Below are 56,021 nucleotides of genomic sequence, written 5' to 3'. Positions count from 1 at the left end.
AGATCGCCCGGCGTGCCGGAGATGGAGTGGCCGTGGCCGCGTTGGTCGGCGGCGTACACCGCGTAGCCGTGCCCGGTGAGTGTTTCGGCGAGGTGGGCATAGCGGGCCGCGTGTTCGCCCATGCCGTGCGCGATCTGGACGACCCCGCGAACCTGCGGCCGCGTGGGCGTCCAGCTGTGCACATGGATGGTCAGACCGTCCGCGCTGGTGTAGGTGAACATGTGTGGCTCCTGTCGTGCTGTGGCCGGACGCTCGATCACGCCGAAAATCGTCGCATCGGCGGGGCCGGTCACCCCATAGGCGGGGGGACAAGGCCACCGTTGCCGGATTGTTCGTCGGGACAAACGCACCGGCTGTACGCTGCGGCAATGGAGCGTTGGAGGCCGCCGGGGCCGATTGTCGAGGTGGCTGCTGCGCTGTTGGAGCGGATCGACGATCTCGGACTGCGGCTCGCGTTGCGGTTTCGCGCCGAGATCGAGTCCTACGGCACCGACGCGCTGGTCCCGTTCGAGTCGATTCGAATCTCGTGCACCAGGAATCTGCGACTGATGGTGCGGCACTTCACCTCCGACGTGCCCATCGATACCGGGCCGCCGCGGGAGACGGGCCGGATCAGAGCGGAGCAGGGGGTGCCGCTGGCGGAGACATTGCACGCCTACCGAATCGGGTTCGAGTTCCTGTGGTCGGAGCTGGTCGACGAGGCGCATCGGCATCCGGCGGTGGCCGATGCGATGTTGGTATCGCTTGCGGCGCAGGTGTGGTCGATGGCAGGCGAATATTCGGTGGCTGTTGCCGCTGCCTACCGCGAGACGACTTCAGAGCTGATATTGCAGCGTGAGCACGAGCGGTCGGTGTTGGTGGAGGCGCTGTTCACCGGGGTGATCGCCGATCCGGCCACGCTCGGCGAGGTGAGCCGGACCCTCGGTCTGTCGCCCACCGGGCGCTATATCGTGGTGGCAGCGGATGTGCCGTCTCCCGGCCGGGAGGCCTTGCCCGGTATCGAAGCCGCCCTGCGGGTTTCGCGGATTCCGTCAGCCTGGCGGCTGCTGCCCGATCAGCAGATCGGTGTGGTTTCCTTCCCCTCCGATCGTGAGGCCGCGGTGCTGAAACCGCTGCGCCGCCGCGGCGCACGGGTCGGGGTGAGCCCAGCGTACGAGGCGCTTCCGGATACCCCGCAGGCCTTGCATTTCGCACGGTTGGCGCTGTCAGGATTGCGCGGGCGTATCTCGGGCGTCGCACAATTCGACGACAACCCGTTGGCGATGGTGGTCGCCGCCGCGCCCGTCGAAGCTGCGCGGATGGTCCGGGTCCGGCTCGGCCCGCTGCTCGCGCTGCCGCGTGAGGAGCGGACCAGGCTGCTCGAAACACTCGAACACTGGTATGCCGCAGGCGGTTCGGCCGCCGAAGCCGGCCGCCGACTCTATGTGCACGCCAATACCGTTCGATACCGAATCCGCCGTGTCGAGGAGCTGACCGGGCGATCGCTCGGCGACCCACAGGCCGTGCTCGACCTCGGGGCCGCTGTGCAGGCGCTCCCCGTGCTCAACGGTTCCGCCGCGCGGCCGCCGGTCGGTTCCGCGGGCGCGCACGGAACGTGATCTCAGGGCTTGCGGCCGATACCGGCCCAGTACCAGGCGGATTCGGGGTCGACGGCTGTCTGCGCCGACGCCATGGGTAGATGGCCGGTCAGTTCCGGTCGCCAGGTGACGACGGGGACCACTCCCGGTTCGATGAGCTCTGTTCCGGCGAACAGTCCCTCGGTGTCGGCGCCGCTGCGCGGGTGGAAGGTGATGCCCGCCTGTTGCGCGGAGTGCACCACCCGGGCCATGGCCCGGGCATCGAAATCGGCGGTCGGGTGGGTGATGACGAGGTAGCTGCCGGAGGGGACGGCGTCGAGCAGGGCGCCGATCACACCGTGCGGGTCGTCGGTGTCGCGGAAATACATCATGATCGCGACCAGCATGATCGCGACCGGGCGGTCGAAGTCGAGGGTCGCGGTGCGGGCAGGATCGGCGAGCAGGGATGTCGGGTCGTGCAGGTCCGCGTGGATGAATGCGGTCTTGCCCTCCTGTGTGCTCGACATCAGCGCCCTGGCGTGCGCGAGGACGATGGGGTCGTTGTCGACATAGACCACACGTGCCGCGGGATCGAGGCGCTGGGCGACTTCGTGGGTATTGCCCACGCTCGGGATGCCGGTGCCGATATCCAGGAACTGGTCGATGCCCGCCTCGCCGACGAGATAGCGCACGGCTCGGCCGAGAAAAGCCCGATTGGCGCGGGCCATGCTGCGGATGGCGGGGACATGGGAGGCGATCGCGTCCCCGAGGGCCCGGTCGGCCGGGTAGTTGTCCTTGCCGCCGAGCCAATAATCGTAGACGCGGGCCTCGTGTGCGACGCTCGTATCGATCTTGGTCGGCAATCCGGCAATGGCCTGATCCTGGCTGTCCCACATAACGATTTCCCTCCACAGAGCCGCCGCTGCGCAGCGGCTCTCACCGCAAATTTTCCCGCTCAGGATAGGCCTGGCGAACGCCTGGCACGCGGCGAATGCGCTGGATGCCCACGGGATCCTGGGTGTTGAACAAGGCACGCTGTGCGGCGAGTCACAGTACAATCGGTGTGTCGCCCCAGCTAGGTGATCTTGATGAGGTTGAATTGATCAGGTCACAGAGTTTTCCTCCAGCAAACGAGCGGAAAGTGGGACACGACATGGCACCTGACTGCCGCGTCGACGGCCACAGATAGCGCCGCCGCGTCGGTGATCCGAGGCATCTCTCGGCGGCGCATCTCTTTTCGGAGTACCTGCGACTCTTCCTTCTGCAGCATCACCCCGGCATGCGATAAGGAGCCTGAAAAGTGAGCATGATTCTCGCCGCGCTGCACGACACCGTTCTCGCAGAGGTCAGCAATCCGACACCAGAGGCGCCACCCATGGCGGACAAGCTGTTGCAAATGGGTCGCTACTTCACCTGGCTCATCCAGCTGTCCGGCATCACCGCGATCACCTACGGCGGCGGTCGCTTCGCTTGGGAGAAGTGGAACGGCGGCAACCTGCAGTCGCCGAAGATGATCGCCAGCGCGATGGCGGGCGGTGCCGTCGCGACGAGTGCGGGCACGATCATGAATTCGGTGATCGGCTAGCCGAGCGGGACGCTGTCGACCACGCGCCGCGGCATTGCCGGTGCGTGGTCGGACTTCTTCGCGGTGCGACAGCTTCTCCGGCATTCGGATCACGCAGGCGACGCCTCGGCAACACGCGCGGTGGTCGCCGCGGTCCGCTGAGAACGCCGCGGTGCCAAGTACTCTCCAGAGTGCGTAAAGTAGCCGGCTATGCCCGATCAAGCGCATCCCACGCCCGTGGTGCGTGTCGAAGCGGCCGAAGACCACGACCTGCTCTCGCTCGCCGCGCAGCTGTGCTTTGCCCTGTACTCCACGTCCCGATCGATGACGGCGGCCTATCGGCCTTTCCTCGACGCGATGGGGGTGACCTACCCGCAGTATCTCGCGCTGCTCGCGCTGTGGGAGCGACCTGCCATCACGATGAAGGAATTGGGCGAGCAACTACGCCTGGACTACGGCACCGTCTCGCCGCTCATCCAGCGGCTACAGGCGCACGGCCTGGTCGAGAGCATCCGCAGCGCGCACGATCGCCGAGCGGTGGAACTGCGCGCCACCGACGCGGGGCAGGCCCTGCGGCACCAGGCCCGCGAGATGATCGAGTCGGTGCTGGCCACAGTCGACTATCCGCTCGACACCGTCATCGCGTTGCGCGACCAGGTCAACGCGCTCGGCGATCGACTCGACTCCATCGTCGCCGCGCGTTCGGAGCGGTAGTCGGACGCTGTCCGCTCAGGCGTCGAGGACCTGTGCCCGACGGTGGACCACCGGAGGTTCGGTGGACCATGGGAAGTTGATCCAGCGGTCGGTGCGCCGCCAGACATACTCGCAGTCGACCTCCGAGTGCGGCTTCTGGTAGATCACCGCGCAGCGGACCTCGGCCACGTGGTCGGCACAGAAGTCACGCACCAACTTCAGGGTGGCGCCGGTGTCGGCGACGTCGTCGGCGACCAGGACCGTCGCACCCGCGAGGTCGACGGCCTGTGGGACCGGCGGCAGCATGACCGGCAGGTCAAGACGTTGGTCGATGCCCGTGTAGAACTCGACGTTCATCACGTGCAGGTTCTTCACGTCGAGTGCGTAGCCCAGCGCGCCTGCGACGAACAGGCCGCCACGGGCGATCGAGAGGATCAGGTCGGGCTCGAATCCGTCCTCGGCGATCGCGGTCGCCAGTTCCCGACTCGCAGATCCGAACAATTCCCAGGTCAGGACTTCCCGATCCGCCATTGGATCCTCCATCTCGATCGACTACGCCGTGCAACGAGCATACGAGCGGCTAATCGAGCCTGTGCCACCCACGTCCGGAGGTAGCCGGCGCACAGGTCGTCGAAGCCTCGACCGAGATGGATAGGGTGATCGTGTGCGGATCTTTCTGGCCGGCGCGACCGGTGTCATCGGAGTGCGGCTGCTGCCTTTGCTGATCGCGGCAGGACACGAGGTGGCGGGCATGACCCGTTCGCAGTCGAAGGCCGAGCGGGTGCGCGCCGCGGGCGCGCGGCCGGTGGTCTGCGATGTCTACGATCTGGCCGCGCTGACCGCCGCGGTTGTCGAATTCCGGCCCGACCTCGTCATGCATCAGCTCACCGACCTGCCCGACGATGCCGCGCTGCTGCCTGAGCTGGCCGGCGCGAATGCGCGGATCCGGACCGAGGGGACACGGAACCTGCTCGCCGCGGCGCACGCCGCAGGCGCTGAACGTTTTCTCGCACAGAGCATCGCATGGGATCCGCCCGGCGGGCGCGGTGCGGTGATCCGCGATCACGAGGCGGCCGTGCTCGCCGCGGGCGGTGTGGTTGTCGAATACGGCCAATTCTATGGACCCGGAACGTATTACGAGACCGAGCCGCCTGCCGAGCCTCGGGTGCACATCGATACCGCGGCCGCGCGCACGGTGGAACTACTCGAAGCGGACAGCGGGGTGGTGATCGTCGTCGACTGATCGCCACCGATCTATTGCGTGGTAACCAATTTCGCGGCGAATTCGTAGTCGCGTCGCCAGTCCGGGCCGGTCGGGGCGAGGGTCAGTCGTTGCACTCCCGCGTCGGCATAGGCGGCCACCTGCTCGGCGGCTTGCCCTGGGTCGGCCGACAATGCCGGTGCGACAACGGTTACCGCCGGAGTCGGTCGCCCATACTGTGCGGCGAGTTCCTGTAGCTCGGCGATTTCCGCGCCTATCCGATCGGGTTCGGTCTGGAGCGTGATCCACCCGTCGCCATAGGCGGCGGCGCGGCGTCGTGCCCGATTCCCATTGCCCGCTACCAGGACCGGCGGCATGACCGAACCGGGCGACAGCGTCACCTCCAGTCCGTCGGGCAATATCGTCGGCTGCCCGGTGACGAGTCCGGGCAGCGCCTGCAATGCCGCATCGGTCCGACGCCCGCGATCCTCGAACGACAGACCGGCCGCCCGCCACCCGACATTGCCGTGCGCAGGGTTGCCGGTGCCGACGCCGAGCAGGAGCCGATTGCCCGACACGTACTGCAACGAGCTGATCTGCTTGGCAGCCCAGGCGGTCGGCCGCAACGCCAGCAGCAAGACGTTGTAGCCGATCCGAATCCGATCGGTCACCGCCGCGGCGGTCGCCAGGGTCACGGTGCTGTCCAACATCGGCGCGCTCGCGATGAGATGGTCTGTGGACCACACCGATTCGATTCCGAGCTCCTCGGCCAACCGCGCACTTGCCCGGACATCGCCCAGAATCGGTTGCTGCGGATCCGGTGTGGAGGTAGGCAGGATTACGCCGATCTGCATGGTCATTACACGTCCCGTCCGTTGTCGTTCGTCTGCCGCCAACGTTAGGGACGGTGGGCGAGTGTTCCAATGGCTGGAATGCTCAGCGTTATGCCCGGGACGCTCATGGGGGCGTTGTTCGTGCGTGCCGGACGGCCGCACAAGTGGACAGTTCGAGCGCGCGGCTGCCCCGGATTGTGCTGACCAGCGCCTATATTGGCGCAGGGGCGACAGGCGTCCTCATCGAGGGTAGGAGTCCATGGTGCACAGGGCAGTGTTCGTCGGGTCTGTAGTCGGGGTCGCGGTACTGGCAGCGGTGGTGGGCGGCGCGGTGGCGGGCGCGCGGGTTCCCGGGGAGGGCGCGGTGAAGGTGCAGGCGGTCACCGGATTGGACCGGCTACCGGTGACCGGGGTGGAGGCCGGGGTCACGCCGTGCGCCGCGGCCGCGGTGTTGGCGACGGTAACGACCGGCGGCGACGGGACGGTGACGCGGAACCTTCCAGAAGGGTGCTACCGGGTCGAGGTCACGGCGGTGCCCTCGGGCTGCCAGCTGGCCGACCCCATCCACGTTCAGGTGGCCGTCGTTCCCGGTGTCACACCGGTCGCCGAATTCCGCTTCCGCTGTGCGTGAGCGAGGTCAGCGTCGTTGCAGCCGGACCCGCAGACCGTCCTTGGGACGCGGGAGAGATGTTCTGTCCCACTGCAATTCGTAGTCGGGCTTGACCGACCACTCGAACTTTCGTAGCAGTTGATGCATGAAGGCCTTGACCTGCATGGCACCGAAATATTGGCCGATGCATTTGTGCGCGCCCGCCCCGAAGGGGACCCAGGCGTGCTTGTGGACCTTGTCCTCGCGGCGTTCCTCGGAGAACCGGCGGGGGTCGAAACGTTCCGGTTCGGGCCAGTATTCGTGCATGTGATGGGTGAACTGGGGCATCACCGTGACAAAGGTGCCCGCCGGAATGAAGTGGCCGAGCACCTCGGTGTCGGCCACCGCGGCGCGCGGGATGCTCGGCAGGGGCGCGAGCAGACGTAGCGACTCCTTCATGACGAGGTCGAGTGAGGTCAGTTGGTCCTGGCCGTCGTAGGCGAGCACATCGGTGCCGAGCGTCGTACTCTCGGCGCGGCAACGTTGCTGCCACTCCGGATGTTTGGCCAGGTAGTACATCATCGTGGACAGGGTGATGGTCGTCGTGTCGTGCGCGGCCATCAACAGGAAGATCATGTGGTTGACCACATCGTCGTCGGTGAAGCTCTGCCCGTCGTCGGACCGCGCGTGACACAGTGCGCTGAACAGATCGTCGCCGCTGCCGGTGCGCTTGGCGGGCAGCTGCTTTCGCAACATCTGCTCGAGCACCTTGCGGCCGTGCAGTCCGCGTGACCAACGCAGCCCGGGCACCGGGAAGCGTAGATAGGCGGTACCGCCGCGTACACAGTCGATGAAAGCCTGGTTCACCCTGTCGGATTCGTCGCCGAGGGCGGCGCCCATGAAGGTTCTTGTCGCGATGTCCAGGGTGACCTGCTTGATGGCCGGGTAGCCGCGGAAGGGGTCCGCCGCCGTCCAGTCCGCCAAGCCACGCTCGATGATCGGGTTCATGGCGTCGAGATAGCCTGTCAAGCGGGAACGGGTGAAGGCCTGCATCATGATCCGCTTGTGAGAGAGATGCTCCTCGAAATCGAGCAGCATGATGCCGCGCCGGAAGAATGGCCCGATCAGGTAGTCCCAGGCCGGACCGCTGCCGAATGCCTTGTCCCGGTTGGCCATCGGAATATCCCAGGCGTCGGGGCCGAGCAGGACCACGACCTGTCGGCCGAAGCCAGTCGTCCATGACACCGGCCCGTAACGCGTGTAGCGTTCACGTGCCCACGCTTCCGGGTGATGCAGCATCGCGTAGCTTTCCCCGATGATCGGCATGCCGCGCGATCCGGCGATGGATTTCAGGCCGCTGCTCTTCGGTGGCGCGGTCGGCGGGCTGATCAGAAAGGTCGACATCTGTTCCTCCACGGCGAGGGGGAAGCTGACTGTGATCTATGTCAACTTTGCATAAAGTCTGAACTTGACATGGCCGTGTGTCAAGATTGCGTCATGACTTCGGTGGTCCGTCCCTTCCGTGGGGTCAGTGCTGAGGATCGGCTCGCGCAACGTCGTGCCGACCTCATCGAGGCCGGCTTCGATGAGGTCGGCGCCAACGGCGTCGTGAAGCTGACGATGACATCGGTGTGTGAGCGGGCCGGGCTGACCCAGCGCTATTTCTACGAGCAGTTCAGCAGCAGGGAGGATCTGCTCGTCGCGCTGTTCGACACCATGTTCGAGGAGTTCTTCGCCCTGGCGCGCACGGCGGTCGAGGCACAGCCGGAGGATCTGTTCCGGCGCGCTCGTGCCGCGATGGAGGTTTTCGTCGACTACTTCACCGGTGACCCGCGCCGGGCGCGATTGTTCACCGAAGCGATCGGCAACGAGGTCGCCGCGCCGCGCAAGGCCGACTCGGTCCGCCGGTTCGCCGAGTACACCGCCGAACAGGCGGAGCTCGTGCACGGCCCCTTCACCGGCCGCAGGCGCACTCGGCTGTTGCTTGCCGCTCACATCATCGTCGGCGGGCAGGCGGACGCGGCGGCTCAATGGCTCAGCGGCGCAATAGATCTGCCGCGTGTGGAGTACATCGAGGAATTGGCGCACCTGTTCGTGGCCGCGGTCGACGCCGCACGCAACGACGCCGACCGCGGCTAGAACTGCGTCGCCATCGCACCGACACCAGTCGCTGCCCGGATCGGGACCGAGAGACATGCCAGGAGCTCGGATCTCGGGCCCGTAAGGAATACCGGTTCACTCCGAAGGGGTGAAATCTGAAGGGGTCCTGCGCTATCGGGTCGAGGTGAGGTCGAGCACCGCCTTGCCGTTGATCCGGCGTGCCACGAGTTCGTCGGCTGCTTCGGACGCGCGGGTCCACGGGCCGCGCCAGCCGACCTGCGGGTCGAGCTTGCCGGTCTCCAGAAGTCGCAGTAGGTAGGCCAGATCTTTGCCGAACGGAGTGCTCACGTTGAAGTTCTCCAGCCTGCCCCGCGCACTCTTGACGCGGGCCTGCTCGAAATCGACGACGGTCGGCTCACCGGAGGCTTTGCCGATGGCCTGGACGACGCCGTCGTCTTCGAGACGGTCGAACGCCTCGGCGAGCTGACCGCCGCCCACAGTGTCGATGACGCCGTACACCGGTTCGGTCAGTGCGGCGGGTCCGAGCACGATCTCGTCCGCGCCGAGCTCGCGCAGCCCTTCGCCGCGGACAGGGCTGCCGACGGAGGCGATGACATGTGCGCCGGCCAGTGCCGCGAGCTGGACCGCGAATCGGCCGACACCGCCCGAGGCTCCAGTGATCAGTACTCGGCGGCCTAGTACCGCGCCGAGCCTGCGGCAGGCCTGCAGCGCGGTGACGCCGGCTACCGGAAGTGCGCTGGCCGCAAAGAGATCCACGCCGTCGGGCACGACGGCGAGCTCGGTGGTGTCGACGGCGCGCAATTCCGCCCATGCGCCGCCCCACCCGAAGGACACCACGCGGCTACCGACGGCCGGTCCCGAACCGTCGGCAGCGGCCTGGATGACGACACCCGCCGCGTCCCATCCGGAAACGTATCCCGGCAGCGTCTGCGGTGATCGGTAGACGATCTCGCCGAAGTTGAAGGAGATCGCGGCGACCTGGATCATCGCCTGCGTGTCACGTGGTTTCGGGTCGGGCGCGGTACCGAGGCTCAACTGATGTGGGGCATCGGGATCATGAACGAGGGCTTGCATCACATGCTTTCTCACGGCAGGGGACCCGGACTGCCGAGGGCAGTCCGGGCCGGAGTGCGGAGGGTCAGGCGTTCAGCGTCGGATAGTCGGTGTAACCGAGGTGATCGCCCGTGTAGAAGGTGTCCTTGTCGGCAATGTTGTACGGGGCGCCTGCCCGAATACGTTCGGGCAGATCAGGATTCGCCAGCCACTGTTCGCCCATGGCGATGGCGTCGGCAATGCCGTCGCGCAGCGCCTCCGCGCCGATCTCCGGACGACTGGGAAAGGACTCCGGTGTCGGGTGCGCGCAAAGGATCAGTGTCCCTGGCCATTCCGCTCGGATGAGCTCGGTGATATCGCGGGTGAGGATCTCGAATACGTGGATGTAGGCGAGTGGGACCGGCGTCAGCGCTCGCACCAGTGCGGTGTAGAGCTCGGCGGTGTCGTTCTCGGCCATACCGTTGAACGTGATACCCGGCGAGAGCCGGATGCCGACGCGTTCCGGCCCGATCGCGGCGCTGACCGCCTGCACGACCTCGACGGTGAACCGGATGCGGGCATCGAGTGACCCGCCGTAGCCGTCGGTCCGCCGATTGGTGGTGTCGGCCAGGAATTGGTGCAGCAGAAAACCATTCGCGCCGTGCAGTTCCACGCCATCGAAGCCCGCGTCGACGGCGTTGCGGGCCGCGATGACGAAGTCCTCGATCGTGCGGGCGATGTCTTCGGCCGTCATTTCGCGTGGCGTCGGGTGGTCCAGCATGCCGTCCGGGGTGAACAACTGCCCGCCGGAGGCGATCGCGGACGGTGCGACGGGCAGCGCTGCGTCGGAGTACAGGCTCGGGTGCCCGATTCGGCCGCAGTGCACCAGCTGGGCGAAGATCCGTCCGCCGGCGGCGTGCACGGCATCTGTCACTGTCCGCCAGGCCCGCACCTGCTCGGCCGAATGCAGGCCCGGCGTCTGCCCGTAGCCTTGCCCGATCACGCTGACCTGCGTGGCTTCGGAGATGATCAGCCCAGCGGAGGCCCGCTGCGTGTAGTACTCGGCAGTCAACTCCGAGACCAGGCCGCCGTAGGCCCGATTGCGGGTCATCGGCGCCATCACCAGGCGATTGGGCAAGTCCAGCTTGCCGATGGTCAGCGGTTCGAAGTATCCGCTCATGTGACTCCTCGATCGATCGTCGGCACGCGGATCGGCACATTCGCCGGATGGCGGTGTGCTGAATCCATCTGCCATGGGGTCGGGATCAGGTGATCCGCCCCACCGGCAGCCTCAGCGGTGCGGGCGGCGGGACCCACCTGTCAAAGATCGCCGGTCGGCAGGCCGAGATCAATGACGAGTCATTCAACGAAGCATTAGTCGCGCTAAAGGATGCGGCTACGGTGCGATCGCGCGCCGGGCGTAGGCACGGACATCGGCGTCGGTGTCGTCGATGGCCTGTGTCAGCGCATCATGCGCGGATCCGTCATCGGGCCACGTGCTCAGTGCGAGCACGGCGGCCTTGCGGACGTCGAGGTGCGGATCGAGCAGGGCTTCGGTGAGCGTGGGCACCGCAGTGGCCGGATCGGCACCGGCCAGTCCTCGGGCGGCGCCCACTCGGACCTGCCATGCGGAATGCTGGAGTGCGTTCGCGAGGATCGGGATGTCGCCGGGGGCGACGCCCAGACTCGCGAACGCCGCCAGTGCCGCGGCACGCACCAGGGGATCGGGGTCCGCCGCGAGCGAGCGCACGGTGTCGACACCTTCGTCCGCGATGGCCGCGATGCCGTGTGCGACCGCGATGCGGACTTCGCGATTCTCGTCGGCGGCGGCCGAGGCGACGCCGCGCCAGTCGTCGAGCGACACCAGGGCCCGGACCGCCTCGATGCGCACGCGGTGATCGGAATCCGTCAGTGCCGCAAGGAATTGTGGCGCGGAACCGGAGCGCAGCGCCCGCAGCAGATCGATGACGGTCGCGCGCACGACGGGGTCGGGCGAATCGAGCCGATCCGACAAACCAGCCGCCGCGGGCAGCACCTCGACGAGTTCGCGCAGGCTGGCGGTGGCCGCACGGCGCACCGAGGCCGCGGCGTCATCGAGCGCGTCGATCAGGATCGGGGCGAAACCGTCCGGGGTGTTCTCGGTCAGCACCGCAAGCGCGGCGACCCGCACACCCGCGTCCTCGTCGGTGAGATAGGTCGAGAGTTCTTGCACAGTAGGCGAATCCAAAGCCAGCAAGGTCACAAGTCGGGGTGAGGGCGGTTCGACCGAATCGCGGACAGCGCTGCGGGCCGCTGCGCGCGCTCGGCCACCGACCAGCTCCGGCTGCTGGACCGGGACAACGGTGGCGTCCGCCGAAGGGAGATCGTCGAGACCGGGCACCGGAACCAGATACGGCGCGACCGGGCGCTTGAGGAATTCCATACTGCCGTCGGAGTTCTTGCGCAGGTTGAGGTGGTAGCGCCACTCGGTGTCGTCGCGGTCGGGCAGGTCGGCCCGTTCGTGGTAGAGCCCCCAGCGTGATTCGGTCCGGGTCAGCGAACTGCGTGCCGCCATTTCGGCGCAGTCGCGGATGAACGAGACCTCGACCGCGCGCATGAGCTCGTGCGGCGAGCGAGCGCCGATCTCGGCGATCTCGCCGCGCATGCGCTCGAAGGTCTCGACCGCGATGGAGAGCTTCGCCGCAGTCTTCGGCGGGGCCACATAGTCGTTCACGAAGCGGCGCAATTTGTACTCGACCTGCGGCTGCGGCGGGCCGTCCGGTTGGCGCAGCGGCCGGTAGATCAGCTCGTGGGCTTCGGCCAGCTGGGCTTCGGGGAGTGCTGCGGGCGCCGCGAGCTCGGGAAGGGTGGCGGCGGCGTGCGCGCCTGCCAGATCGCCGAAGACGAAAGCGCCGATCATGTAGTTGTGCGGCACGCAGGCGAGATCGCCCGCCGCGTAGAGACCGGGGACCGTGGTTCTCGCGTGCTCGTCGACCCAGACGCCGGAAGCGGAATGCCCACCGCACAAACCGATTTCGGAGATGTGCATCTCGATGTCGTGGGTGCGGTAGTCGTGGCCGCGGTTGGCGTGGAAAGTACCGCGGGTGGGGCGTTCGGTGGTGTGCAGGATCCCTTCGAGCGTGGACAGCGTCTCGTCGGGCAGGTGTGAGACCTTGAGATAGATGGGCCCGCGCGCGGATTCGATCTCGCGCTTCACCTCGGACATCATCTGCCCCGACCAATAGTCGGAATCGACGAACCGCTCGCCTGCGGCGTTGACCTGATAGCCGCCGAAAGGGTTGGCGACGTAGGCGCAGGCGGGACCGTTGTAATCCTTGATCAGTGGGTTGATCTGGAAGCATTCGATGCCGCTGAGCTCGGCGCCCGCGTGGTAGGCCATCGAGTAGCCGTCGCCCGCGTTCGTCGGGTTCTCGTAGGTGCCGTAGAGGTAGCCGGAGGCGGGCAGGCCGAGCCGGCCCGACGGACCGGTCGCAAGAATCACCGCCTTGGCACCCACCGCGACGAATTCGCCGGTGCGCGTGTTCAATGCGGCCGCGCCGACCGCTCGGCCCTCGGCGGTGAGCACCCGTACCGGCATCAGCCGATTCTCGATCCGGATCTTTTCGCGCATCTTGCGCTGGCGCAGCACGCGATACAGCGCTTTCTTCACGTCCTTGCCCTCGGGCATCGGCAGCACGTACGAGCCGGACCGGTGTACACGGCGCACGGCGTATTCGCCGTATTCGTCCTTCTCGAACTTCACGCCGTAGCTCTCGAGCCGCTGCACCATCGCGAAACCGCGGGTCGCGGTCTGATAGATGGTGCGCTGGTTGACGATTCCGTCGTTGGCCCTGGTGATTTCGGCGACGTAATCCTCCGGTTCGGCCTTGCCCGGGATGACCGCGTTGTTGACCCCGTCCATACCCATCGCGAGCGCGCCCGAGTGCCGCACATGCGCCTTCTCGAGCAGCAGCACATTCGCCCCCTGCTCCGCGGCGGTGAGCGCGGCCATGGTGCCCGCGGTACCACCGCCGATGACCAGCACGTCGCAGTCCAGTCGGATCCGATCGGACAGGTCCGGAATCCGCAGTGTCCCCGGCGGGTTCGTGGTGTCGACTGAACTCACAATGTCTCCAAGATTTCGGCCTTCACGGACCCGCGGTCCACGGCCTCGCGCGGATTCGGCACCTCGACGACAGCGCGCAGCGCACCGCCGCCCAGGACCGCGATGCGGTCGCCGAGCAGCAGCGCCTCGTCGAGGTCGTGGGTGACGAACACAATGGTGGTCGGGTGGGCGCGCCAGGTGTCGATCAGCAAGCGCTGCATGGTGGTTCGGGTCTGGGTATCCAGTGCGCCGAAGGGTTCGTCCATCAGCACCGAGCGTGGTTCGCCCGCGAGGCTGCGCGCCAGTTGGACTCGTTGCCGCATGCCGCCCGACAGGTCGCGGGGTAGGTAGTCGGCGTAGCCGGTGAGACCGATCTCCTGGACCCAGCGTTGCGCCGTGGTTTTGCGGTCGGCGCGGGGAACCCGGCGCAACTGGAGCGCCAGCTCGATGTTCTGTCGCGCGGTGCGCCATGGCAGCAGCGCGTCGTCCTGGAATACCAGGGCCCTGTCGGCGGAGGGAGCGGTGACTGTTGTGCCGTCGGCCCGGATGCTCCCGGCTTCCGGTGCGCGCAGACCGGCGATGGCGCGCAGCAGCGTCGACTTGCCACACCCGGACTTACCGACAACGACGAGGATTTCGCCCGGCGCGATAGCGAGATCGAGGTGCTCGATCACGGTTTTGCTGCCGTAGGCGATCCGAATACCGTCCAATGCCAACCGCATTCCCGCCACTGCGGGTATCGACGCCGCGGTGGACGGTGTTGTGGTGGTCGTCATTGCGATGCCTCCCGTGGCAGCCAGCGGGTGATCCGGCGCCCGGCCAATTCGACGAGCCCGGAGGTGCCGAAGCCGAGGATGCCGATGGTGATCATTCCGACGAACACCGCCGGATAGTCGACGATGGTGTAGGCCTGCCAGGTCCGGTAGCCGATGCCGAGCCTGCCGGAAATCATCTCCGCCGAGATGAGGCAGATCCATGCCACACCCATGCCGACCGACAAACCACTGAAGACACCGGGCAGGATGCCGGGAAAGACCACGCGCACAAGGACATCGGTACGCGAAGCGCCCAGGGTCCGCAGCGCGTCCTCCCAGATGGTCGGCAGTGCGCGCACCGCGTGCCTCGTGCTGACCAGCACCGGGAACAGTGAGGCGGTGAAGGTGATGAAGACGATCCCCGACTCGTCGCTGGGGAACAGCAGGATCGCGACCGGCACCAGCGCGATCGCCGGGATCGGGCGCGCCAGTTCGGTGAGCGGACCGAAGACGGCGGCCAGCAGCCCGGAACGGCCGAGCCCGATACCCGCGAGCACGCCGATCACCGCCGCGAGACCGAACCCGGTGAGAATTCTGATCAGCGACTGCGCGATGTCCACGTAGTACTGGTTCTTCTGGAGCTGTTGACCGAACTCGGCGATGATGTCGGTGACCGTGGGCAGTGTGTCGAAGCGCAGCCAGAATCGCACGTTGTTGGCGGTGACCAGCTGCCATAATCCGATCGCGGCCGCCACTGACGCGACCTGGATCAGGCGGATGCGCCACACGGAGGTCTTCGGCGTCTTGGCAGCTGCACCGTCCGCGGTCACCGTGGGGTCGACCAGGGCCGCCGTGCTCATCTTCGCGCCTCGCTCACGCTCGGCAATGCCGGATGCGACGCCCGACGGCGGATCACACGCCCGCTCATCCCCTGACCTCCGTGACGGCTTGGTCGTAGGCGACCGGCACTGCGGTGGCGTGCGTCTGACGGTAGCGCTGCGCGGCCGCCGGCGTGGTGAACGGCAAGAAGCTGTCGCCCTCGCGCAACCAGATCGCCTTGTCGGCAAACCATCTCGTGCCCAGCTCGGCATCCGGGACATATGCCGCGCGGATCACCTTGCCCTGCGCCTTCGCCGCCTGGATCGCCCGCAGCAGGCAGATGGGGTCGGCGGCGGGCTGTGGACGGTCGGCGCCTTCGAGCCACAGTTCACCGGCCTGCGGCGAATTGTCCACGGCGCGAGCGCAGATCGGATCCGTGCCGGTGACCCGGCTCGGGTTCGCGGTAGCAGCCACCGCCTTGTCGTAGTCGCCCTGCCCGGTTTCGGCGAACGCCTTGCGCAGTGGTGCGGGATCGACAAAACGGTCGATGTCGAGTTCGGCGAAGTCACCGATCGACTTCAGGTACTGCACATCGCCTTTCAACGCATCGACCAGGCTCGGCTTGATCGTGGTGTCGAAAGACGTGCCGCCGGGGCCGTTGTAGAGATACACGACCTCCTGCGGTAGTCCGGAGCCATCGGCGACGATCTTGGCGGCCTCGAACGGCTGCTCCCGCAGGAACGCGGTCGCGTCGAGCTGGGCTGCGAGGAACGCTTGCAGCACCTCCGGATGGTCGGCGGTGTACGAGCGACGGGCTACCACACCGTGGAAGGTCGGCACGCCGAGTTCGGCACCGTCGTAGAGCAATTTGGCCTTGTTCTGGAACACCAGCAGCCCGGGCCACGCCACGAACTGGGCGAGCGCTCCCACCTGGTGCGATTCCAGGGCGGTCGCGCCGATCTGCGGCTGCTGGTTCAGCACTTCCACGCCCTTGGCCGGGTCGACACTCGCGCGCGACAGCGCCTGCACCAGGGTGCCGTGCCCGGCGGAGCCGACGCTGGCCGAAATCTTCTGCCCGGCCAGCTCGCCGATGCTCGTGACCGTTGAATCCTGCTGCACCACAACCATATTGAGTGCGCCACGCGGGTGATACCCGGTGACCGACACCAGTGCGGTCTGTGCGCGCTCGTTGGCCTGCGTCCGAGATCCGTTGATCAGCAACGGATAGTCGCCCATCGATCCGATATCGATCTTCTCGGCGAGCATCTGCGCGGTGATCGGCGCGCCGGTGTCGTAGTCCTGCCACTCCACCTGGTATTCGGCGCCGCCATGGTCGGTGATCTGCTGTAGCCGCTGCTCCAAGTAGCCCTTGGCCTTGAGCAGCGTGCCTGCGGTGACGGTATTGATGGTCTTGGACTGGTAGCCGACGACGACCTTGACGGTACCGGTCGGAGTGTTGTCCGAGCTCTGCAGCGAGCAGCCCGCGGCGGCGAGTGCGAGTGCGAGGACGAGGGGAGCGAGGCGTTTCTTCATGGCGACTTCCGGATTCGGCGCAGGGTTCAGCGGAGCAGATAGGGCATATTGACGGTGACGGCACCGGTGGGGCAGCGCGCCGCGCACGGGCCGCAGTACCAGCATTCGTCGACGTGCATGAAGGCCTTCCCGTTCTCCGGATTGATCGCCAGCGAATCGAGCGGGCAGATCTCCACGCATAGCGTGCAGCCCTGGATGCACAGCGACTCGTCGATGGTGACCGGGATATCGGTGCGCTGATTCGCGAGTGCCATCAGATGACCTTCCATTCGGGGGTGCTGCGGATCAGACTGCCGCGCATGGTGATTCGGTCCCCGCGCATCCGGATGTACTCCAGATCGACAGGTCGCCCGTCGTCGAGGCGGGTCAACCGTTCGAGCATCAGCAGTGCCGCGCCCGCAGGGGCGTCGAGCGTCGCTGCGGTGTGCGCATCGGCGGTGATCGCCTCGAGCGCGAGATCGGCCGAACCGAGCGGGCCCCCGCTGATCTGCTCGATGAGCACGAAAATATCGTTGGTCTCCAGGTCGTGAGCCAGGATCTCGGTCCCGATATCCGGGGCGAGGTAGGTCAGGTCCAGACTCAGCGGCAGATCCGCCAAATAACGCAGCCGCTCGATGTAGACGACGCGCTCGCCAGGGTCGAGTTGCAGCTTGCGCGCGACCGCGGCCGGCGCGGTGACATGCATGGCCGCGCGGACCTCGTTGCGCACTGTGCCGTGCCCCTTCAGCGTCTCCTGCAGCCCAAGCAGCGCGTCGAGCCCGTGATCGAACTTGCGGTTGGCCACTCGGGTGCCGACCTTCGGCACCCGATCGATCAGTCCCTCGTCCTTGAGCAGCGCCAATGCCTCACGCACGGTATTGCGCGAAGCATCGAACTCCGAAACCAGCTGCTGCTCACTCGGCAGCACGTCATCGAACGCACCCGCGTGGATCTGATGACGCAACACGTCGGCCACCCGGCGCGCCTGGTCGGCCCGCAACCGGCGCACCGGTATGGGTTCGGCTCCCACCTCCGCCACCTTCCTATCGCTGACCTGCATGGACAGGGACGATAGTTGGCCTGCGACGGCTCGGATCCCGCCGCGAATCCGCCGGAATTCAAGGGATGTTATTGCGCCGTCCGTCACTGCCTATGACCTGCGGAAACAAGTTGTTTCGGCGGCATTGCGCCACCTCGGCGGTGGCCGGCTCATTCCGATCACGCAGATTCGAATGACGGGCATCGCACAGTCGGAGGGGTCTCCAGCGAAGACTGCCGATCGTTAGGAATCCCGTTCCGGACCTGTGGCGATGCGGACGCTATCCGATGCCTGCCCACTGGGTGGCGACACAGGCTGATTCGGCGCGGTGCGGACGCCTCCGATGCTGTCCGCGAGCAGCATGCGTCGCGTCAGGCTTGCGGTCGTGGGCAGCCGGGACGGTTCGGCGGGTCAGAACCAGGCGTCCTGCATGTCGAGGGTGGTTCGGTCCATCAGCTCGAGCAGGTCCAATTGTGGTCCGGTTCTCGGGAGTTCGTAGCGGAAGAAGTACCGCGCCGCCGCGCGTTTGCCCTCGTAGAAGTCGCCGGCACGGCCGTGCGCGGCGAGTGCTTGCTCGAGCCAGATCCAGGCGACCACGGTGTGGCCGAAGGCCTCGAGGTACACGCTGGAATTGGCCATCGCCGCGGCGATGTCGCCGGAGCCGAACATCCACCCGGTGACGGTGAGCAGGCGTTGCCAGGCGGCGTCGAGCTGGCCGCCGAACTCGGTCCATTCGCCACCTGCTTCGGCGGCCGCCATCACGGTCTGCTCGATCCGGCCCGCGAGGAGCCGCAGACCGGCGCCGTCGTGCTGGATTACCTTGCGGCCCAGCAGATCGAGGCCCTGGATACCGTGGGTGCCCTCGTGGATGGGGTTGAGCCGGTTGTCGCGGTAGTGCTGTTCTACGTCGTACTCGCGGGTGTAGCCATAGCCGCCGTGCACCTGAATGGCGAGGTTGTTCGCCTCCAGACACCATTGCGAGGGCCAACTCTTGGCGACACCGGTCAGGATCTCCAGCAGGAGTGTGTTGTCGCGCCGCGTCTGTGGATCGGTGGCGGTGCGTCGCAGGTCGACGAGCCGGTTGCAGTACAGCAGCAAGGCGAGCGCGCCCTCGACGTAAGCCTTCTGCGCCAACAGCATTCGCCGTACGTCGGCATGTTCGATGATCGGAACCTGCGGCGCGGCCGGGTCTTTGGCGGTGACCGGACGGCCCTGTCTGCGCTCGCGGGCGTAGTCGAGGGATTTCAGGTATCCGGTGTAGCCGAGCGCCGTCGCACCGAGACCGACGCCGAGGCGGGCCTCGTTCATCATGTGGAACATGTAGGACAGGCCGCGATGTGGCTCGCCGATGAGGTAGCCCACCGCACCCGGCCCGCCATCCGGTGTGTGCTTGCCTTCACCGAAATTCAGCACCGTATTGGTGGTCCCGCGGTAGCCCATCTTGTGGTTCAGGCCCGCCAGCGCCACGTCATTGCGCCTGCCGAGTGATCCGTCGTCCTCGACGAGGAATTTGGGCACGATGAACAGCGAGATGCCCTTGGTGCCCGCAGGGCCGCCGGGGATCTTGGCCAGCACCAGGTGCACGATATTGTCGGTCAGCTCATGATCGCCGCCGGAAATCCACATCTTCGAGCCGAAAAGCCGGTAGGTGCCGTCGGATCGGGGTTCGGCGCGAGTCACGATGTCGGCAAGGGAGGAACCGGCCTGGGGCTCGGACAAGCACATGGTGCCGGTGAATCTGCCCTCGACCATCGGCTTGACGAAGCGGTCGATCTGGTCCGGGGTGCCGTGTGCGGCAAGGAGATTGGCATTGCCGACGGTGAGGAACAGGTAGCCGGTGGTGCCCACGTTGGCCGCCTGGAACCAGCTGAATCCGGCCGCCTCGACAGTGGCGGGCAGCTGCAGTCCGCCGATCTCCTCGTCCATCGCGGCGCCGATCAGATTCGCCTTCGCGAAGGCCTCGACCGCGGCTTTCACCTCGGGGATGATGGTGACCCGCTCGCCGTCGAACGTCGGCTCGTTGGCGTCGCCCCGCTTGTTGTGCGGTGCGAAATGCCGGGTGGCGAGGTCCTCGCATAGGTCGAGGAAGCCGTCGAAGGTGTCCTTGGAGTGCTCGGTGAATCGCGGTAATGCGGTGAGCTCCTCGACCCGCAGCCATTCGTAGAGCAAGAAATCCAGGTCCCTCCGGGAGATCAATGTCGAGCGCACGACCACATCCTCTCGCTTCGGCACAGCCGACCGTCTACCTGCGAACAGTGCAGGCGGGCCATTCGAGCGACCCGCAGACAGCCGCTCCGGGCGGACACGAAGCCCACCCGGGTCGATTTGGTACGTTACTACGCATGTGTCGCGAATTTGTGTGGGGGTTGCGATGACCGCTACATCCGGAGCCGCCCGGCCGGTCGGTCGGCCCGCGGCCGCGACTCAACAGCAGGTGCTCGCCGCCGCCAGCGCCCAGTTCCTGGCCTCCGAGCGCGTCGATGTGCAGGCGATCGCCGCCGAGCTCGGGTTGTCGCGGGCGACCATCTACCGCTGGTTCGGCTCGCGGGACGGACTGCTCGGTGCGGTGATGGTGTCCGAGTTCAACCGCCTGGTCGAGGCCGCGCGTGGCCGTAGCGTCGGATCCGGTGCGCGCCGAGTGCTGTGGATGCTGGACTGCGTGGCGCGATGGCTCGCGCGTAACGAACCCTATCGATACTTCATCGCCACCGAACAGGCCACCGCGGGCCGGATCATCACCACCAGCGACGGGCCGGTGCAACCGAAGGTCGTCGCCACCGTGGCGGATCTGATCGATGCCGCCGTCGCCGAAGGCTACGAGAATCGGGTGGACACACCCACATTCGCGTATGCGCTGGTGCGCCTCATCGAGGCATTCCTGTATCAGGACGCGGTGACGGGTATCCGAGGCGATGTCGACCGGTTGCGTGACGTGCTGGTAGTCATCCTGGGACTGGACCCGGAGCCGCGCTGAGCGTCACCGGTGCCGTGGTCCGTAGGTGTCGAGGAATACGACCGGGCCGTCGCCCAGCTCGCCGCGGGCGTCGAGATCGATGAGCGCTGCCAAAGCCTTCGCGGTGTAGACGGTTTCCAGCTCGAGGCCCGCCGTCGCTCCGAGCTTTTGCGCTGCGATCGCGGCCGGGGTCTCGTGGCCGTAGCCGGGGCCGATCCAGTCGCGGACGATGGTCACATCGTCGGGGCTCAGTCCGCGCGGCGCGCATTGCGCACCGCGCGCACGGAGTACGCCCTCGGCCCGTTTCGCCAGCCCGATGATGTGTTTCGCGTCCAGCGGGAGGGTGTCGTTGACGACGACGCCGAGGACTCGGGTCCGCAATCCCGCCAGGCGGAGGCCGAGGGCGAGGCCGGCTGCCGTGCCGCCGGATCCGACAGCGGTCACCAGATACGTCGGCTCGGGCAGCGCGCCCGCCCTGACCTGCGCGGCAAGCTCCAGCGCACCCTCGACGTAGCCGAGCGTTCCGATCGGCGACGACCCACCTGCGGGCAGCAGATACGGAAGGGCGCGGCCGCGCATATGTCGCACCACCAACCACGGAGCGCAGAGCACGGTGCGCAGCTTGCTGTGTGTGAAATGCACAGTGGCGCCGGAGGACTTCAAGCGCTGTAGTTGTGCACGCACATGATCGTCCTCCGGCTGGTCGACCAATGCGAGCGCGGTCTCGATGCCGTGCTCGCGCGCGTACAGAGCCGTGGCAAGACCCCAATTGGTACCCGTGCCGCCGACGGTGAGGATGGTGCGAGCGCCACGCCGCTGCGCCTCGGGCAGCAACCACTCGAGTTTGCGAATCTTGTTCCCGCCCCAGCCGCCGGAACCGTAACCGCTCTCGTCCTTGCACCACACCGGCACTCGGGTGCCGAGATCCAATTCCCTGACCGGGGTGGGCGAGTCGCCGAGTCGCAGAAACGGCAGAGTGTCCGCCAGCTCGGGGAACCGTCCATGCAGCAACGAATCCGTCATAGTGACCCATTATCGCCGCCCGCTTCCGCTCGCCGAGATAGGCGATTTCCCAGTCCGGGACACCGAGGACTTCCAGGCCGTCGCCGTAGAGCAGATTCGACGGCCGACTGTCGCCCCAGCACAGCGTGACGTGGTTGGGGCGGTAGGCATGGTCGTGGAGCCACGCCAGGGCGCGGACAAAGGTCGGCGCGGGTTTCGGGGCTGCCCAATCACCGCCTGGCCATTCGACCCACTGGTGACTAGCGCGTGGCTGCGGCACCTGTCGAGAAGGCCCCGCGTGGACGTGCCACTCGCGGCAAATCGACGGTTCGCGAGTGGTGTCGGCGGTGGCACGCGTCGACGAGATGTGCGCTTGTGTAGTCAGCGTTCGTCGGTGGGGAAGAGCCGGTGCTGGAGGGCTGCGGCTGCGGCTTCGGTACGGGTGGCGGCGCCCAGCTTGGTCAGGATGCGGGAGACGTGTACGCCTGCTGTGTTACCGCTGATGAAGAGTTCTGCGGCGATCTGTCTGTTGCTCAGCCCCTTGGCGACGAGGCGGAGGACATCGAGTTCGCGAGGAGTGAGGCCGAAGGTGCTCGGTCGGGCGGCAGCTGCCGTGATCGTTCGGCGCGGGCTGTCGACGGCCAGCCCGGCGCGGTCGGCCAACTGGCGCGCGGCGTCGGCGAGTGTCGGTGCTTCGAGCTGTACGGCGAGGTCCGCGGCCTCGCGCAATGCGGTGTGGGCGGTGGCGCGGTTGCCTGCCGCGAGTTCGGCTCCGGCGGATCCCAGCAGGCTGCGCGCGAGTTCGTAGGGCTGGCGCAGCGCCCGCCAGGATGAGACTGCCGCGTCCCATGCGGGCGAGCTTCCGCTGATGGCGGCAGTGACGACAGCGCGATAGGCGGCGTCGACGGCTGTCGTCATCGGCAGCGCGTCGGCAACGGGATCGACATCGATGGCGATGTTGTCGATCCGGGCCGTGACTGCGAGCAATGGCCACACTTCGTGGTGGTGCGCGGTGATGTCGTCGGCGTGGAGCGTGGCAGTGAGGATGTCGGCCGCGCGGCGCGGTTGACCGGTGGCGATCGCGATATCTGCCTGGATGGTGTGCAATTGGAGCTGGTACTGGCGCGCCCATGGGCCGTCGCTCAGTAGGCCCGCCGCAGTGTCCGCGCTGTTCACGGCCGCAGCCGAATTGCCCTGTGCCAGTGTGATTCCGGCGTGGCACAGGAGCAGTGCGGCCTTGCTCAGCGGAGGCAGTTGCTCGGCGAGTGATACTTCGATGAGATCGAGAGCCTCGTTCCACCGGCCGAGCGCGGTGAGAGCCTGAGTCCACTTGACCAGCAGGATGGGCCCGGCCTCCACGAAGCGGAACGTCGCGTGCGCGGCACGGATGCCCTGCTGGATCGCGTCGATCGCCGCGGTGTGCTCGCCCGCCGCGACCAGCGTCGCCGACTCCCACAACACCACGGTGAGCAGCGTCTGAGGGTCGGCCGCGGCGGTCGCGGCGGCATGGGCCTTTTCGAAATGGGCGACGGCCGTGTCGGATCGAGCGGCGGTGGCCAGTCCGAGGTAGGCGTAGCCGCGCGCGGCAAGCGCCTGCGCGCCGAGCTGTTCGGCCACCTCGACGGCCGCCCGCGCGTCGCGTTCGGCTCCGCCCGCGTCGCCGCCGAAGACGCGCGTCGCGGCGAGCTCCGCGAGCACCTCGCCGCGCAGGACTGTTGGTGGGTGTGCGGGCAACAGGGCAAGGGCCTCGGTCAGATCGTCGTCACAGCCGCTGCTGCTCTGATTCTTCAAACCGGCCCGGTGGTAGTAGAGCTGGGCGGCGCGCAACGGTGAACGATCGGGGTCGACAATGCCGAGTGCCTCGCCGGCGGCTTCGATGCCGCGGTCGATGGTGCCGTTGAGATAGCAGGCCTCGACCACCTGCTCCAACACGGTGAGCCGATCGGCAGCGACCAGGACCGCCGCGTCCGGCACCCGATCCCAGAGTTCGAGCACTCGATCCAGGTGGCGCAGCCGTTCGCTGTGCGCGCCCACGTTCGCCGCGCTCGCCGCGGCGTCCCACGACGCTTCGATCGCGCTGGGCAGATCGCCTGCCGTGTAGGCGTGGTGGGCCAGTTGCCCGATCGGCCAGTCTTCGTTCTGTGCATCGCGACGGGTGTGCAATGCCCGAGCCAGCCGCGCGTGCAGCCGCTTTCGCTCGATCGGCAGCAGATGATCGTAGACGGCGTCGCGAATCAGGACGTGGCGGAACTCGTATCCGGTCTCGGTGGCCAGCAGCAGTTGCCTGTCGATCAATTCGCGTGCAGCGCGCTCGAGGGCCGCCTCGTCGAGGTCGGTCGCCGATTCCAGCAACGCATGCTGTGCGGGCGACCCTGCCACGGCAGCCAATCGCAACAGTGCCTTGGCGTCCGGGGGCAGACTCGCCTGATAGTCGAGCAGCAGATCGGACAGCTCGGCCGGGGTGTCGTCGCTCGAGCGGCTGAGCGCCTCGACGAACAGCGGAATGCCCTTGCTGCGCTCGAAGATTCGCGTCACGGCCCCGGGCTCCGGCTCGCGGCCGAGCAGTGCGGCGAGCTGCCTGCCCACCTCGTGTCTGGTCAGCGGTGCCGGATCGAGCAGGCGGACACCGGGATTGCGGCGCAGCCCGCCGACGAGTCTGCGCATCGGTTCGGAATCGGCGGGCCGATAGGTGCCGACCAGCAGGAGGTCACGCTGCGCGAGATTGGCGAGCAGGAACGACAACAGCTCCCGACTCGAATCGTCGGACCAGTGCAGATCTTCCAGCACCACGACCACCGGCCTGGTCAGCGCCAGCTGCTCGAGCACGGTGAGGATCTCGCCGAACAGCCGGATCCGATCGGACTCGGCGTCGGCGGATCCGGCCTGTGCGGCCAGTTCGGGCAGCCAGCGTGACAGCGCGGGCTTGGCCACCGGCAACAGCTCGGCCAACCGGGTCACGCCGAGCTCGCGGACGAGACCACGCAGCACAGAGAGGAACGGCGCGTACGGCACGCCATCTCCGGAGAACTCGGGGCATCGGCCGACCAGCACCACCGCATCCGCACCGAGCCGGGTGGTGAACTCGCTGACCAGGCGTGATTTGCCGAGCCCTGCCTCACCGGCGATCAGCACGGTGTGGGTGGACGTATCCGCATAGGCGCTCTGCAACGCCGACACTTCGGCGGCCCGTCCGACAAAGGCACCGCAGACGGGAACGCTCACCACTCCGCGATCATGCACGGCCCGCGCAGCGGTGGCAACTTCGCAGCCAAGGAGGTGCGGCGGTTTTCGCCGTCGATGTAAAGAGCGCACGGCGCCGAAAGATAACGAATTCTCGTGATTCGTGAGCACCCTCGTTACCGGCAGAGTTATTGGCATGACGAACAACGACATCCACCCCTTCCGCATCGAGATCCCGCAGGCCGCCATCGACGATCTGCACGACCGGCTGGTCCGCACCCGCTGGATCGACGACCTGCCCGGCACCGGTTGGGAGCGCGGCGTGCCCGTCTCCTACCTGAAGGAGCTGGCGGGCTACTGGGTGGAGAAGTTCGATTGGCGGGCGCAGGAGGAAGCGCTCAACGCCTACCCACAGTTCACCACCACCATTGATGGGCAGAACGTGCACTTCCTGCACATTCGCTCGGTGGACGAGAACGCCACGCCGCTGCTGCTGATCCACGGTTGGCCCAGCTCGGTGGTCGACTTCCTCGACCTGATCGGCCCGCTGACCGATCCGAAGGCGTACGGGAACCATGATGCGCCCGCCTTCCACCTGGTCATCCCGTCACTGCCGGGCCACGGTTTCTCGGGGCCGATCACCGAGGCCGGCTGGAACGACGGCCGGATCGCTGCCGCGCTTGCCGAACTGATGGCCAGGCTCGGCTACGACCGCTATGGGGTGCAGGGCGGCGACCACGGCGCCTTCATCGGCCCGCAGCTCGGCCGTGTCGACGCCGAACACGTGCTCGGTGTGCACGCCAATGCGCTGGTCACCTTCCCGACGGGTGATCCCGCTGATATGGCGGCGCTCACCGACGCGGAAAAGCGGCGGCTCGGTGCGATGAAGAAGTTCCAGGACGACGGCTCGGCTTACATGAACCTGAAGGGCTCACGCCCGAACACCATCGCGCAGCTGCTCGCCGATTCCCCGGCAGGTCAGCTCGGGTGGATCATCGAGAAGTTCAAGGAGTGGATCGACCAGTCACACGAGCTGCCCGAGCAAGCCATCGACCGGGACCGGCTGCTGACCGAGGTGAGCATCTACTGGTTCACCGACACCGCCCGCAGCGTCGCCAACCTGTACTACGAGCGCTTCCACGACGCGACGATGTTCGCGCCCAAGCCGAAAGGCACTGTGCCGACCGGTGTCGCGGTCTTCAAGGACGGTGACTACGCCATCCGCCGCTTCGCCGAGAAGGCACACACCATCACCCACTGGTCGGAGTTCTACTCCGGCGGCCATTTCCCGGCCCTCGAAGTTCCCGAATTGCTGATCGGCGACATCCGCGAGTTCTTCTCGAGTCTCACGCGCTGACTCCCCGCACGGCAGCGCCCGCAGCATTCGTGCTGCGGGCGCCGGTGTTCTCCTCGCCGAGCCGCGTCAGAAGTCCCAGCCTTGCGGTGCGAGGAAGTGCATGGCGCCGACCGGCGCGAGCATTGCCGTCGCTTCAGCGGAAAACTGGGCCCGACGTGCGGAATTCAGTGGAAAGCGGCGGCGCTGATCAGATGGATTTGCGTCTCCCTCTGGGGGAGACGGGAGGGTGAGGGCATGGACGGCGACACGCTTTACTCGATCGGGGAGACGGCCGAACGGACCGGGCTCTCCGTCAAGACGATCAGGTTCTACTCCGACAGCGGTGTGGTGCCGCCGACCATCTACAGCCCCGCCGGCTATCGGCTCTACGACACCGATGCGCTGGCTCGGCTGCAGTTGGTGCGAACGTTGCGTGACCTGGGTGTCGATCTTGCGTCGGTCCGGCAGGTGCTGGATCGGACGCGCTCGCTGCCCGAGGTCGCCGCCTCACATGCCGAGGCGATCGCATTGCAGATGCGGACGCTTCGGTTGCAGCGCACCGTGTTACGCGCGATTGCCGAGCGGGGATCTACCGTCGAGGAGATGGAACTCATGCACAAACTCGCCAAGCTTTCCGATGCCGAGCGCCGCCGACTGATCAGCGATTTCGTCGAGGACACCTTCGGCGGCGTCGACGCGAATCCGGCGCTCGTCGACATGATTCGGGCGGCGATGCCGGAACTGCCGGAGGATCCGGAGCCCGCTCAGATCGAAGCCTGGGTGGAGCTCGCCGAGCTCACCAGTGACACGGATTTTCGTGCCGCGGTGCGTCGAATGGCCGAGTATCAGGCGGCTCAGCGCGCCGAGGGCGATACCACCGGCCTGCATCACGAACTGACCGAGGTGGTCCGCGACCGGGTCGAGCACGCCCTCGCCTCTGGCATCGCGCCCGATTCGGCCGAAGCGAAGCCGATCGTCGACGAACTCGCGGCACGGTACGCCGTAACGTTCGACCGCCCCGATGACGCCGCACTGCGGCAATGGCTGCGAACGCGCCTCGACGTCGCGGGAGATACTCGCACCGAGCGCTACTGGCAGCTACTCGCCGTGATCAACGGGTGGCCGGTCCCGCCGAGTTTGGCACCGGTATTCGCCTGGTTCGGTGCGGCTTTGGAGGTGATCGTGTGTGATCAACAGCCAGTGGACAGTGCCGATTTCGGCGCCCGACCGGAGCCGGGTGGTGCGAGGGCGATCGGCCCGCGATAGCGTCGACCGTTGAGAGGCCGCCGGTAACAGCCTCTCAACGGCACGGGAATACGGCCGTCAGTCCAGATCTGCCAACTTGGCGAGGATGGTGGCGGCCATGGCGGCAGGATCCCCGTCACCGGGACGCAAGATCAGTTCGGGATTGGCCGGTACGTCATACGGGTCGTCGATTCCGGTGAAGCCGCGGATCTCCCCGGCTCTGGCCTTGGCGTACATCCCCTTGGGATCGCGGGATTCACAGATCTCCAGCGGCGTGTCCACGAAGACTTCGACGAAGGCGATGCCCGCGGCTTCATGAGTGGCTCGTGCCCTGTCGCGATCGGCCTGGTAGGGACTGATCAGGGAAACCACCGCCACCACACCGGCTTCGGCGAACAGTCGGGCTACTTCGCTGACGCGGCGGACGTTTTCGACACGATCCGCCGCGGCGAAACCCAGGTCGGAATTGAGGCCGTGCCGCAGATTGTCGCCGTCCAGCAGGAAGGCGGGGCGGCCCGCCGCGACCAGCCTGCGTTCGAGTTCTACCGCGACAGTGGACTTTCCGGAGCCGGAGAGCCCGGTGAGCCAGACAGTCATGCCCTTGGTCGCGCGCTCGTCGCGCCCGACGGCGGTGGAGTGCCAGACCACTCGGGAGGACGGCAGGCTCGGTCCGGTGATCATGCCCGCGGCGACGGTGTTGTTGGTGGTTTCGTCGACGAGGATGAAACTGCCGGTGGTGCGGTTGCGGCGGTACGGATCGAACAACAGCGGCTGCCGGGTGCGCAGCTGAATACGGCCGATCTCGTTGAGCGACAGGGACTCCGCGGTCTCGTCGCGGTGCAGCGTGTTCACGTCGAGTCGATAGTCGAGGGTGCGGATCTCGGCGGTGGCGGTGCGGGTGGTGTGCCGGATGGTGTAGGTGGCGCCGGGGGTCAGCTCGGACTCCTCGGTGAACCAGCACACCATGGCGTCGAGATCGCGACCGGCGTGCGGCCGGTTGGCCGGGCGGCAGATGAGATCGCCACGCGCGATGTCGATTTCGTCGGTGAGCTGGATGGTGACCGCCTGTGGCGGGAACGCCTCGGTGACCGGGGTACCACCCGGTCCCCAGATCGCCGCGACGGTGCTGGTGAATCCCGAAGGCAGCACGGCCACTTCGTCACCGGGTTTGAACACCCCGCCCGCGACGGTGCCCGCGTAGCCGCGGAAACCCTCGGCGTGCCTGCGGGTCACGTACTGCACGGGGAAACGCGCATCGATCAGATTGCGATCGGAGGCGATATGTACCTCTTCCAGGTGGTGCAAGAGGGGGGAGCCCTCATACCACGGCATAGCGGTGCTGCGGTGCACGATATTGTCGCCGGTGAGCGCCGACATCGGGATGAAGGTGAGGTCGGCGACGTCGAGTTTGGTTGCGAACTGGGCGAATTCGTCGTGGATCTCGTCGTAGCGTTCCTGCGACCAGCCGACCAGGTCCATTTTGTTCACGCACAGCACCAGATGTGGAATACCGAGCAGGCTGGCGAGGAAGGCGTGCCGCCGCGTCTGCTCGACGATGCCCTTGCGGGCGTCCACCAGGATCAACGCGAGGTCCGCGGTGGAGGCGCCGGTGACCATATTGCGCGTGTACTGGATGTGGCCGGGTGTGTCGGCGATGATGAATTTCCGTCGGGGGGTGGCGAAATAGCGGTGCGCCACGTCGATGGTGATGCCTTGTTCCCGTTCGGCGCGCAGGCCGTCGGTGAGCAGTGCCAGATCGGGGTAGTCGTCGCCGCGCTCGCGGCTGGTGCGCTCCACGGCGGCGAGCTGATCGGTGAAGATGGTCTTGGAATCGAAGAGCAGCCGCCCGATCAGGGTGGATTTGCCGTCGTCGACGCTGCCCGCCGTGGCGAGGCGCAACAGGGTGGTCGTCGTCATCAGAAGTAGCCTTCTCGTTTGCGGTCTTCCATGCCTGCCTCGGAAATCCGGTCGTCGGCGCGGGTCGCACCGCGTTCGGTCACTCGGGTCGCGGCGACCTCGACGACCACCTCGTCCGGGGTGGACGCCGTCGATTCGACGCATCCGGTGCACGTCGCGTCGCCGACCGTCCGGAAACGCACCATGCTGTCGTAGGGCTGCTCGCCGTCGAGGAGTTCGAGGAACCGGGTGTGTGCCAGCAGCATGCCGTCGCGCTGCACCACCGGGCGGCGGTGGGCGTAGTACAGCGGCGGCAGCTCGATCCGCTCGGCTGCGATGTAGTGCCAGATGTCGAGCTCGGTCCAGTTGGACAGCGGGAACACCCGAATGTGCTCGCCGGCGCGATGGCGTCCGTTGTAGAGGTTCCACAGTTCGGGCCGCTGGTTGCGCGGATCCCATTGGCCGTATTCGTCGCGGAAGCTGAACACGCGCTCTTTGGCGCGGGCTTTCTCCTCGTCCCGGCGGGCGCCGCCGAATACCGCGTCGAAGGTGTGCTCGCGAATGGCGCGCAGCAGGGTACCGGTCTGCAGGCGGTTGCGGGAAGCGCGTGGTCCGGTCTCCTCGACCGAGCGGCCCGCGTCGATGTCGTCCTGCACCCGGGCGACCACCAGCCGCAGGCCGAGTCGTTGCACCGTGCGATCCCGGAATTCGATCACCTCGTCGAAATTATGCCCGGTGTCGATGTGCATGACAGGGAACGGCAGCGGCGCGGGCCAGAAGGCCTTGGCCGCGAGGTGCAGCATCACCACCGAGTCCTTGCCGCCGGAGAACAACAGCACCGGCCGCTCGAACGTCGCTGCGACTTCCCGGAAGATGTGTGCCGACTCGGCCTCGAGTGCGTCCAGATGTGGCAGCTCGTAGGCGGACCTCCGCATTCGCTCCAGCCGTGCGCGGGTTTCGGACGGACTACGTCCGGCAGCACCTACTTCGGTGCTCGCCGTCGACTTTGCGTACTGGCTCACGTCCCAAAACTAGAACACGTTTCGGTCATTGGTCAATGGGGCGATGTGGGTTTGTGTCCGCCGGACGCGGCGGTTACCGCATCGGCGGCGGCCACGAGAGCGGCTCCGCGGCGGGTGATTTCGGCGCCGGTAATGGCGGTGCCCACATACATGGTGAGCACCATGTTCTGCCTGCCGTCGCCGCCGTAGGTCGGTGCCGCGAGCAAGCTCACCGGATGTTCCTTGCGCGGTCGCAGATCGGTGCCGAGATGGACGCGTTCGCCGAGGCTGGTGACCAGCTCGCCGACGAGTTCGCGCACCTCTTCTGGCAGGTCACGGGCGGCGACGCCGGCCAGCAAGGAGTACAGGCGGCGACCCGCGCCGGTCAGGCTCTCCACCAGGTAACCGCGCTGTCTGCACTCCGCGACGACCTGGCGCAGCCGGTCTACATCCTGCCGCAGCGGCACCGTGGACGGCTTGGTCAGCCAGGCGTCGAAGGCCGCGTCGGAGTCCCACAGCACGTACATCAGGCCGACCGGCGGCGCGAACAGGTAGGAGGCGCCAACCTTGACCATGCCGGGCCCGGTGCTTTCCAGCACTGTGATCTGCTCGCCGACCACTGCCGATGCGGTGCAGGTCGTGCGGTATTCCGCGGTGAGTTTCGCCAGCTCGACCCGCGCGATGGCGGAGATGGCGAAACTGTCCTGGGCGACCCGGCCCGCCGCGATCAGCGCGGGTCCTAGGCCGTAGGTGCGGGTGTGTGCGTCGCGCACCAGGTAGCCGCCCGCGCTGAGCTCGGTGAGAATGCCCAGGCAGGTCGGCTTCGCGAGGTCGAGCTCGCGGGCCAGCTCGGAAAGGCCGAAGCGTTTGCCGCGCTGCTCGACGAAGAAATCCAGCACTTGGACCACCCGCTGGGTGGGCGCGGATCTACGGGCAACCATTGACCACTCCTAGAACACGTTCTAATCTTGCTCGTATCGAAATGTACCAGACCGGTACATATTTGGAACACCTAGCAGCGACTGTTCGCCGGTCGCTCGAGACACCCGGGAAGCCACTTGCTGACACAGCCGTTCGCGGACGCCATCGCCGCCGCCGAGCAGATCATCACCGGCGCACCACACATCCGGACCGAACAGGATCTCGTCGAGGGCTACGACTACCTCGCGGGCAGCATCCGCGCGGCCATCCAGATGGCCTGGGCCTATGAGCGGGACTTTCCGTTCTTCGTTCAGTCCACCGGGCCGTACACGAAAATGGGCCTGGACAACCCGGACACTCTCTACTTCCACTCCTACCTGCGACCCGACGCCGAATATGTGGTGACCGGCAAGCGCGGCAGCACCCGCGACCTGAGCTTCCAGGTGCTCAACGGCGACTACTCGCCGGTCGATGTCCCCGACAGTCTCACCGCATTCGACGACCGCGCGATCGAGGTCGCCGCGGACGGCTCCTACGAGCTGCGCCTCGGACCGGGTGCGGCGCGCCCCGGCTACGTGCATCTCGCACCGGACTCCGCCATGCTCGTGATTCGTGAGGTCTACAGCGATTGGGCCACCGAGAAGCCGGGCACCGTCCGCATCCAGCGGGTGGACCGGATCGGCGACGCGCCGCCGCCGCTGACCAAAGACCTGATGACCAAGCGGTTCGGCGTCGCGGGAAAGATGCTGCTGTCGCGGCTGAACACCTTCCTGGCCTTCCCGAAGTGGTTCTATCTCAACCTGCCCGTCAACACGATGACCGAGCCGCGTTCGACCCCGGGCGGGCTCACGACGCAATTCTCCTCGGCGGGCCACTACGAGCTGGACGACGATCAGGTCATGATCATCACGGTGCCGAAATCCGACGCGCCGTATCAGGGCTTCCAGCTCGGCAGCATGTGGTACCTGTCGCTGGACTACATCAACCACCAGACCAGCCTCACCGCAGACCAGGCGCAGGTCGACCCTGACGGCATGATCCGGCTCGTGGTCAGCGAACAGGATCCAGGATTGGCCAACTGGATCGAACGCACCGGGCACGCGCGCGGATATCTGCAGTTCCGCTGGCAGCGGCTGGCGCGGGAAATGAAGCCGGAAGACGGACCGACGGTGGAGGTGGTGTCGCTCGACGAATTACCGCAGCGGCTGCCGTTCTACGAACAGGCGCGGGTGACTCCGGAACAGTGGCGGGCACGGATCGCGGCGCGACAGGTCGCCGTGGCGGAAAGGATGTTGGGCTGATGTTGTTGCAGGACAAGGTCGTTGTGGTCTCGGGTGTCGGTCCCGGCCTCGGCAGGGCGATCGCGGTGCAGAGTGCGCGCGCCGGCGCCGACGTGGTACTCGCCTCGCGCACCGAATCGCGACTGACCGAGGTGGCCAAGGAGATCACCGAACTCGGCAGGCGCGCGGTGGTGGTGCCGACCGACATCAACGACGAGGCGGCCGTGGTCAACCTGGTCGAGACCGCGCAGAGCGCGTTCGGCCGGGTGGACACCCTGGTGAACAACGCGTTCGCGATTCCGCCGATCACCGATCTGGCGACCGTCGACCTGGACGACGTGCGGGCCGGTTTCGAGACGAATGTGCTTGCGGCACTGCGGCTGACCCGGTTGTTCGTGCCGGCGCTCGCCGAGACGAAGGGGTCGGTGGTGATGATCAACTCGGCGGTGCTGCGGCATTCGCGACGCACCTTCGGTCCTTACAAGATGGCCAAGGCGAGCCTGCTCGCGCTGGCACAGAGTTTGGCCACCGAGCTGGGGCCGCAAGGGATCCGGGTGAATTCCGTTGCCCCCGGCTATATCTGGGCGGACAACCTGAAGTGGTATTTCAACTATCTCGCCGAGCAGCGGGGGATCACCGCCGAAGAGGTCTACGCCGAGACGGCGAAGACCATCGACCTGCGCAAGCTTCCCGAACCCGATGAGATCGCCGATGCCGTGGTGTTCTTCGCCTCGCAGCTGGCGCGGGCGATCACCGGAGCCTGCCTGGATGTCAACGGCGGCGAGTACCACCACTGACCGGGTGCGGGTGTCCCGCATCAATTCTGAGGAGATGACTGTGATCGGCAGAGACGACGTCGGCACCATCGACGATCTGCACGCTTCGGCGACCAAGGTCGTCGGGCTGGACGACTTCGGCGACGACGGCTACCGCGAAGGACTGCAGGTACTGCTCGAGTCCTACGCCAAGGACGCGGAGCTGACCCCTTTCGGCAACAAGGTGAATCGGGCGTTCCTGCGCGGCGCACTGATCGCGCGACTGCTCAGTGAATCCGCGTGGCAGCGGTTTCCCGAGCACGCCGAGGTGGCGATCGAGCGGCCCATCTTCGTGACCGGGTTGCCGCGCTCGGGCACCACGGCCGTGCACCGGCTGCTCAACGCGGACCCGGCGCACCAGGGGCTGGAAATGTGGCTGACCGAGATGCCGCAGCCGCGACCGCCGCGCGAGACGTGGGCGGACAACCCCGTCTACCAGCGGATCGAGGCCGCGTTCGAGAAACATCACGTGCAGCACCCGGAATTCATGGGTGTGCATCATATTTCGGCCGACCAGGTGGAGGAATGCTGGCAGTTGCTGCGGCAGTCGGCGATGTCGGTGTCCTACGAATGCCTGGGTTATCTGCCCGGCTACTCCGACTGGCTGCGCGCACAGGATTGGACCGACGCCTACCGCAGGCACCGGCGCAACCTGCAGCTGATCGGCCTGCCGGATGCGGGCCGGCGATGGGTGTTGAAGAATCCCAGCCATCTGTTCGCGCTGGACGCGATCTTCGCGACGTACCCGGATGCGCTTGTCATCCAGATGCACCGGGATCCGCGCACCATAATCGGATCAGTGTGCAGTCTCAACGAGCAGGCCTCGGCCGGGTGGTCGGACAAGTTCCGCGGACCCGTCGTCGGCGCAGCGCAGTTGGACCTGTGGGCCAGGGGAGCGGACCGGTTCCTCGCCGACCGCAAGCACCACGATGCCGCGCAGTTCTGCGACGTGTACTACGACGATTTCGTCGCCGACCCGATCGCTACCGTCGGCTCGATCTACCAGCGCTTCGGTCTGTCATTGAGTGTCGAGGCCGAATCGGCGATGGCGGCGCTGCATTCGGAGAGCACCTCGGGCGCCGCGCGTCCGGCGCACCGCTACACGCTGGCGGATTTCGGGCTGACCGCGGATCAGGTCGACGCCCGCTTCGCCGACTATCGCAACGAGCACTTCCCCGGCAGATAAGCGACTCGGTGGGACGGATACTGTTCCGCCCCACCGAGATTCGTGCGACGGATGTGCCGGAACCCCGGTCGTGGAGACCCGGCCCGGCATCGCACTCCCGGTATGCAGACCGGACCCTGCGAGCTATCGCCTCACGGCTGCCCGGGCTTGAGCACGATGAACAGGCCGCGTGCTTCGGCGCAGAGCCGGTCGCCGTCGTGCAGGGTGGCGCGCACGAAAACCTTGCGGCCCTCCTGGCGTTCGGCCCAGGCGCGGACCGTCAATTCGGTGTTGAGCGGGGTGATGGATCGGTAGTCCACGGTGAGTGAGGCGGTTCTGGTCACCGCCCCCGCGTGCACGGCAGCGGCCATGCCGAGCAGATCGTCGAAACCGATGGCCACCTGCCCGCCGTGCGCGGCATTGTTGCCGCCGAGATGGAAAGTGCGAAAGGTGACGCGGGCGTCGACACCGTTCGCATCGGCGTGGTCGATCATGAAAGGCGGGAGCGAGATATTTCCGCGGGCAGGCAGATCGAACCTGGTCCAGACGGGCGTGGACCACTCGTCCACGATGGCCGCGTCCAGCTTGTCGTTGAGTTGCTTGAGGACGCCGATCGTCTCCAACGCCAGCTCGTCGGAGGGGCTGGCCAGCCGCACGCGATCCATCAGGCTGCGCACCTGCTCGATGAATTCGCCGTAGTGCGGTCCGCCGCGAGTGATGTCGGTGTCCTGCTCATCGTGTGCGTTGATCAGCTCGGACATCGGCCGGAACCCGCCCTCGTGATGCTCTTGATCGGGTAGCGAGTCGCCGGCCTGCTGTTCGTTCATGAGAACACGTTATCGGTTGCCGGCGGAATGCTCGCCCGGTGGGGTCCGCCGCGTGACTACCGTCGGGGTGCGGCTGTCCCGCCGATTCCGGGGCATGCAATTCGAGTGTTTCAGCTCGCCGGTTACGATGCTCCTCCATCAGGTCTTCCGAAGAACCCGAAAGACGTCGGCAGGCGATTGTTCTTCGATCGGCACTCACCGGCGCGGCTGGCGAAAGGCTTTGTCCCGATGCGTATTACGGCAGTTGTCTTCGATATGGACGGCGTACTGATCGATTCCGAGCCGGTGTGGGAACAGGTGCGGCGCGAGTATGTCGCCGAGAAGGGCGGCCGCTGGCTACCGGATACGCAGCAGCGCTTGATGGGCATGAGCACAGGGGAATGGTCGGACTATCTCAGTGGCGAACTCGGCGTCGGTGAATCGCCCGACACGGTGGCCGACGAGGTGATCGAGCGGATGGCGGTCCACTACGACAAGGGGGTGCCTTTGCTGCCCGGCGCGGTCGCCGCGGTGCAGCGGATGAGTGAGCAGTGGCCGCTCGGTGTGGCGAGCTCCTCGCCGCGCACCCTTATCGACACGGTGCTCGGCCGTACGGGATTGATCGAATTCTTCAATGTCACGTTCTCGACGGAGGAAGTGGATCGGGGCAAGCCCGCACCGGATGTGTACGTGGCCGTTGCGGGCTTTCTGCGTCAGAAGTCGACCGAGTGTGCCGCTGTGGAGGATTCGAGCAACGGACTGCGTGCGGCTCATGCGGCGGGCATGCGGGTGATCGCCGCGCCGCGGCCCGAGTATCCGCCCGCGCCGGATGCGCTCGCGTTGGCTGCGCACGTCATCGGCGGTCTCGACGAGTTGACCCCGGATCTGGTTTCCGAGTAGGGCCGGCCTCGCTCCGTCGTTCCCCGGTGCGTCAGCTCCGGTACGAGGTCAGCAGCGTGCGAGCCGCGGTGGCGAGGTCGGTGTCGAGCCAATCGGGCAGCTCGCGGGAATGGGCATGGCGGCGCAGCGCGGCGTAGGGGAGATCGACGACAGCCCGGCTGACGGCATCGATCTCCCGGTCGCCGTCCGCGCCGAGGAGGTCGCGGGCCAGGCGCCGCAGGTGCTCGAACAATGGCGCGTTCATCCGGTCGAGGCGGCCGCGGAACTCCGCGTCCGGGCCGCCGTCGAGCAGGTCGCTCGGGCGCAAGTTCAGCAGAAGTTTCGCGTCGTCGGGCAATTCGCGACCGAACCGAACTGCCGCGACCGCCATCGCCACCCCTGCCTCGACCGGGTCCCGGTCACCCGCGCCCGCCATGACGCGCTCCTGAAAGCGTGTCAGCGCGCGTAACCACGCCTCGGTGAGGACGCCGTTGCGGTTGCCGAAGCGGTGGTACAGCGTGCCGACGGGTGCGCCGCTTGCCGCGGCGATCGCCGCGACACTGGCCGCGCGGGGGCCGTCGGCGAGCACGAGGGTGCGTGCTGCGTCGAGGATCACATCGGTGTCGTGCTTGCGGGGTGGTGCCATCTACTAGTACGTTCCTTCTATATGGAGCGATTGCCCTACATTGATGAGCATGCCAGATCGATCGACGCGAATCGGGACCGGGCGTGGAAAGCGCTGCTGAAAGTCATGTGTAAGGACCCGGACGACCCGTCTCATCCGCCGACGGGATTCCAGCTCGACTCGGCCGACGCGCCCGCACGATTGGCGTTGTCGGGCAGGCACTGGTTCTCGCGCTACGCGCTGATCTTCGAACTCGACGAAGAGGGGCCGAGTCGGACTCGGATCCGGGCGCAGTCGTGGGGCGAGTTCCCCGGCCTGCACGGCAAGGTCTACCGAGCGCTGGTGATCGGGAGCGGCGGTCACCAAGTGGTCGTGCGCCGGTTGCTGCGCCAGATAGCGGCGGCGGCATGATCCCCGGTCTGGTCTGGGGCGCGACCGAGGCCGAGCGTGAGCAACCCTTGCCGTGCGATGAGCTGGAGTCCGGCGGGGTGCAAGCGGATCGGGCCATCAGCATCGACGCATCACCACAGGTGGTCTACGCCTGGCTGTGTCAGCTGCGCGTTGCGCCCTACAGCTACGACCTGCTCGACCGCTTCGGCCGCCGCAGCCCGCGCCGCCGCGATCCCGAGCTCACCGAACTCGAAGTGGGGCAACGTTTCATGTCCCAGTTCGATCTGGTGTCCTTCGTCCTCGGCAGGCATATCACGCTGGTCACCGGCAAGATATGTGTCACCTATGCGGTGCGGCCCGAGGGAAGCGGGACCCGCCTTGTGGTTCGGATGCATTGCGGTGCACCGCGGATCGTCGCGCGAGCGCTGGCACTCGGCGATCTGTTGATGATGCGCAAGCAGTTGCTGACATTGAAGGAACTGGCCGAGGCCGAACAGCGCGCTCTCGCTTGATGTCCGGGTATCGGGCGGTGTCGGGTTCACGATCGAGCGCACCTTCGCGCTCCGCCGCGCGGTTTCAAGCCGGTGGGAGAGCCGACCGGCAGTCCGCCACCGTGGCGGGCTGCCGGGTTGGAGGGCAGACAGCAGAAACTCATCATGGATCGCGCTGCCCGAGCGGCACTGCTGCGCCGCTGGGACGAGCAGGCTCTCGCCTCAGGAATCGCGTGATGTCAGCGCAAGCGGTAGATCGCGAGAGCGGGTGGTGCGAGTACTTGCGTATGCGGCGAGTGTGCACATGGCCGTGAGTGCTAACCATCGCGTGGTGACGGCGCCCACTGTCGACAACAGATAGCCCGCGCCGAGCGCGCCGAGCGCGACCGCGCCGTTGCAGAACAGTGCCATCGTCGCGACCGCGCGACCGAACGTCTGTTCGGGGATCGCATCGAGCCGGGATATCGTCAACGCGACGTTGCTGACGACCCCCACGCCGCCGATGCCACACCAACACGCAGCCAGCACAAAGGGATTGGCGCTGAACGCCATTGGAACGAGCAGCGCCGTCCATGCCCAGAGCGCGCCCCGATAGACATTCCGGGGAGGGAAGCGAGTGGTGAGCCGTGATGCCGCGGCGGCGCCGAGTACTCCGCCGACGCCCGCGGCGCCGAGCACCACGCCGGCGGTCCACGCGGGACCGTCGCCGTTCTTCAGTTCCACCAGTGTCAGCAGCGAGACGAGCTGAATGACGATATTCGACAGTCCGATCATTGCCGTCGACATCCGTAGGAAAGGTTCGGTCCATACGACACGGAAGCCGTCGGCGATGGTGCGCCGGACCGAAAGACGCTCGGACTCGGCGACTTTCGGCGGTGCCGACGAGTCCGGACGGATCAGCAACAGTGCGACGAGACAGTAAAGATACGACACGGCGTCGGCGATGAACGGCAGCCAACGGGCCACGCCGTAGACCGCCGCACCGGCTGCTCGTCCGACCAGGATGGCGATCGGTTGCTCGGCCTCGACGAACGAGAACGCGGCGGGTCGCTGTGCGTGCGGCACCACGTCGCGGATCGCGCCCAGCTCGCTGAGGTTGACGAAGACGTAGACACTGCCCTCGATGAACGCTGTGACACCGACTATCAGCGCGAGGCTCGGGAGCTGGGCAGCGACCGCTCCGGCAGCCAGGCAGGCCGCGATCAACCCGGTGATCTGGCATATCACCAGGGTCCGGATCCGGTTGGAATAATCCGCGACGATGCCGGCCGCGATCTGGAAGATCAGACTCGGCAGGCTCAATGCGAAACCGACCCATCCCGCCGCGGCGGGCGAGCCGGTCACCGCGAGAACCAGCATGGGGTAGGCGATTCGGACGCCGTGGAATCCCACTAGCGATGTCGCGTTTCCGGACCACAGCAGCAGGAAGTTCCGGTTGGTGTGGATTCCCGATCTACCCATGAGCGCGCGGATACCTCGACAACCACCGCACGAGATCGACGATCTCGACACCTTCGGCATCCGCCAGCAGTACCTGGCACAGGTGGGCGGCGACCTCGGCCCTGTCATCGAGAACACTGAAGTCATCGTCAGGGTGGAGCTTCGGCAACGCCAGCGCCAAGCCTGCCCACAACTGTGGCCGGAGCGGGTCGATGTGCAGCTCCTCGGTGTACAGCGCGACCGCCGCGGCCAGGTCACCCGCCAGATAGGCCCGGTCGCCGCGCGGCTGCTCGGGGATCGACAGAGCTTCGGCCGCGGCGTGGTCCAGCAGCTTCAGCTGCGTTGGAAGGTGCAGGCGGCGATGGTCGTTCGGCACGGCTGTCTGGTCCACATGATCCGCCGGCGGCAGGCCGTCGGGCCGTGGCGCCTGCGCGATCCAGCACGCGGCCAGCTCGGCGATGCCGCCGATGTCCGGTGTCAGGTTCCGCACCTGCCAGAACGTCCGATGCGCTATCGCCACCTCGGACGCGGCGACCCTGACCGCCGTGGGCACGTCCTCCTCGCCCCAGGGGCGCATTTCAGCACTGAGCGCGTTCAGGAAATGCGAACCCGCCTCGGTGAGCAGGCTCGACGTCGATGCCTGCGCCACAGCACCTTCCACCTGCAGACGCCACAATTCGAAATCGACGTTCGCCTGCATCGATCGGTGGCAGTCGGCGTGACGATGTATTCGCCAGAAGTCGGTGACTCCGAAGAACGCGTAGATCCCGTGCAGCAGGCCCATGATCGGACGCGGGTCGTCGCGCCACGGCGCGTAGAAGCGGCACACCGGATCGGGATCGAACAGCACGATCTGATCGGTCAGCAGCGTGAACTTCGTGTGCTGGACCTCATGGATCAGCGTGAGCGCCAGCTGGCATGGGTCCGCGGGGGCCGTGGTGTAGACGCAGCCGACTCCGTCGAATGCGGTGTGGCTCGTGCTCGCCGCGAGTGGTTGTGCGCTCAGCGGCGCCAAAGACTGCAGGCAACTGCGCATCGGCACGAGGTACCGGTCGAAGTCGCGGCGCAGTAGCTCCCAGGCCGCCGCGAAATCCTGTTGCCACGTGCGGGTTTGGGCTGTCGTGAGCCGGGGTGGCTGCTGACCGTCCAGCAGGTGTCGGAACGGGTCCAGGTCGTCCAGGAACACCTCCCGTTCCGCATCCGCCCCCCGCAATCGCCGCAGCGGCAGCCAGGCGGGATCGGACTCGTCATCCCGGGACGGGACGAGAACTGTGCTGGTGCCCCGGGTGAAGCGCAGTGCGCCGTCCCGTGTCCAGTGCAGTTCGCAGTGCCCGTTGTCCCCGGCAGGGCCGAGCTCGGCCCTGCCGATCCCGGGCAACATCACCACGCCGTTCCGCACTACGACGTTGATGGAACCTTCGGGTAGACAGGCGATGTCGCCTGCCGCGGCGAGCCAGCCCAGGTAGCCACAGTCGGCCCACAGTGGGGTCGGCGCGTCGTCGGGCTCGGCATGAAGGCGCTGCAGGACGTGGGCGAGCCACGGGCCGACGTGCGGGTACGACAACAACGTCACGACCTCGGCCGGATGGGATCGTTGCAGTTCGGCCAGCGTCTGATAGGCAAGGGAAAGTCCTGCGGCGTCGGCAATTTCGGGGCGCGATGTGGTTTCGGCGATGAGTGTGCGCAGCAGGATCAGCCGCATCAGTAGCGCGCCTTCGCTCAGCGTCGCGACGGCCGCCTCGGTTCCGTGGCCGGAACTCAAACTGGCTGTGACATCGGAGATCCCGGTGACTGTCGTTGGCATGGGGGTGTCTCCTCGCTAGGTGTTGATGGCAGAGTCGATGTCCGCACGGACACGAGATTCGATGTGGTAGATCAACTTCTTCAGGTCGGCGCAATACACCGAGGGGTTGCGGAATCCGTCACACTCGCGATATCGATGCGCGTAGTGACCTCGGCCGCGGTGTCCAACGGGCAGGCGCGACACGTATCGCTCGGTGTGGCAATCCCGATCTGCCTTGGAATACGAGATCGACAGCGGGCAGCGCGAATCGGCGCGCGTGCTCGCCGATCATCCGGCAGTCGTCGTCGAAAGTCTGATGGCTCATAGTCTTCGGTTGCTCACGCCAACTCTGGTCGGCCATCTCGTAGATATAGCACTAGTCACAAGCCGAATTGCACCTACTGTGAATCTTGACTAGGAACTCGATGAAGGGCAGTGGCTCCCAGCCGCCGCGACATAATTCGTCGACATCCAATCCCGCTACGGGCAAAGAGGGTTGCTCCCTGAAATGTCCTATCGATACAGGCGGCGGCGCCACCTCTTGCTCCCCCTTTACAGATAGTGAAATTGCCGATCGCGCAATCGAATAATCGACCGACAACTCCGGCTACAGTTGTGGGCGACTACTTTCGCCGGACGACATGTCGTTGACCTGGATGGCTGAAGTCTATTGTAAGACAACAGAATTCCTGGCAGTCGCAACTCCCATGGTTGGGAATTGGAAGTTCCCGGGAGAGCATCAGCGGACGCGAGCGCCGCAGAGGGAGCCTGCGGCGCTGGCGGATTGGTGACCTGCCGGCCCGCCCTGCAAATCTGAGATCGATGTCGAACCTCGCACTCGCCAGCCGCCGTGGATAGCTGTTGCATAAGTGCGAGTTATGCTTCCCTGCAACGGGAATGGGCGTGAGCGATCGCACGTTTCGTACGCTTAGGATCACTCTCGGGACGACAACCGGTCACCCATTGGTAGATATCCCGTTTCATTTGTCGGCATTGTCGAGTCGATCAATTCTTGCAACGCCTGGCAATTCGTCGCGCTGGTACGGGAATACGGAAAAGGAGGTCCCGTAATGGGAAGACTCGATGAACTCGCCGCACTCAACACCGAAGAGCTGGCCACCCACTGCACTCCGGCTATGCGAGCCGCCCTCGAGCGCTACGCCAAGGGTTCGCAGGACAGGGCCCCCGGCGGGTTCAAGTCGTTCATCAACCCCACCAAGTGATCACGCGGCCACGGGCGACTCGGTAGCAGCGCGCCCGTGGCCGTTCCCCGCAGCTCGAGGGAGCGAATATGGAGTCCGGCCCAGTGTCGTTGGGCGTTCCCGTGGTGCAAAAGTATTGGCCCGCAAATGGATTGGATGTAGACGGGCTGCGCCGCGGCGGCTGGGAGCCGCTGCCGTTCACGGAATTCATTGTCAAGATCCATAGCCGTTGCAACCTGGCCTGCGACTACTGCTACGTCTACGAGATGGCCGATCAGAGCTGGCGCGATCAGCCGAAGACCATGAGCCGCAGGGTTTTCGACGAGGCCATCCGGATGATCGCCGATCATGCTCGCCGCTTCCAGCTGCCCGCGGTGGATCTTGTGTTCCACGGTGGCGAACCGCTGCTGGTCGGACATCGCGATCTCGAATACTTCGCCCGGTCGGCGCGCGAATCGCTGGAGCCGATCACTGAGGTGCAGCTGGGCGTGCAGACCAATGGCATGCTGCTCGACCCGGAGTTCTTGCGCATCTGCGCGCGCTGGAATGTTCGCGTCGGAGTCAGCCTCGACGGCGACGAGAGCAGCAACGACAGGCATCGCCGGGATCGGCGGGGCGCCGGGAGCTACACGCGTGTCGCGGCCGGGATCATGCAACTGACGGCGGAGGAGAACCGGCACCTGTTCGCCGGCTTGCTCTGCACCATCGATGTGGCCAACGACCCGGTGCGGACCTACGAAGCGCTGCTGGCCTTTCGACCCCCGGCGGTCGATTTTCTGCTTCCGCACGGCAATTGGATGACGCCACCACCGGCGTCGACCGCCGACCACACCGCTACCCCCTACGCCGACTGGCTCATCCCGGTGTTCGATCGCTGGTTCCGGGCGCCGGAGCTGGAGACCCGGGTCAGGATCTTCGATGACATCATCGACCTGCTGCTGGGTGGCTCCGTGACATCGGAATTACTCGGGCTGGCCCCCATTCGGCTGGCCGTGATCGAAACCGACGGCACTCTGGAGCAGGTCGACGAGTTGAAGTCGGCCTTCGCGGGGGCCACCAAGTTGCGGACCTCGAACGTGGGCAATCCGCTCGACCTCGCACTGCTGGAACCCTCGATCGTCGCTCGTCAGATCGGCGCGGACGCCCTCAGCGATACCTGCCGGGCATGCTCTGTCCACAGCGTCTGCGGCGGCGGGCATTACGTGCACCGGTATCGCGCCGACAACGGTTTCCGCAATCCCTCGGTGTATTGCGCCGATCTGACGAAGCTGATCCACCACATCGGAGCACGGGTCCGCACCGACCTCGCCGCCGCCAATCACTGACGACAGGAGTGCAACCATGTCCGCCCCGACCATCGGCATCGACGACGCAGCGGCCGAGCTGTTCACTGGTTACGGCACGGAGTCCGCTGTCGTCCGGATGACTTCGGACATGCTGACCGTACGACTCGTGCTGCTACGCGCGCTCACCACCGAAGTCACCGCTCACCACCCGGAAATCGACGACGACGCCGGCCTTTCCGATGCCTATCGGGTCCTGACCGAGCTGGAGGAGTCACATCCGGCCGCAGTCGAGGCACTGCTGGTCTACCCGCACACCGGGGTGTGGCTCGGCCGCGTGCTCCACCGCGTGCGCAACGCCTCGGACGATCGGGAACCAACTCCGTTGTGGGCCGACTGCGGCTACCTCGGCTGGTTGGCGGCGGCCGCCGTGGTCACGAATCTGCCCAGCGGATCGATGCGGGTTGTCGTACGCAACGGCGAAGTCATGCTGCCCGGGATCGGGATGGCGCGGGTTGGATCCGCGGGCGACTACGGCCACTGCGAGCTGACCTGGGTGGATGGCGCGATACGCATCGTCGCTGACGGCAGCGCCCCGATCCGGGTGGCGTCACCGGCGGACGAGTCCGACCCGGCGTGGCTGCCGCTGCGGCGGGTGCACGGCGGGAACGGCGAACCGGAGGTCGTCCTCGATGATCTCGATCCGTTCCGCGACCTGCCCTCGGGTACGGCACCGCGGCTCACGACCGACGAATTCGGCACTTGGCGAGAGGATTTCGCGCAAGCCTGGCACCTGCTGCGGCGAGACTTCCCCGGCTATCTGACGCCCATGCGTGCCTGCCTGCGGCTACTGACGCCGCTCACCGCGCGACCGGTGGCGGCGACCATCGGCCACACCGCCTTCAGCGGGACTGGCTGTGTGTACACCACGGCCCCGAAGGACTCTTGTGAAATGGCGGTGTCGCTGATCCACGAGATCCAGCACAGCAAACTCGCCATGCTCGCCGATCAGGTGCTGATAGTGGATCCCGACCCGACGTGTCGCTTCTATGCGCCGTGGCGCGATGATCCACGGCCGATCCTCGGTCTGATGCACGGGATCTACGCCTTCTTCGGGGTCACCGACTTCTGGCGGGTACACCGGCACGCCGACTGCCACCGATCGATGCGGGCGCACATCGAATTCGAGCGCTGGCGTACACAACTGGCGACCGCGATGGTGGAGGCATCGGGTTCTGGCCTGCTGACCGAGCGTGGCAAGGAGTTCATGAGCGCGCTGACCGCAGGCGTCCGGCCATGGGCCGACGAGGAGGTGCCGTCGGAGGCGCGCGACGCGGTGGCCGAGATTCTGGTAGCACATCGCACTTCTTGGCAGGTGCGCAATCGTACATCCGACGACGCCGAGCTGGCAGAGCTGGCAGAGCTGTGGGTCGCGCGAGCGGCACCTCCCGCGATACTGCCGTCCGTACGGTACGTGGATCAGGAGACGATCCCGGATCGCCACCGCGATCTACATATTCCGGTGCGGCTGAGATTGCACGACCCGGCCGCCGCATCGAGCGTCGCGCCCGCTGATCTGCCTCGCGGCACTCGCGCCTACCTGGCCGGCGAGCCGGCCGAGGCCGTCGAGTTGTACGCCCTGGAGCTGCGCGTCGACCCGCTGCTCCCGCAGCTCTGGGCCGGTCTGGCCTTGAGCCTGCCGGAGCTGTTCCCCGACAACGACTTCGGCGTTCTCAACGATCGGGCCGAGGTGGCGGCGCGCCTGTACCAGCGGCTGCTGTCCGACGGCACCGAGACCGACGTGGTCGAGCTGATGCGGTGGTTGTCCGACCGCCCACGCACCGATATCTGAAACCAGGAATCGAGAGCACACAATGGAACCGACATCGGTGGTGGCACTGGGGCTGCCCGCAGTGCGGAAGTCATGGCCCGAAGCGGGGCTCGACGTGGTCGCATTGCAGCGCAACGGATTCGAGCCCCATGCGTTTACAGAATTTCTCCTCAAGATTCACAGTCGATGCAATCTGGCGTGCGATTACTGCTACATCTACGAAATGGCCGATCAGAGTTGGCGGGAGCAGCCGAAGGCGATGCGCCGGGAGGTATTCGACGACGCCCTCCGAATAATCGTCGATCACGTTCGCAGGTTCGGCCCTCCCGCGGTGAGTCTCGTCTTCTTCGGGGGCGAGCCGCTCATGGCGGGTCATGCCAATCTCGAGTATTTCGCATCGCACGCGCGGGCGGCGCTGGAGCCGACTACCGCTGTCACCCTCACTCTGCAGACCAACGGCGTGCTGCTCGACGACGAGTTCCTGACGATCTGTGATGACTGGGACATCAGTATCACCGTCAGTCTCGACGGTGATGAGCACGGTCACGACCGCCATCGCCGGGACCGCCGTGGCGCAGGGAGCTACTCCCGGGTCGCTGCCGCCCTCGAGAAATTGACGGCCGGCGATCGGCGGCATTTGCTCAACGGTTTGCTCTGCGTCATCGACCTCGCAAACGACCCCGTGCAGGCCTATGAAGGATTGCTGGCGTTTCAGCCCCCGGCAGTCAATTTCGAGATTCCACTGGGCAATTGGACGACGCCGCCCCCCGGGTTTTCCGCCGATCCCGGAGTCACTCCGTATGCGGACTGGCTGATCACGATCTTCGACCGTTGGTATGGCGCGCCGCAACTGGAAACGCGGATCCGAATGTTCGAGAACATCATGGACCTGCTGCTGGGCGGGACCGTGGAATCGGAGGTATGGGGCCTCGGTCCCACCCGAATAGCGGTGATCGAAACAGACGGCAGTGTAGCGCAGATCGACGACTTGAAGGCGACCTTCTCGGGTGCGACCAAACTGCCCGCCGGCCAACGCAATCCGCTCGACCGGGCAATGCTGGAACCCGAGATCGTGGCGCGCCAGATCGGCGTGGATGCGCTCAGCGACACCTGCCGCGCCTGCTCGATACACACAGTGTGCGGCGGTGGTCACTACGTCACGCGATACCGTGAGGGCGACGGCTTCCGCAATCCCTCGGTGTATTGCGCCGACCTGACCAAATTGATTCGCCACATCGAATCGCGTATGCGCGCTGACGCCGCCACGGCACTCCACGGGTGACCACTGCCAGGGCGCATGGATCCTGTGGCCATCGGTCAGGTCCGCTCGCCCCGCTGGCCACGAGGTCTCCGGCACTATTCAGATTTGCTTGGTCGCTAATCCGAAATACCGGAGACCTCACCCATATGTCAACGCGGGCAACAGATCTGACCGCCTCGATCCAGGAATACGTCGACTCCCGCAACGACGCCCCGCCCCTAGGCGTGGATCGCGACCGCCGGATCCATCCTCGCCAAAGTCGCACGCGGCCGCATCGCCCTCGAAAGAGTCAACTAAATCCAGGACACGCCACTAGCAGCTCCGTGCAACAAAGCCGCAGCGGCGACCGCAAGCCCCCGCGCGCTATCGGTTGTTCTTCGTCATCGTCAGCACCACAGCGAATCCGTGGAGACCACAGTCCCAGCCCCGGGCTCGACGGAAGTGACTGTCCAGTTCGACAGGTTCAGCACCATGTCAACGCCGGGTGTCGCCGATCCGTAGGTGACGTTGGTGAAACCGGCCTTCTTCAGCTAGTCGGCTGCGACCGCACCGTTCTTGCCGACCACGTTCGGAACGGCGATGTCGGGTCACCGGTGCCACCGTGGTTGTGGTCCTGGCGAACGGAGTAATGGAAGGTGCGGGGGATGCGACGGGTGCAGCCCGTTGGGTGGTGCCGGCGGCTTCCTTCGAAGTACCGCCGAGGGCGCTTCCGATCAGGCCCAACACCAACAACCCACCGACAACCGCGGCTATCCACATCCACGCCGGCGTCGATTTCTTTTTCGGCGGCATCGGAGGACGCGGCGGTTGACCATACGGAGGACGCGGCAGCTGTATGACGTTGCTGGTCGCCTGTCTGGGGTGCTGGATACATGGCGGTGAATCGAGGGCGCTTCGCTCACGCGAAGATGTACTGCCGCGGCGCAGCAGCATCCCACGGCCACTAGCGTCCGGCCGTGACGCGGCGGCGTAGGGGTCCTTGTCGGGATGTCGTCCATGGGTGTTCACTGGAACCAGGTGGGGCACCCGGACGGCCGAGTCGAGGTGTGCATGCCGGCGTGGCGACTGCGCGACTTTCGCGATGACGACCTGGATCAGGCGATCCAGATCTGGGATCAGAGTCGAAATCCCGGGTCTGCTGAACCGGTCTTCGCCGTTGCCGAAGTGATGGCGGCGGCGCGTATGGGGCTGTCGGCTGTGGTCGCCGAGGTCGGTGCCGAGATGGTCGGGATGGCGGTGGCCGAGGTACAGGGCGAGCGTGCCTGGGTGCTGATGGTTGCGCTCGGATCGCGTTGGAGGGAACGCGGTATCGGCAGCGCTTTGCTCGCCGAACTCGAGCGGCGACTACGGACAGCCGGTGTCCGGCGGATCTGCGCCCTGCTCCCCGAGGGGGCGACGGGCGCTGCCGCTTTCGAAAACTCGGGATACCTGCGCCGCGACGGTTTGGTCTACTACGAGATGCGCGAGCGCCTCGGCCCTGAGCAGAGCAGCCTGCTCACCGAGTTGGGTGGGCGGCTGCTGCCCCCGGGGCTGTGGCAGTCGATGGCGGGCATGGACCGGGAGAAGGATGTCATCGAACGGCGGATCGTGCTGCCGCTTGCGAATAGGGACATCGCCGAGCGCTATGACGTGCAGACGCCCAAGAGTGTGATTTTGTTCGGGCCGCCAGGTACCGGCAAGACCAGCTTCGCAAAAGCAGTGGCCTCGCGTCTGGGCTGGCCGTTCGTCGAGCTGTTCCCGTCGAGGTTGGCCGCGGCCGCGCCGGGCGGCTTGGCGGCCTCGCTGCGAGAAACGTTCGACGAGATCGCAGAACTCGACGAACTTTTGCTCTTCATCGACGAAGTCGAGGAGATCGCCGTTGCCCGCTCGGGTGCGGCAACCAGCGCCGCGCACGGTGTCACCAACGAGCTGCTCAAGTTGATTCCGGCCTTCCGCGAAAAGGACAGCCGCCTGCTGGTGTGCGCGACGAACTCCGTGCGTTCGCTGGACTCGGCCCTCCTGCGGCCGGGTCGTTTCGACTACGTGATCCCGATCGGTCCGCCGGACGTGCCTGCCCGCACCGCAATTTGGCTTCGATATCTCGGACCTGCCGGTGATCATATCGATATCGACCAATTAGTCAGCGCGAGTGCACTGTTCACTCCCGCCGATATCGAGTTCGCGGCACGCAAGAGCGCCCAGGCTGCGTTCGAACGCGAGATGCTCGATGGTAGAGGTGAACCCGCGAGCACCGCGGACTACCTTGCGGCCATCGCCGATACTCGTCCGACGCTGACGCCGGACATCCTCACCGCGTTCGAGCAGGACAACGAGAACTATACCCGGCTCTGAAGCTGCGCGGGTTCTCGGTCAGTCACGTAATGCGTACTCGCGCACCGTGTTATCGGTCCTGTTCGTCGAGGTAGGCGCTGAACATTGCGACGGAGTCCGGGCCGATCTGGCGGCAGCTGTGCAGTAGCCGGTGGCGCAGCTGGTCGATCTCGCTCGACGTGAGCACGCCGGGAAGCATCCTGCGAAGGCCCGCGACCGACACCAACGTCTGGGCGGAGAGCGCGCCGAACAGCACGTCGATGCTGTCAGGCAATTCGGTGGTCGTCAGGATCGTCCGATCCGCACTCCACTGCATCGAACGGCCACGGCCGGAATCGACATTACCCGGGAACTTTCTGCGAATCCGTCGCTGCGCTGCCCTGGGCACCGCACCGATCCTGCCACTCGCGGCGGAGCCGGGGTGCGCGGTCGGCGACTTCGGCGCAGGGCGCCGACCGTCAGTGGCGCAGCTCGGCGTCCGTCGGCGCTGCCCACGGGCCGGTGCGGTGGGCGGCGCGTGCGGTCCAGCGGCCGTGGTGATAGGTGACCGCGACGGGGTGGTCGAAGGCGGCGCTGACGTTGTCGGTGGTGACCGTGTCGATGGCGGGGCCGTCGGCGACGGTGCGGCCGTCCGCGATGAGCAGAGCGTGGGTCGTGGTGCTCGGTAGTTCCTCGAGGTGGTGGGTGACCAGCACCGAGGCGACCTCGGGATGCGTGTCGCCGAGGGTGTCGATGGTTTCCAGCAATTGTTCGCGGGCTGCCACGTCCAAGCCGGTCGACGGCTCGTCGAACAGCAGCAGGCGCGGTTGTGCGATGAGGGCGCGGGCGATGAGGGTGCGGCCGCGTTCGCCCTGGGACAGGGTGGGCCAGGTGTCTTCGGCCTTGCCTTTGAGGCCGACGGTGTCGATCATGGCGTCGGCGCGGCGCAGTTCGTCAGCGGTCGGGGTCCAGCGCATCGGGGTGTCGATGGTTGCGGTGATGCCGGTCAGCACAACCTGACGGATCGTCAGCGGATACTGCAGCGGGTGGCGGGGATTGACATGACCGATGGAATGGCGCAGGCGCGCTAGGTCGACCCGGCCGAGTTGCTCCCCGAGCACGCGGACGGTGCCGGAGGTCGGGAAGGTGACCGCGCCGCAGAAACCGAGCAGGGTGCTCTTGCCCGCGCCGTTCGGGCCGAGCAGGGCCCAGTGCTCGCCCGCGTGCACGGTGAGCGAGATGCCGTCGATGATCTGTTTGCCCTCGCGGCGGAATGTCACGTCCGCCAGTTCGAGCACGGGTGTGGGGGTCATGTGAACGCCTCCTTCAATCTCGACAGGTGAGAGCGGCTGAATTGTGCTGCGGCCGTGGGGTTTCGGTGTGCGATCGCATCGGTGAGCCGAATGTGGGCGTCGTGGTCGGCCGGTTCGGAGGGGACCGGGCGGATCTTCAGCATGTCGATCATCGCCGTGCGCAGCCGAGGCAGGAAGGTGTCGAAAAGCTGAGTCAGCACGTCATTGTGCGCGGCGACGATGACGGCGCGGTGGAAGGCCATGTCCGCGTCGACATGCTCGGGGATCGGCTCGCCGCGGGTCTCCCGCGCGGCGAGCGCCCGCCGGATCACGCGCAGATCGGCCGGGGTGCGGCGCTGCGCGGCCAGTGCGGCGGCCTCGGCCTCGATCGCGATGCGGGCCTCGATCACCGAGACGATGGTGGCGCGGCGCAGCACGACGTCCCAGTCCTCGGTGACATCGAGCGCGGTGACGAAGACGCCCGCGCCTTGGCGGCTGTCGAGTACACCTTTGCCCGCGAGCTCGCGGATGGCTTCACGCAGTGTCGACCGGCCGACGCCGAGTTGGGCGGCCAGAGTGGTTTCCCCGGGTAGCCGGTGACCGAGCGGCCATTCGCCGTCGCGGATGCGTGCCAGCAGCACTTCGGCCGCCTGCGCCGCCAAAGGATGGCGTCGCACCTGCATAGCGGCCGGATGATCGGAGGTCCTGCGGTGCGGCGCACCGGGATCTCCGTCCGCCCGTGTGCTTCGAGGAACCATCACAACCTCTCTACTTGTCTGAGGAGTTGTGTATAGTCTAGCCATCATGACGCGCACCATGCTTCTCCTTAGCCGCCACGGCGGGGCCTGAACGACCGGCCCCCCGCCGTGGGGCTTTGTCGTGGCCGGTCACCCCTTTTGTGTGACGGCCGACGGCCAGGAAGCAGACCCGAACATGAGTACCCGCGTTTTCCCCACCATTACGACACCCGCTGGTGACGTGCCCGCCGCCGCCCCGGTGTGGAATCGGCAGAGGCGTTCCCAGATGCCGTCGCACCGCTATCGCACGGTCTACGATCGCGTGGATGTGCCAGTCACGCACCGTGAGTGGCCGAATGCGCGACTCACCCACGCGCCGTTGTGGGTGCCTGTCGACCTGCGCGACGGCAACCAGGCACTGGCCGAACCGATGGATCCGGCCCGCAAGCGTCGCTTCTTCGAACTGATGGTCGCGATGGGCTACAAGGAGATCGAGGTCGGCTACCCCTCCGCATCGCAGACCGATTTCGACTTCGTCCGATTGATCGCGGACACTGATATCGCACCGGCGGACGTCGCGATCGTCGTCTTCACCCCCGCCCGAAGAGATCTGATCGAGCGCACCGTCGAATCCGTGCGCGGCATCCGCAACGATGTGGTCGTTCACATGTACACCGCGACCGCGCCGACCTGGCGAAACATGGTGCTGGGCAAGGACCGTGACGAACTGCGGGAGTTGATCCTGGCAGGCGGACGCGACGTGCTCGCGTGCGCGGGCGACATGCCGAATGTGCGTTTCCAGTTCTCGCCCGAGGTGTTCAACCTGACCGAACCCGACTTCGTGCTCGACATCTGTGACCGCGTGACCGCGCTGTGGGAGGCGACCCCGCAGCGGCCGGTGGTCCTGAACCTGCCTGCGACAGTGGAGGTTGCGACCCCCAATGTGTACGCCGACCAGATCGAGTACATGCACCGGAATCTGGCGCGGCGTGACAGCGTCATCCTGTCGGTGCATCCGCACAACGACCGCGGCACCGGAATCGCCTGCGCCGAACTGGCCATGCTGGCCGGGGCGCAACGCGTCGAAGGCTGTGTCTTCGGCAACGGCGAGCGCACCGGCAATGTCGACATCGCCACGCTGGCGTTGAATCTGCACGCCCAGGGCGTGGATCCGATGATCGACTTCTCCGATATCGATGAGATTCGCCGGACGGTCGAGCACTGCACCCGGATGCCCGTCCATGAACGGCATCCGTACGTGGGTGATCTCGTGCACACCGCGTTCTCGGGCACGCATCAGGACGCGATCAAGAAGGGGATGGCCGAGCATCGCGCACGGGCGGGCGCCGCAGGCGTCCCGGAGCGGGAACTCGAGTGGCAGGTTCCTTACCTGCCCATCGATCCGGCCGATATCGGCCGCAGCTACGACGCCGTGATCCGGGTCAATTCGCAATCCGGCAAGGGCGGCATCGCCTATCTGCTGCTCACCGAATACGGCTTGGACCTGCCCCGTCGTCTGCAGATCGACTTCGCGAGGCAGGTGCAGGCGCACACCGATGACACCGGCCGGGAAATCACCGCCGCCGAACTCTATGACCTGTTCGAGGCGAGCTACCTCGACGCAGTAGACCCGAGTCCGGTCGGCCTGAAGGAGTGGCGAACCCGCGGCGACGGGCCCGACACGAGCACCGAGTTCACCTTGACGGTCGGCGACGTCACCCACCGGACCGAACACCACGGCACCGGCCCCGTGGAGGCTCTCACCGAGGCGCTCGCCCGCATCGGACATCGGGTCGAGGTGCTGAATCTGACCCAGCAGTCCATCGGCTCCGGCAATGACGGCACGGCCATCACCTACCTCGAGTATCGCGCCGACGGCGGCACCGAATGGTCCTGTGGAAGAAGCGGTTCCGTGCTCGAGGCGACCTTCGCGGCCGTTGTCCGCGCTGCCGACATCATCGAGCGGCGGCGCATGAAGTAGCGGTCGAGGGACGGGGAAGGGCTGTCTCGACCCCGTCCGCTACCGCCGGAGCCCACGAGCGCATGCCCCGCAGGCTCGTCGCGAGTATGCGACATCTTGGGCAAAATGCCCGATATCGGCGGCGCTCGTGCGAAGGTATCCAGCGTGGTGCGGCACGTGTCAGGGAACCTCCCCGCTGAGGTGACGAGCTTCGTCGGTCGGGGCGCGGAGGTTGCCGCGGCCAGGAAGCTGCTGGCCAGCACGCGACTGCTCACGCTGACCGGGCCGGGCGGGGTGGGCAAGACGCGGCTGAGCAGACGGGTCGGGGAGGCGGTGCGTCGGGCGTTCCCGGACGGCGTGTGGCTGGTCGAGGTGGCGCATGTCAACGACGGGGAATTGGTGGCGTTGAGCGTCGCGCAGGCGCTCGGGTTGCGCGACGACACGAGTGCGCCGCTGGCCGGGTTGACGGAGTTCCTGGCCGACAAGAGCCTGCTGCTGATTCTCGACAACTGCGAGCACCTCATCGATGCGTGCGCGGCGCTGGTCGATCGGTTGATTCCGGCCACGGCGGAGGTGCGGATTCTCGCGACGAGCAGAGAGCCGCTCGGTGTCTCCGGGGAACAGGTGATGCCGGTGGCGCCGCTGCCGGTGCCCGACCTGGACGAAGGCTCCGATATGGCCGTCGAGGCCGGCTCGGTCGACAGCGAGGCGTTGCGGCTGCTCATCGAACGGGCCGCGGCGGCCAATCCGGAGTTCCGGGTGACCGACGCCAATCGCGGCGCGCTCGCCGCGATCTGTCGTCGGTTGGAGGGGATCCCGCTCGCCCTGGAACTGGCAGCGCTGCGTTTGCGAATGTTCACGCCCGACCAGGTGCTCGCGCGGCTCGACGATGCGATGCGCTTGCTCACCACCGGGCTGCGCACCGCGCCGGAACGGCAGCAAACCCTGGAAGCCGCGATTCGGTGGAGCTACGACCTGTGCACAACCGATGAGCAGCGCCTGTGGGAGCAACTCGCGGTGTTCGCCGGTGGCTTCGACCTGGAGGCCGCCGAGTCGGTGTGCCTGGTCGATCCGCAGGACGCGCTGCTGGATGCACTCACCGGATTGGTGGAGAAGTCGGTGCTCGGCCACCGGCACGACAGCGACGGCACCGGCCGGTACACCATGCTCGAGCCGTTGCGGCAATTCGCGCTGGCCCGGCTGGCCGCGCACGGTGACGAGCGCACGGTCCGGATCAGGCACTGCGACTACTACTACCGGGTCGCTCGACGCGGACGCACCGATTACTGGGGCAGCCAGGACGTCGCCTGGTTCCGTGACGTGACCCGTGAACACGCCAATATGCGTGCGGCACTGCAATTCTCCCTGACCGACCGGGAAGGCGCGCATCGCGGGCTGCAGATCGCCACCGAACTGCGACCGTTCTGGGAGCACTACCGGTTCCTGCTCGAGGGCTATCGCTGGCTGCGCGACGCACTGGACAAGGACCTGGAGCACACCACCGACCGGGCCCGGGCACTGGCCGCGGCGTCGGTCATCGCGGCCATGCTCTCCGACACCGCCGAGGCGACCCGGTTCGTCGACGAATGCGTCGAGATCGCCACGGAATTGGATGCGGTCGAGGTGCTGGTGGAGGCCAGGCTGCTGTCGGCTCTGCTGGCGTTCACCGATGCCGATCCGCGCCGCGCACTCGACATCGCGGAATCGGCCGCGGATCGGGCCCGCGAATGCGCGCACCACGGTGCGGAGATGGAAAGTCTCGCGTTCGCCTACGTCTGCGCGCTGGTGCTCGAAGATGCCCGCGCCGGTGCCATCGCGGAGCGCTTTCTCGCTAAGACCGCCGAGCACGGTTCGCACCTGCTCGGTGGCCTCGGGTACTGGGCGGTAGGGACGGACCAGTGGCGTAAAGGCGACCAGGACAAGGCGATCGGTGCGCTGCGCCGTGCGGTCGAGTTGTTCGGGCTCTTCGACCGATGTGTGTGGACCGCATCGGGCTTCGACGGACTGGCCTGGGTCGCCGCCGCCGACGGTGATCGGATCCGCGCGGCCAGGCTGATGGGCGCGGCGTCGACGGTGCGGTACGGCAGCACCCAGCGGCTGGCGCATGCGATGACCCAGGCCGTCGGGGACAAGGTCCGGCAACAAGTTCGTGTCGCGATGGGGGACAAGGAGTTCCGTACCGCCTTCGACGCGGGCGCCGCGCTCGGGCTGGACGAAGCCATCGACTACGCGTTGGGCACCGAGACCAAATCGGCCGCCGCCGCGCCGAAACCCGTTGCCGCCGACGTGCTCACCCGGCGGGAGCGCGATGTGGCGCGATTGATCGCCGCAGGCTACAGCAACAAGGGCATCGCGAGCGAGCTCGTCATCTCGATCCGCACCGCCGAGAGCCACGTCGACCACATTCTCACCAAGCTCGGGTTCACCTCCCGAACGCAGATCGCGGGCTGGGTCAGCAAGAATCCGAGGTGAATCGGCGCGGTCAGTCGCCGGTGACGCCGTCGATGCGCTCGCGCAGGAAGTCGGCGTGGCCGTTGTGGCGGGCGTATTCCTCGATCATGTGCACATAGACCCAGCGCAGGCTGTACTCGATCGGGCGCCGGGGATGAATGAACGTGTGATCGAGCGGCAGGTCGGCGACGGCGGCATCGGCCAGTTCGACTTCACGGCGATAGGCGGCGAAGTCGGCGGCGGCGTCGGCCTCGAGGATGTCATCGAAGTCGCCGTCGGGATTATCCGTGCCGCAGTAGAGGTAGTCCAGCGCTTCGCCACCCGCGCCGGTGCGGAACCATCCGCGTTCCACCTCGCTCATATGCCGGACCAGGCCGAGCAACGACAGCGAGGACGGTGCGACACACCGCTGTTTGAGCTGCTCGGAATTGAGTCCCGCGCACTTGAGCAGCAGCGTCTGACGGTGGAAATCGAGCCACGTCCGCAGCATCGGACGTTCATCGGCGATAAGTGGCGTCTTGCTTCGGTCGATGTCAGGAGCGGTCCACGTCACCGGGCGACTGTAACCCGAAACCCCCGGACACAGCGCGCGAATAAACGCCCGATGCCCCGGGGGCCGGGGGGGGGTCAACCGGGCCCGGGCGCCGCCCAGCCGGCGGGCGGGGCGGGGGGCGGCGGGGGGCACCCCCCCCCAGACAGAAGCGCAGAC

50 protein-coding genes and 1 pseudogene (1 of these 51 cut by a window edge) are annotated in these 56,021 nt (G+C 66.6%); 24 read left to right on the top strand and 27 right to left on the bottom strand.

The features are described 5' to 3' along the window. Positions 1–221, bottom strand: partial view of an alpha/beta fold hydrolase gene (locus ACFU4Z_RS07475; protein ID WP_379060543.1) — the beginning only. The gene continues 628 nt to the left of window position 1, outside the view; 221 of the gene's 849 nt are visible here — the first part of the coding sequence; it begins with the start codon at positions 219–221; its stop codon lies off the left edge, out of view. Positions 222–368: 147 nt separating this feature from the next. Here ACFU4Z_RS07475 and ACFU4Z_RS07470 point away from each other — a divergent pair, with 147 nt between their 5' ends. After that, entirely contained in the window at positions 369–1,598 is a 1,230-nt protein-coding gene (locus tag ACFU4Z_RS07470) for a PucR family transcriptional regulator (RefSeq protein ID WP_379060542.1), read from the top strand. Between the two features lie 2 nt (positions 1,599–1,600). On the opposite strand, the gene ACFU4Z_RS07465 is transcribed toward ACFU4Z_RS07470, so the two are convergent. Continuing rightward, the gene (locus ACFU4Z_RS07465; protein ID WP_379060541.1) at positions 1,601–2,452 is read right to left on the bottom strand and encodes an SAM-dependent methyltransferase; all 852 of its coding nucleotides are present in this window, start codon (positions 2,450–2,452) and stop codon (positions 1,601–1,603) included. Positions 2,453–2,862: 410 nt separating this feature from the next. On the opposite strand from ACFU4Z_RS07465, the gene ACFU4Z_RS07460 reads away from it, so the two are divergent. Together ACFU4Z_RS07460 and ACFU4Z_RS07455 are read left to right on the top strand one after the other, a co-directional pair. Next, on the top strand, positions 2,863–3,141 hold the full coding sequence (locus ACFU4Z_RS07460; protein ID WP_379060887.1) for a hypothetical protein: 279 nt from the start codon (positions 2,863–2,865) through the stop codon (positions 3,139–3,141). A 189-nt stretch (positions 3,142–3,330) separates the two neighbouring features. Continuing rightward, positions 3,331–3,834 (top strand): MarR family winged helix-turn-helix transcriptional regulator, encoded by a 504-nt coding sequence (locus ACFU4Z_RS07455; protein ID WP_379060540.1) that lies wholly within the window; start codon positions 3,331–3,333, stop codon positions 3,832–3,834. Between the two features lie 15 nt (positions 3,835–3,849). Here the strand turns inward: ACFU4Z_RS07455 and ACFU4Z_RS07450 are convergent, their stop codons facing one another. Continuing rightward, on the bottom strand, positions 3,850–4,344 hold the full coding sequence (locus ACFU4Z_RS07450; RefSeq protein ID WP_379060539.1) for a phosphoribosyltransferase: 495 nt from the start codon (positions 4,342–4,344) through the stop codon (positions 3,850–3,852). Positions 4,345–4,477: 133 nt separating this feature from the next. Between ACFU4Z_RS07450 and ACFU4Z_RS07445 the strand changes: the two genes are divergently transcribed. Next, positions 4,478–5,056: an NAD-dependent epimerase/dehydratase family protein gene (locus ACFU4Z_RS07445; RefSeq protein ID WP_379060538.1), complete on the top strand. Its 579-nt coding sequence runs from the start codon at positions 4,478–4,480 to the stop codon at positions 5,054–5,056. An 11-nt stretch (positions 5,057–5,067) separates the two neighbouring features. On the opposite strand, the gene ACFU4Z_RS07440 is transcribed toward ACFU4Z_RS07445, so the two are convergent. Next, positions 5,068–5,874: an LLM class flavin-dependent oxidoreductase gene (locus tag ACFU4Z_RS07440; RefSeq protein WP_379060537.1), complete on the bottom strand. Its 807-nt coding sequence runs from the start codon at positions 5,872–5,874 to the stop codon at positions 5,068–5,070. Between the two features lie 232 nt (positions 5,875–6,106). Between ACFU4Z_RS07440 and ACFU4Z_RS07435 the strand changes: the two genes are divergently transcribed. After that, a complete protein-coding gene (locus ACFU4Z_RS07435; RefSeq protein ID WP_379060536.1) occupies positions 6,107–6,478 on the top strand; it encodes a hypothetical protein in 372 nt (123 codons plus the stop codon). A 6-nt stretch (positions 6,479–6,484) separates the two neighbouring features. Here the strand turns inward: ACFU4Z_RS07435 and ACFU4Z_RS07430 are convergent, their stop codons facing one another. After that, a complete protein-coding gene (locus tag ACFU4Z_RS07430) occupies positions 6,485–7,840 on the bottom strand; it encodes a cytochrome P450 (RefSeq protein ID WP_379060535.1) in 1,356 nt (451 codons plus the stop codon). A gap of 93 nt (positions 7,841–7,933) precedes the next feature. Here ACFU4Z_RS07430 and ACFU4Z_RS07425 point away from each other — a divergent pair, with 93 nt between their 5' ends. Then, on the top strand, positions 7,934–8,575 hold the full coding sequence (locus tag ACFU4Z_RS07425) for a TetR/AcrR family transcriptional regulator (RefSeq protein WP_379060534.1): 642 nt from the start codon (positions 7,934–7,936) through the stop codon (positions 8,573–8,575). A gap of 132 nt (positions 8,576–8,707) precedes the next feature. On the opposite strand, the gene ACFU4Z_RS07420 is transcribed toward ACFU4Z_RS07425, so the two are convergent. The 9 genes from ACFU4Z_RS07420 to ACFU4Z_RS07380 form a co-directional block, all read right to left on the bottom strand. Next, on the bottom strand, positions 8,708–9,631 hold the full coding sequence (locus ACFU4Z_RS07420; protein WP_379060533.1) for a zinc-binding dehydrogenase: 924 nt from the start codon (positions 9,629–9,631) through the stop codon (positions 8,708–8,710). A gap of 64 nt (positions 9,632–9,695) precedes the next feature. After that, on the bottom strand, positions 9,696–10,769 hold the full coding sequence (locus ACFU4Z_RS07415; RefSeq protein WP_379060532.1) for an alkene reductase: 1,074 nt from the start codon (positions 10,767–10,769) through the stop codon (positions 9,696–9,698). Between the two features lie 216 nt (positions 10,770–10,985). Then, positions 10,986–13,658, bottom strand: a complete 2,673-nt coding sequence (locus ACFU4Z_RS07410) for a fumarate reductase/succinate dehydrogenase flavoprotein subunit (RefSeq protein ID WP_379060886.1) — start codon at positions 13,656–13,658, stop codon at positions 10,986–10,988. 32 nt (positions 13,659–13,690) lie between these two features. After that, the gene (locus ACFU4Z_RS07405) at positions 13,691–14,449 is read right to left on the bottom strand and encodes an ABC transporter ATP-binding protein (RefSeq protein WP_379060531.1); all 759 of its coding nucleotides are present in this window, start codon (positions 14,447–14,449) and stop codon (positions 13,691–13,693) included. Beyond that, complete coding sequence (locus tag ACFU4Z_RS07400; RefSeq protein ID WP_379060530.1) at positions 14,446–15,288, bottom strand: ABC transporter permease; 843 nt, start codon at positions 15,286–15,288, stop codon at positions 14,446–14,448. The genes ACFU4Z_RS07405 and ACFU4Z_RS07400 overlap by 4 nt, the downstream gene beginning before the upstream one ends. A gap of 64 nt (positions 15,289–15,352) precedes the next feature. Then, on the bottom strand, positions 15,353–16,780 hold the full coding sequence (locus ACFU4Z_RS07395) for an ABC transporter substrate-binding protein (protein ID WP_379060529.1): 1,428 nt from the start codon (positions 16,778–16,780) through the stop codon (positions 15,353–15,355). A 26-nt stretch (positions 16,781–16,806) separates the two neighbouring features. After that, positions 16,807–17,034, bottom strand: coding sequence for a ferredoxin family protein (locus ACFU4Z_RS07390; RefSeq protein ID WP_040689749.1), 228 nt, complete (start codon positions 17,032–17,034; stop codon positions 16,807–16,809). Then, positions 17,034–17,819 (bottom strand): GntR family transcriptional regulator, encoded by a 786-nt coding sequence (locus ACFU4Z_RS07385; RefSeq protein WP_379060527.1) that lies wholly within the window; start codon positions 17,817–17,819, stop codon positions 17,034–17,036. The genes ACFU4Z_RS07390 and ACFU4Z_RS07385 overlap by 1 nt, the downstream gene beginning before the upstream one ends. 390 nt (positions 17,820–18,209) lie before the next feature. Then, positions 18,210–20,006 (bottom strand): acyl-CoA dehydrogenase, encoded by a 1,797-nt coding sequence (locus ACFU4Z_RS07380; protein WP_379060525.1) that lies wholly within the window; start codon positions 20,004–20,006, stop codon positions 18,210–18,212. A 163-nt stretch (positions 20,007–20,169) separates the two neighbouring features. Here ACFU4Z_RS07380 and ACFU4Z_RS07375 point away from each other — a divergent pair, with 163 nt between their 5' ends. Further along, positions 20,170–20,772: a QsdR family transcriptional regulator gene (locus tag ACFU4Z_RS07375; protein WP_379060524.1), complete on the top strand. Its 603-nt coding sequence runs from the start codon at positions 20,170–20,172 to the stop codon at positions 20,770–20,772. Positions 20,773–20,775: 3 nt separating this feature from the next. On the opposite strand, the gene ACFU4Z_RS07370 is transcribed toward ACFU4Z_RS07375, so the two are convergent. Beyond that, the gene (locus ACFU4Z_RS07370; RefSeq protein ID WP_379060523.1) at positions 20,776–21,774 is read right to left on the bottom strand and encodes a 1-aminocyclopropane-1-carboxylate deaminase/D-cysteine desulfhydrase; all 999 of its coding nucleotides are present in this window, start codon (positions 21,772–21,774) and stop codon (positions 20,776–20,778) included. Positions 21,775–22,134: 360 nt separating this feature from the next. Then, the gene (locus ACFU4Z_RS07365; RefSeq protein ID WP_379060522.1) at positions 22,135–24,978 is read right to left on the bottom strand and encodes a helix-turn-helix transcriptional regulator; all 2,844 of its coding nucleotides are present in this window, start codon (positions 24,976–24,978) and stop codon (positions 22,135–22,137) included. 151 nt (positions 24,979–25,129) lie between these two features. Between ACFU4Z_RS07365 and ACFU4Z_RS07360 the strand changes: the two genes are divergently transcribed. Together ACFU4Z_RS07360 and ACFU4Z_RS07355 are read left to right on the top strand one after the other, a co-directional pair. Next, on the top strand, positions 25,130–26,290 hold the full coding sequence (locus ACFU4Z_RS07360; protein ID WP_379060521.1) for an epoxide hydrolase family protein: 1,161 nt from the start codon (positions 25,130–25,132) through the stop codon (positions 26,288–26,290). A gap of 234 nt (positions 26,291–26,524) precedes the next feature. Next, positions 26,525–27,535: a MerR family transcriptional regulator gene (locus ACFU4Z_RS07355; RefSeq protein WP_379060520.1), complete on the top strand. Its 1,011-nt coding sequence runs from the start codon at positions 26,525–26,527 to the stop codon at positions 27,533–27,535. Between the two features lie 57 nt (positions 27,536–27,592). On the opposite strand, the gene cysC is transcribed toward ACFU4Z_RS07355, so the two are convergent. The 3 genes from cysC to ACFU4Z_RS07340 all read right to left on the bottom strand — a co-directional run bounded on the left by cysC (position 27,593) and on the right by ACFU4Z_RS07340 (position 31,352). Then, a complete protein-coding gene (gene cysC, locus ACFU4Z_RS07350; protein WP_379060519.1) occupies positions 27,593–29,431 on the bottom strand; it encodes an adenylyl-sulfate kinase in 1,839 nt (612 codons plus the stop codon). Continuing rightward, complete coding sequence (gene cysD, locus ACFU4Z_RS07345; protein WP_379060885.1) at positions 29,431–30,345, bottom strand: sulfate adenylyltransferase subunit CysD; 915 nt, start codon at positions 30,343–30,345, stop codon at positions 29,431–29,433. The genes cysC and cysD overlap by 1 nt, the downstream gene beginning before the upstream one ends. Before the next feature lie 119 nt (positions 30,346–30,464). Beyond that, complete coding sequence (locus ACFU4Z_RS07340) at positions 30,465–31,352, bottom strand: helix-turn-helix domain-containing protein (RefSeq protein ID WP_379060518.1); 888 nt, start codon at positions 31,350–31,352, stop codon at positions 30,465–30,467. A 117-nt stretch (positions 31,353–31,469) separates the two neighbouring features. Between ACFU4Z_RS07340 and ACFU4Z_RS07335 the strand changes: the two genes are divergently transcribed. Genes ACFU4Z_RS07335 through ACFU4Z_RS07325 form a run of 3 tightly spaced genes read left to right on the top strand, consistent with a single transcriptional unit; the run spans position 31,470 to position 34,613 of the window. Then, positions 31,470–32,633: a hypothetical protein gene (locus tag ACFU4Z_RS07335; protein ID WP_379060517.1), complete on the top strand. Its 1,164-nt coding sequence runs from the start codon at positions 31,470–31,472 to the stop codon at positions 32,631–32,633. Next, positions 32,633–33,409: an SDR family oxidoreductase gene (locus ACFU4Z_RS07330; RefSeq protein WP_379060516.1), complete on the top strand. Its 777-nt coding sequence runs from the start codon at positions 32,633–32,635 to the stop codon at positions 33,407–33,409. Before ACFU4Z_RS07335 ends, ACFU4Z_RS07330 begins: the two co-directional genes overlap by 1 nt. 40 nt (positions 33,410–33,449) lie before the next feature. After that, a complete protein-coding gene (locus ACFU4Z_RS07325) occupies positions 33,450–34,613 on the top strand; it encodes a sulfotransferase family protein (RefSeq protein WP_379060515.1) in 1,164 nt (387 codons plus the stop codon). Between the two features lie 131 nt (positions 34,614–34,744). On the opposite strand, the gene ACFU4Z_RS07320 is transcribed toward ACFU4Z_RS07325, so the two are convergent. After that, a complete protein-coding gene (locus ACFU4Z_RS07320) occupies positions 34,745–35,419 on the bottom strand; it encodes a PaaI family thioesterase (RefSeq protein ID WP_379060514.1) in 675 nt (224 codons plus the stop codon). Between the two features lie 228 nt (positions 35,420–35,647). Between ACFU4Z_RS07320 and ACFU4Z_RS07315 the strand changes: the two genes are divergently transcribed. Next, complete coding sequence (locus tag ACFU4Z_RS07315; RefSeq protein ID WP_379060513.1) at positions 35,648–36,298, top strand: HAD family hydrolase; 651 nt, start codon at positions 35,648–35,650, stop codon at positions 36,296–36,298. Positions 36,299–36,329: 31 nt separating this feature from the next. Here ACFU4Z_RS07315 and ACFU4Z_RS07310 read toward each other — a convergent pair whose 3' ends face one another. Continuing rightward, positions 36,330–36,923, bottom strand: a complete 594-nt coding sequence (locus tag ACFU4Z_RS07310; RefSeq protein WP_379060512.1) for a TetR family transcriptional regulator — start codon at positions 36,921–36,923, stop codon at positions 36,330–36,332. A gap of 21 nt (positions 36,924–36,944) precedes the next feature. On the opposite strand from ACFU4Z_RS07310, the gene ACFU4Z_RS07305 reads away from it, so the two are divergent. The 3 genes from ACFU4Z_RS07305 (at position 36,945) to ACFU4Z_RS07295 (ending at position 38,020) form a co-directional block, all read left to right on the top strand. Next, the gene (locus tag ACFU4Z_RS07305) at positions 36,945–37,313 is read left to right on the top strand and encodes a hypothetical protein (RefSeq protein ID WP_379060511.1); all 369 of its coding nucleotides are present in this window, start codon (positions 36,945–36,947) and stop codon (positions 37,311–37,313) included. Further along, positions 37,310–37,804, top strand: a complete 495-nt coding sequence (locus ACFU4Z_RS07300; protein ID WP_379060510.1) for a hypothetical protein — start codon at positions 37,310–37,312, stop codon at positions 37,802–37,804. Before ACFU4Z_RS07305 ends, ACFU4Z_RS07300 begins: the two co-directional genes overlap by 4 nt. 72 nt (positions 37,805–37,876) lie before the next feature. Further along, on the top strand, positions 37,877–38,020 hold the full coding sequence (locus ACFU4Z_RS07295; protein WP_379060509.1) for a hypothetical protein: 144 nt from the start codon (positions 37,877–37,879) through the stop codon (positions 38,018–38,020). On the opposite strand, the gene ACFU4Z_RS07290 is transcribed toward ACFU4Z_RS07295, so the two are convergent. Together ACFU4Z_RS07290 and ACFU4Z_RS07285 are read right to left on the bottom strand one after the other, a co-directional pair. Beyond that, positions 38,006–39,244, bottom strand: a complete 1,239-nt coding sequence (locus ACFU4Z_RS07290; protein ID WP_379060508.1) for an MFS transporter — start codon at positions 39,242–39,244, stop codon at positions 38,006–38,008. The two genes, ACFU4Z_RS07295 and ACFU4Z_RS07290, sit on opposite strands and share 15 nt — an antisense overlap. Further along, a complete protein-coding gene (locus ACFU4Z_RS07285) occupies positions 39,237–41,027 on the bottom strand; it encodes an HEXXH motif domain-containing protein (RefSeq protein WP_379060507.1) in 1,791 nt (596 codons plus the stop codon). Before ACFU4Z_RS07285 ends, ACFU4Z_RS07290 begins: the two co-directional genes overlap by 8 nt. A 1,049-nt stretch (positions 41,028–42,076) precedes the next feature. Between ACFU4Z_RS07285 and ACFU4Z_RS07280 the strand changes: the two genes are divergently transcribed. From ACFU4Z_RS07280 to ACFU4Z_RS07255, 6 genes and pseudogenes are all read left to right on the top strand, one after another. Next, positions 42,077–42,229: a hypothetical protein gene (locus ACFU4Z_RS07280; RefSeq protein WP_354957206.1), complete on the top strand. Its 153-nt coding sequence runs from the start codon at positions 42,077–42,079 to the stop codon at positions 42,227–42,229. Between the two features lie 68 nt (positions 42,230–42,297). Next, positions 42,298–43,533, top strand: a complete 1,236-nt coding sequence (locus ACFU4Z_RS07275) for an FxsB family cyclophane-forming radical SAM/SPASM peptide maturase (RefSeq protein ID WP_379060506.1) — start codon at positions 42,298–42,300, stop codon at positions 43,531–43,533. 16 nt (positions 43,534–43,549) lie between these two features. After that, a complete protein-coding gene (locus tag ACFU4Z_RS07270) occupies positions 43,550–45,343 on the top strand; it encodes an HEXXH motif domain-containing protein (protein ID WP_379060505.1) in 1,794 nt (597 codons plus the stop codon). A gap of 22 nt (positions 45,344–45,365) precedes the next feature. Continuing rightward, the gene (locus ACFU4Z_RS07265) at positions 45,366–46,604 is read left to right on the top strand and encodes an FxsB family cyclophane-forming radical SAM/SPASM peptide maturase (protein WP_379060504.1); all 1,239 of its coding nucleotides are present in this window, start codon (positions 45,366–45,368) and stop codon (positions 46,602–46,604) included. Positions 46,605–46,750: 146 nt separating this feature from the next. Next, a pseudogene (locus ACFU4Z_RS07260) lies at positions 46,751–46,880 on the top strand (IS630 family transposase); the annotation flags it as partial. Between the two features lie 753 nt (positions 46,881–47,633). Then, positions 47,634–48,914: an ATP-binding protein gene (locus ACFU4Z_RS07255; RefSeq protein ID WP_379060884.1), complete on the top strand. Its 1,281-nt coding sequence runs from the start codon at positions 47,634–47,636 to the stop codon at positions 48,912–48,914. A gap of 49 nt (positions 48,915–48,963) precedes the next feature. Here the strand turns inward: ACFU4Z_RS07255 and ACFU4Z_RS07250 are convergent, their stop codons facing one another. The 3 genes from ACFU4Z_RS07250 to ACFU4Z_RS07240 form a co-directional block, all read right to left on the bottom strand. Continuing rightward, a complete protein-coding gene (locus ACFU4Z_RS07250; protein WP_379060503.1) occupies positions 48,964–49,281 on the bottom strand; it encodes a hypothetical protein in 318 nt (105 codons plus the stop codon). Between the two features lie 70 nt (positions 49,282–49,351). Next, on the bottom strand, positions 49,352–50,185 hold the full coding sequence (locus tag ACFU4Z_RS07245; protein ID WP_379060502.1) for an ABC transporter ATP-binding protein: 834 nt from the start codon (positions 50,183–50,185) through the stop codon (positions 49,352–49,354). Next, positions 50,182–50,847 carry a FadR/GntR family transcriptional regulator gene (locus ACFU4Z_RS07240; RefSeq protein ID WP_379060883.1) on the bottom strand — a complete coding sequence of 222 codons (666 nt, stop codon included), beginning with the start codon at positions 50,845–50,847 and terminating at the stop codon, positions 50,182–50,184. Before ACFU4Z_RS07240 ends, ACFU4Z_RS07245 begins: the two co-directional genes overlap by 4 nt. A gap of 250 nt (positions 50,848–51,097) precedes the next feature. Here ACFU4Z_RS07240 and ACFU4Z_RS07235 point away from each other — a divergent pair, with 250 nt between their 5' ends. After that, entirely contained in the window at positions 51,098–52,882 is a 1,785-nt protein-coding gene (locus ACFU4Z_RS07235) for a 2-isopropylmalate synthase (protein WP_379060501.1), read from the top strand. A gap of 105 nt (positions 52,883–52,987) precedes the next feature. Further along, positions 52,988–55,333 carry a LuxR C-terminal-related transcriptional regulator gene (locus ACFU4Z_RS07230; protein WP_379060500.1) on the top strand — a complete coding sequence of 782 codons (2,346 nt, stop codon included), beginning with the start codon at positions 52,988–52,990 and terminating at the stop codon, positions 55,331–55,333. 10 nt (positions 55,334–55,343) lie between these two features. Here ACFU4Z_RS07230 and ACFU4Z_RS07225 read toward each other — a convergent pair whose 3' ends face one another. Beyond that, a complete protein-coding gene (locus ACFU4Z_RS07225) occupies positions 55,344–55,865 on the bottom strand; it encodes a DinB family protein (RefSeq protein WP_379060499.1) in 522 nt (173 codons plus the stop codon). Positions 55,866–56,021: the final 156 nt, after the last annotated feature.

Origin of the sequence: Nocardia sp. NPDC057440 (genome assembly GCF_042802915.1) — a bacterium.
Lineage (GTDB): Bacteria > Actinomycetota > Actinomycetes > Mycobacteriales > Mycobacteriaceae > Nocardia.
The sequence above is the reverse complement of the archived record's forward strand: the minus strand, read 5'-3'. Positions and strand labels throughout refer to the sequence as shown.

Bases quoted from the DNA above. Each gene is read 5' to 3' on its own strand.
- ACFU4Z_RS07230 (WP_379060500.1), top strand. From the start codon at position 52,988: ATGCCCGATATCGGCGGCGCTCGTGCGAAGGTATCCAGCGTGGTGCGG.
- cysD (WP_379060885.1), bottom strand. From the start codon at position 30,345: ATGCGGAGGTCCGCCTACGAGCTGCCACATCTGGACGCACTCGAGGCC.
- ACFU4Z_RS07355 (WP_379060520.1), top strand. From the start codon at position 26,525: ATGGACGGCGACACGCTTTACTCGATCGGGGAGACGGCCGAACGGACC.
- ACFU4Z_RS07370 (WP_379060523.1), bottom strand. From the start codon at position 21,774: ATGACGGATTCGTTGCTGCATGGACGGTTCCCCGAGCTGGCGGACACT.
- cysC (WP_379060519.1), bottom strand. From the start codon at position 29,431: ATGACGACGACCACCCTGTTGCGCCTCGCCACGGCGGGCAGCGTCGAC.
- ACFU4Z_RS07280 (WP_354957206.1), top strand. From the start codon at position 42,077: ATGGGAAGACTCGATGAACTCGCCGCACTCAACACCGAAGAGCTGGCC.
- ACFU4Z_RS07455 (WP_379060540.1), top strand. From the start codon at position 3,331: ATGCCCGATCAAGCGCATCCCACGCCCGTGGTGCGTGTCGAAGCGGCC.
- ACFU4Z_RS07290 (WP_379060508.1), bottom strand. From the start codon at position 39,244: ATGGGTAGATCGGGAATCCACACCAACCGGAACTTCCTGCTGCTGTGG.
- ACFU4Z_RS07265 (WP_379060504.1), top strand. From the start codon at position 45,366: ATGGAACCGACATCGGTGGTGGCACTGGGGCTGCCCGCAGTGCGGAAG.
- ACFU4Z_RS07255 (WP_379060884.1), top strand. From the start codon at position 47,634: ATGCCGGCGTGGCGACTGCGCGACTTTCGCGATGACGACCTGGATCAG.
- ACFU4Z_RS07425 (WP_379060534.1), top strand. From the start codon at position 7,934: ATGACTTCGGTGGTCCGTCCCTTCCGTGGGGTCAGTGCTGAGGATCGG.
- ACFU4Z_RS07270 (WP_379060505.1), top strand. From the start codon at position 43,550: ATGTCCGCCCCGACCATCGGCATCGACGACGCAGCGGCCGAGCTGTTC.
- ACFU4Z_RS07470 (WP_379060542.1), top strand. From the start codon at position 369: ATGGAGCGTTGGAGGCCGCCGGGGCCGATTGTCGAGGTGGCTGCTGCG.
- ACFU4Z_RS07385 (WP_379060527.1), bottom strand. From the start codon at position 17,819: ATGCAGGTCAGCGATAGGAAGGTGGCGGAGGTGGGAGCCGAACCCATA.
- ACFU4Z_RS07415 (WP_379060532.1), bottom strand. From the start codon at position 10,769: ATGAGCGGATACTTCGAACCGCTGACCATCGGCAAGCTGGACTTGCCC.
- ACFU4Z_RS07305 (WP_379060511.1), top strand. From the start codon at position 36,945: ATGGAGCGATTGCCCTACATTGATGAGCATGCCAGATCGATCGACGCG.
- ACFU4Z_RS07300 (WP_379060510.1), top strand. From the start codon at position 37,310: ATGATCCCCGGTCTGGTCTGGGGCGCGACCGAGGCCGAGCGTGAGCAA.
- ACFU4Z_RS07275 (WP_379060506.1), top strand. From the start codon at position 42,298: ATGGAGTCCGGCCCAGTGTCGTTGGGCGTTCCCGTGGTGCAAAAGTAT.
- ACFU4Z_RS07315 (WP_379060513.1), top strand. From the start codon at position 35,648: ATGCGTATTACGGCAGTTGTCTTCGATATGGACGGCGTACTGATCGAT.
- ACFU4Z_RS07400 (WP_379060530.1), bottom strand. From the start codon at position 15,288: ATGAGCACGGCGGCCCTGGTCGACCCCACGGTGACCGCGGACGGTGCA.
- ACFU4Z_RS07405 (WP_379060531.1), bottom strand. From the start codon at position 14,449: ATGACGACCACCACAACACCGTCCACCGCGGCGTCGATACCCGCAGTG.
- ACFU4Z_RS07330 (WP_379060516.1), top strand. From the start codon at position 32,633: ATGTTGTTGCAGGACAAGGTCGTTGTGGTCTCGGGTGTCGGTCCCGGC.
- ACFU4Z_RS07240 (WP_379060883.1), bottom strand. From the start codon at position 50,847: ATGCAGGTGCGACGCCATCCTTTGGCGGCGCAGGCGGCCGAAGTGCTG.
- ACFU4Z_RS07235 (WP_379060501.1), top strand. From the start codon at position 51,098: ATGAGTACCCGCGTTTTCCCCACCATTACGACACCCGCTGGTGACGTG.
- ACFU4Z_RS07375 (WP_379060524.1), top strand. From the start codon at position 20,170: ATGACCGCTACATCCGGAGCCGCCCGGCCGGTCGGTCGGCCCGCGGCC.
- ACFU4Z_RS07310 (WP_379060512.1), bottom strand. From the start codon at position 36,923: ATGGCACCACCCCGCAAGCACGACACCGATGTGATCCTCGACGCAGCA.
- ACFU4Z_RS07285 (WP_379060507.1), bottom strand. From the start codon at position 41,027: ATGCCAACGACAGTCACCGGGATCTCCGATGTCACAGCCAGTTTGAGT.
- ACFU4Z_RS07465 (WP_379060541.1), bottom strand. From the start codon at position 2,452: ATGTGGGACAGCCAGGATCAGGCCATTGCCGGATTGCCGACCAAGATC.
- ACFU4Z_RS07435 (WP_379060536.1), top strand. From the start codon at position 6,107: ATGGTGCACAGGGCAGTGTTCGTCGGGTCTGTAGTCGGGGTCGCGGTA.
- ACFU4Z_RS07360 (WP_379060521.1), top strand. From the start codon at position 25,130: ATGACGAACAACGACATCCACCCCTTCCGCATCGAGATCCCGCAGGCC.
- ACFU4Z_RS07390 (WP_040689749.1), bottom strand. From the start codon at position 17,034: ATGGCACTCGCGAATCAGCGCACCGATATCCCGGTCACCATCGACGAG.
- ACFU4Z_RS07395 (WP_379060529.1), bottom strand. From the start codon at position 16,780: ATGAAGAAACGCCTCGCTCCCCTCGTCCTCGCACTCGCACTCGCCGCC.
- ACFU4Z_RS07320 (WP_379060514.1), bottom strand. From the start codon at position 35,419: ATGAACGAACAGCAGGCCGGCGACTCGCTACCCGATCAAGAGCATCAC.
- ACFU4Z_RS07450 (WP_379060539.1), bottom strand. From the start codon at position 4,344: ATGGCGGATCGGGAAGTCCTGACCTGGGAATTGTTCGGATCTGCGAGT.
- ACFU4Z_RS07340 (WP_379060518.1), bottom strand. From the start codon at position 31,352: ATGGTTGCCCGTAGATCCGCGCCCACCCAGCGGGTGGTCCAAGTGCTG.
- ACFU4Z_RS07430 (WP_379060535.1), bottom strand. From the start codon at position 7,840: ATGTCGACCTTTCTGATCAGCCCGCCGACCGCGCCACCGAAGAGCAGC.
- ACFU4Z_RS07420 (WP_379060533.1), bottom strand. From the start codon at position 9,631: ATGCAAGCCCTCGTTCATGATCCCGATGCCCCACATCAGTTGAGCCTC.
- ACFU4Z_RS07460 (WP_379060887.1), top strand. From the start codon at position 2,863: ATGATTCTCGCCGCGCTGCACGACACCGTTCTCGCAGAGGTCAGCAAT.
- ACFU4Z_RS07440 (WP_379060537.1), bottom strand. From the start codon at position 5,874: ATGACCATGCAGATCGGCGTAATCCTGCCTACCTCCACACCGGATCCG.
- ACFU4Z_RS07245 (WP_379060502.1), bottom strand. From the start codon at position 50,185: ATGACCCCCACACCCGTGCTCGAACTGGCGGACGTGACATTCCGCCGC.